56 protein-coding genes and 2 pseudogenes (2 of these 58 running past the window's edge) are annotated in these 57,671 nt (G+C 39.1%); 20 read left to right on the plus strand and 38 right to left on the minus strand.

The features are described 5' to 3' along the window. From BG00_RS11180 to BG00_RS11195, 4 genes are all read right to left on the minus strand, one after another. Positions 1 to 866: the 5' portion of a protein kinase gene (locus BG00_RS11180; RefSeq protein WP_036982654.1), read on the minus strand. 412 nt of this gene lie to the left of the window's left edge; the window shows 866 of its 1,278 coding nt (coding positions 1-866); it begins with the start codon at positions 864 to 866; the stop codon falls past the left edge of the window. A gap of 73 nt (positions 867 to 939) precedes the next feature. Next, entirely contained in the window at positions 940 to 1,653 is a 714-nt protein-coding gene (locus BG00_RS11185; RefSeq protein ID WP_036982657.1) for a YebC/PmpR family DNA-binding transcriptional regulator, read from the minus strand. Between the two features lie 199 nt (positions 1,654 to 1,852). Then, complete coding sequence (locus tag BG00_RS11190) at positions 1,853 to 3,931, minus strand: M13 family metallopeptidase (RefSeq protein ID WP_036982659.1); 2,079 nt, start codon at positions 3,929 to 3,931, stop codon at positions 1,853 to 1,855. A 195-nt stretch (positions 3,932 to 4,126) separates the two neighbouring features. Beyond that, positions 4,127 to 5,917, minus strand: a complete 1,791-nt coding sequence (locus BG00_RS11195) for an ABCB family ABC transporter ATP-binding protein/permease (protein WP_190276268.1) — start codon at positions 5,915 to 5,917, stop codon at positions 4,127 to 4,129. A gap of 112 nt (positions 5,918 to 6,029) precedes the next feature. Here BG00_RS11195 and BG00_RS11200 point away from each other — a divergent pair, with 112 nt between their 5' ends. The 5 genes from BG00_RS11200 (at position 6,030) to BG00_RS18125 (ending at position 10,747) form a co-directional block, all read left to right on the plus strand. After that, positions 6,030 to 6,491 (plus strand): hypothetical protein, encoded by a 462-nt coding sequence (locus BG00_RS11200; protein ID WP_036982660.1) that lies wholly within the window; start codon positions 6,030 to 6,032, stop codon positions 6,489 to 6,491. A 107-nt stretch (positions 6,492 to 6,598) separates the two neighbouring features. Next, on the plus strand, positions 6,599 to 8,437 hold the full coding sequence (gene secD / locus BG00_RS11205; protein WP_036982662.1) for a protein translocase subunit SecD: 1,839 nt from the start codon (positions 6,599 to 6,601) through the stop codon (positions 8,435 to 8,437). Beyond that, positions 8,430 to 9,359, plus strand: a complete 930-nt coding sequence (gene secF / locus BG00_RS11210) for a protein translocase subunit SecF (protein WP_036982663.1) — start codon at positions 8,430 to 8,432, stop codon at positions 9,357 to 9,359. The genes secD and secF overlap by 8 nt, the downstream gene beginning before the upstream one ends. A gap of 265 nt (positions 9,360 to 9,624) precedes the next feature. After that, positions 9,625 to 10,101 carry a GreA/GreB family elongation factor gene (locus BG00_RS11215; RefSeq protein WP_036983447.1) on the plus strand — a complete coding sequence of 159 codons (477 nt, stop codon included), beginning with the start codon at positions 9,625 to 9,627 and terminating at the stop codon, positions 10,099 to 10,101. 304 nt (positions 10,102 to 10,405) lie between these two features. Beyond that, complete coding sequence (locus BG00_RS18125; RefSeq protein WP_231485830.1) at positions 10,406 to 10,747, plus strand: hypothetical protein; 342 nt, start codon at positions 10,406 to 10,408, stop codon at positions 10,745 to 10,747. Between the two features lie 148 nt (positions 10,748 to 10,895). Here BG00_RS18125 and BG00_RS11225 read toward each other — a convergent pair whose 3' ends face one another. Continuing rightward, on the minus strand, positions 10,896 to 11,231 hold the full coding sequence (locus tag BG00_RS11225; protein WP_036982665.1) for a zinc ribbon domain-containing protein YjdM: 336 nt from the start codon (positions 11,229 to 11,231) through the stop codon (positions 10,896 to 10,898). A gap of 315 nt (positions 11,232 to 11,546) precedes the next feature. Here BG00_RS11225 and BG00_RS11230 point away from each other — a divergent pair, with 315 nt between their 5' ends. From BG00_RS11230 to BG00_RS11240, 3 genes are read left to right on the plus strand one after another with little or no spacing between them, the layout of a single operon-like run. Beyond that, positions 11,547 to 12,941 (plus strand): RimK family protein, encoded by a 1,395-nt coding sequence (locus BG00_RS11230; protein ID WP_036982666.1) that lies wholly within the window; start codon positions 11,547 to 11,549, stop codon positions 12,939 to 12,941. Beyond that, positions 12,941 to 14,086 (plus strand): GNAT family N-acetyltransferase/peptidase C39 family protein, encoded by a 1,146-nt coding sequence (locus BG00_RS11235; protein ID WP_036982668.1) that lies wholly within the window; start codon positions 12,941 to 12,943, stop codon positions 14,084 to 14,086. The genes BG00_RS11230 and BG00_RS11235 overlap by 1 nt, the downstream gene beginning before the upstream one ends. Before the next feature lie 15 nt (positions 14,087 to 14,101). Next, positions 14,102 to 14,614, plus strand: a complete 513-nt coding sequence (locus tag BG00_RS11240; protein ID WP_013464839.1) for an MgtC/SapB family protein — start codon at positions 14,102 to 14,104, stop codon at positions 14,612 to 14,614. A gap of 12 nt (positions 14,615 to 14,626) precedes the next feature. Here the strand turns inward: BG00_RS11240 and BG00_RS17815 are convergent, their stop codons facing one another. Beyond that, positions 14,627 to 14,767, minus strand: coding sequence for a hypothetical protein (locus tag BG00_RS17815; protein ID WP_175416136.1), 141 nt, complete (start codon positions 14,765 to 14,767; stop codon positions 14,627 to 14,629). On the opposite strand from BG00_RS17815, the gene BG00_RS18550 reads away from it, so the two are divergent. Further along, on the plus strand, positions 14,743 to 14,955 hold the full coding sequence (locus tag BG00_RS18550; protein ID WP_367869503.1) for a hypothetical protein: 213 nt from the start codon (positions 14,743 to 14,745) through the stop codon (positions 14,953 to 14,955). The genes BG00_RS17815 and BG00_RS18550 overlap by 25 nt on opposite strands. 30 nt (positions 14,956 to 14,985) lie before the next feature. On the opposite strand, the gene BG00_RS11245 is transcribed toward BG00_RS18550, so the two are convergent. Further along, entirely contained in the window at positions 14,986 to 15,996 is a 1,011-nt protein-coding gene (locus BG00_RS11245; RefSeq protein WP_036982671.1) for a GlxA family transcriptional regulator, read from the minus strand. 128 nt (positions 15,997 to 16,124) lie between these two features. Here BG00_RS11245 and BG00_RS11250 point away from each other — a divergent pair, with 128 nt between their 5' ends. Further along, the gene (locus BG00_RS11250) at positions 16,125 to 18,032 is read left to right on the plus strand and encodes a beta-ketoacyl synthase (protein ID WP_036982673.1); all 1,908 of its coding nucleotides are present in this window, start codon (positions 16,125 to 16,127) and stop codon (positions 18,030 to 18,032) included. Positions 18,033 to 18,582: 550 nt separating this feature from the next. On the opposite strand, the gene BG00_RS11255 is transcribed toward BG00_RS11250, so the two are convergent. Continuing rightward, positions 18,583 to 20,100: a leucyl aminopeptidase gene (locus BG00_RS11255; protein WP_036982674.1), complete on the minus strand. Its 1,518-nt coding sequence runs from the start codon at positions 20,098 to 20,100 to the stop codon at positions 18,583 to 18,585. 234 nt (positions 20,101 to 20,334) lie between these two features. Here BG00_RS11255 and BG00_RS11260 point away from each other — a divergent pair, with 234 nt between their 5' ends. Both BG00_RS11260 and BG00_RS11265 read left to right on the plus strand, forming a co-directional pair. Beyond that, positions 20,335 to 22,152: a protein kinase domain-containing protein gene (locus BG00_RS11260; RefSeq protein WP_036982675.1), complete on the plus strand. Its 1,818-nt coding sequence runs from the start codon at positions 20,335 to 20,337 to the stop codon at positions 22,150 to 22,152. Between the two features lie 57 nt (positions 22,153 to 22,209). Beyond that, a complete protein-coding gene (locus BG00_RS11265; RefSeq protein ID WP_036982677.1) occupies positions 22,210 to 22,644 on the plus strand; it encodes a DUF3859 domain-containing protein in 435 nt (144 codons plus the stop codon). Positions 22,645 to 22,707: 63 nt separating this feature from the next. On the opposite strand, the gene BG00_RS11270 is transcribed toward BG00_RS11265, so the two are convergent. The 3 genes from BG00_RS11270 to acuR all read right to left on the minus strand — a co-directional run bounded on the left by BG00_RS11270 (position 22,708) and on the right by acuR (position 24,874). Beyond that, on the minus strand, positions 22,708 to 23,124 hold the full coding sequence (locus BG00_RS11270) for a VF530 family protein (RefSeq protein ID WP_036982679.1): 417 nt from the start codon (positions 23,122 to 23,124) through the stop codon (positions 22,708 to 22,710). A gap of 72 nt (positions 23,125 to 23,196) precedes the next feature. Next, on the minus strand, positions 23,197 to 24,189 hold the full coding sequence (acuI, locus tag BG00_RS11275; protein WP_036982681.1) for an acrylyl-CoA reductase (NADPH): 993 nt from the start codon (positions 24,187 to 24,189) through the stop codon (positions 23,197 to 23,199). A 49-nt stretch (positions 24,190 to 24,238) separates the two neighbouring features. Next, complete coding sequence (gene acuR / locus BG00_RS11280) at positions 24,239 to 24,874, minus strand: acrylate utilization transcriptional regulator AcuR (protein WP_036982685.1); 636 nt, start codon at positions 24,872 to 24,874, stop codon at positions 24,239 to 24,241. Between the two features lie 363 nt (positions 24,875 to 25,237). Between acuR and rmf the strand changes: the two genes are divergently transcribed. Continuing rightward, positions 25,238 to 25,408: a ribosome modulation factor gene (gene rmf / locus BG00_RS11285; protein ID WP_008114656.1), complete on the plus strand. Its 171-nt coding sequence runs from the start codon at positions 25,238 to 25,240 to the stop codon at positions 25,406 to 25,408. A gap of 63 nt (positions 25,409 to 25,471) precedes the next feature. On the opposite strand, the gene fabA is transcribed toward rmf, so the two are convergent. After that, complete coding sequence (fabA, locus tag BG00_RS11290; RefSeq protein ID WP_008114654.1) at positions 25,472 to 25,987, minus strand: bifunctional 3-hydroxydecanoyl-ACP dehydratase/trans-2-decenoyl-ACP isomerase; 516 nt, start codon at positions 25,985 to 25,987, stop codon at positions 25,472 to 25,474. A 195-nt stretch (positions 25,988 to 26,182) separates the two neighbouring features. Here fabA and BG00_RS11295 point away from each other — a divergent pair, with 195 nt between their 5' ends. Genes BG00_RS11295 through BG00_RS11305 form a run of 3 tightly spaced genes read left to right on the plus strand, consistent with a single transcriptional unit; the run spans position 26,183 to position 28,291 of the window. Then, positions 26,183 to 27,040: a 6-carboxytetrahydropterin synthase gene (locus tag BG00_RS11295; RefSeq protein ID WP_036982688.1), complete on the plus strand. Its 858-nt coding sequence runs from the start codon at positions 26,183 to 26,185 to the stop codon at positions 27,038 to 27,040. Further along, positions 27,033 to 27,851, plus strand: coding sequence for a M23 family metallopeptidase (locus tag BG00_RS11300; RefSeq protein WP_036982689.1), 819 nt, complete (start codon positions 27,033 to 27,035; stop codon positions 27,849 to 27,851). The genes BG00_RS11295 and BG00_RS11300 overlap by 8 nt, the downstream gene beginning before the upstream one ends. Before the next feature lie 5 nt (positions 27,852 to 27,856). Then, positions 27,857 to 28,291 carry an acyl-CoA thioesterase gene (locus BG00_RS11305; RefSeq protein ID WP_008114650.1) on the plus strand — a complete coding sequence of 145 codons (435 nt, stop codon included), beginning with the start codon at positions 27,857 to 27,859 and terminating at the stop codon, positions 28,289 to 28,291. A gap of 186 nt (positions 28,292 to 28,477) precedes the next feature. On the opposite strand, the gene BG00_RS11310 is transcribed toward BG00_RS11305, so the two are convergent. The 12 genes and pseudogenes from BG00_RS11310 to BG00_RS11360 form a co-directional block, all read right to left on the minus strand. After that, entirely contained in the window at positions 28,478 to 29,800 is a 1,323-nt protein-coding gene (locus BG00_RS11310) for a Na+/H+ antiporter family protein (RefSeq protein WP_036982691.1), read from the minus strand. Further along, positions 29,797 to 31,770, minus strand: a complete 1,974-nt coding sequence (locus BG00_RS11315) for a transglutaminase TgpA family protein (RefSeq protein ID WP_036983448.1) — start codon at positions 31,768 to 31,770, stop codon at positions 29,797 to 29,799. Before BG00_RS11315 ends, BG00_RS11310 begins: the two co-directional genes overlap by 4 nt. Further along, positions 31,763 to 32,752: a DUF58 domain-containing protein gene (locus BG00_RS11320; protein ID WP_036982693.1), complete on the minus strand. Its 990-nt coding sequence runs from the start codon at positions 32,750 to 32,752 to the stop codon at positions 31,763 to 31,765. Before BG00_RS11320 ends, BG00_RS11315 begins: the two co-directional genes overlap by 8 nt. Positions 32,753 to 32,756: 4 nt before the next feature. Then, positions 32,757 to 33,662, minus strand: a complete 906-nt coding sequence (locus BG00_RS11325) for an AAA family ATPase (protein ID WP_036982694.1) — start codon at positions 33,660 to 33,662, stop codon at positions 32,757 to 32,759. 8 nt (positions 33,663 to 33,670) lie between these two features. After that, positions 33,671 to 34,054 carry a response regulator gene (locus BG00_RS11330; RefSeq protein WP_036982695.1) on the minus strand — a complete coding sequence of 128 codons (384 nt, stop codon included), beginning with the start codon at positions 34,052 to 34,054 and terminating at the stop codon, positions 33,671 to 33,673. A 357-nt stretch (positions 34,055 to 34,411) separates the two neighbouring features. Continuing rightward, positions 34,412 to 34,666 (minus strand): annotated as a pseudogene (locus BG00_RS18130) (DUF1090 domain-containing protein); the annotation flags it as partial. A gap of 15 nt (positions 34,667 to 34,681) precedes the next feature. Continuing rightward, complete coding sequence (locus tag BG00_RS18135; protein WP_249929830.1) at positions 34,682 to 34,834, minus strand: hypothetical protein; 153 nt, start codon at positions 34,832 to 34,834, stop codon at positions 34,682 to 34,684. A gap of 27 nt (positions 34,835 to 34,861) precedes the next feature. Then, complete coding sequence (locus BG00_RS11340) at positions 34,862 to 35,830, minus strand: ATP-dependent 6-phosphofructokinase (protein WP_036982696.1); 969 nt, start codon at positions 35,828 to 35,830, stop codon at positions 34,862 to 34,864. Between the two features lie 191 nt (positions 35,831 to 36,021). Next, a complete protein-coding gene (locus BG00_RS11345) occupies positions 36,022 to 36,594 on the minus strand; it encodes a MiaE family protein (RefSeq protein ID WP_013464932.1) in 573 nt (190 codons plus the stop codon). 74 nt (positions 36,595 to 36,668) lie between these two features. After that, a complete protein-coding gene (locus tag BG00_RS11350; RefSeq protein ID WP_036982697.1) occupies positions 36,669 to 37,301 on the minus strand; it encodes a sulfotransferase in 633 nt (210 codons plus the stop codon). 6 nt (positions 37,302 to 37,307) lie between these two features. Then, on the minus strand, positions 37,308 to 38,207 hold the full coding sequence (locus BG00_RS11355; protein ID WP_036982698.1) for a hypothetical protein: 900 nt from the start codon (positions 38,205 to 38,207) through the stop codon (positions 37,308 to 37,310). Between the two features lie 6 nt (positions 38,208 to 38,213). Next, positions 38,214 to 38,581, minus strand: a pseudogene (locus tag BG00_RS11360) (MAPEG family protein). A gap of 120 nt (positions 38,582 to 38,701) precedes the next feature. Here BG00_RS11360 and BG00_RS11365 point away from each other — a divergent pair. Then, the gene (locus BG00_RS11365; protein WP_036982699.1) at positions 38,702 to 40,063 is read left to right on the plus strand and encodes a DUF2254 domain-containing protein; all 1,362 of its coding nucleotides are present in this window, start codon (positions 38,702 to 38,704) and stop codon (positions 40,061 to 40,063) included. Positions 40,064 to 40,149: 86 nt separating this feature from the next. Here the strand turns inward: BG00_RS11365 and BG00_RS11370 are convergent, their stop codons facing one another. The 3 genes from BG00_RS11370 to ggt form a co-directional block, all read right to left on the minus strand. Then, positions 40,150 to 40,860, minus strand: a complete 711-nt coding sequence (locus BG00_RS11370; RefSeq protein WP_036982700.1) for an SIMPL domain-containing protein — start codon at positions 40,858 to 40,860, stop codon at positions 40,150 to 40,152. A 112-nt stretch (positions 40,861 to 40,972) separates the two neighbouring features. After that, positions 40,973 to 42,667, minus strand: coding sequence for an NAD-dependent malic enzyme (locus BG00_RS11375; RefSeq protein WP_036982701.1), 1,695 nt, complete (start codon positions 42,665 to 42,667; stop codon positions 40,973 to 40,975). Positions 42,668 to 43,036: 369 nt separating this feature from the next. After that, entirely contained in the window at positions 43,037 to 44,815 is a 1,779-nt protein-coding gene (ggt, locus tag BG00_RS11380) for a gamma-glutamyltransferase (protein ID WP_036982702.1), read from the minus strand. Between the two features lie 97 nt (positions 44,816 to 44,912). Here ggt and rrtA point away from each other — a divergent pair, with 97 nt between their 5' ends. Next, on the plus strand, positions 44,913 to 45,506 hold the full coding sequence (rrtA, locus tag BG00_RS11385; RefSeq protein WP_036982703.1) for a rhombosortase: 594 nt from the start codon (positions 44,913 to 44,915) through the stop codon (positions 45,504 to 45,506). A 38-nt stretch (positions 45,507 to 45,544) separates the two neighbouring features. Here the strand turns inward: rrtA and BG00_RS11390 are convergent, their stop codons facing one another. The 7 genes from BG00_RS11390 to BG00_RS11415 all read right to left on the minus strand — a co-directional run bounded on the left by BG00_RS11390 (position 45,545) and on the right by BG00_RS11415 (position 53,805). Next, positions 45,545 to 48,046, minus strand: coding sequence for a S9 family peptidase (locus BG00_RS11390; RefSeq protein ID WP_036982705.1), 2,502 nt, complete (start codon positions 48,044 to 48,046; stop codon positions 45,545 to 45,547). Positions 48,047 to 48,151: 105 nt separating this feature from the next. Beyond that, entirely contained in the window at positions 48,152 to 49,321 is a 1,170-nt protein-coding gene (locus BG00_RS11395; RefSeq protein ID WP_036982707.1) for an endonuclease/exonuclease/phosphatase family protein, read from the minus strand. After that, positions 49,321 to 50,250, minus strand: coding sequence for a YeiH family protein (locus BG00_RS11400; RefSeq protein ID WP_036982710.1), 930 nt, complete (start codon positions 50,248 to 50,250; stop codon positions 49,321 to 49,323). The genes BG00_RS11395 and BG00_RS11400 overlap by 1 nt, the downstream gene beginning before the upstream one ends. 4 nt (positions 50,251 to 50,254) lie before the next feature. Next, positions 50,255 to 50,368 (minus strand): DUF2798 domain-containing protein, encoded by a 114-nt coding sequence (locus tag BG00_RS18555; RefSeq protein WP_248530793.1) that lies wholly within the window; start codon positions 50,366 to 50,368, stop codon positions 50,255 to 50,257. Between the two features lie 69 nt (positions 50,369 to 50,437). Then, entirely contained in the window at positions 50,438 to 51,580 is a 1,143-nt protein-coding gene (locus BG00_RS11405) for a 5-(carboxyamino)imidazole ribonucleotide synthase (RefSeq protein ID WP_036982711.1), read from the minus strand. A gap of 2 nt (positions 51,581 to 51,582) precedes the next feature. Further along, positions 51,583 to 52,065 (minus strand): 5-(carboxyamino)imidazole ribonucleotide mutase, encoded by a 483-nt coding sequence (gene purE / locus BG00_RS11410; protein WP_036982714.1) that lies wholly within the window; start codon positions 52,063 to 52,065, stop codon positions 51,583 to 51,585. Positions 52,066 to 52,218: 153 nt separating this feature from the next. Beyond that, the gene (locus BG00_RS11415; protein WP_081762921.1) at positions 52,219 to 53,805 is read right to left on the minus strand and encodes an ABC-F family ATPase; all 1,587 of its coding nucleotides are present in this window, start codon (positions 53,803 to 53,805) and stop codon (positions 52,219 to 52,221) included. A gap of 615 nt (positions 53,806 to 54,420) precedes the next feature. Between BG00_RS11415 and BG00_RS11420 the strand changes: the two genes are divergently transcribed. Next, positions 54,421 to 55,629, plus strand: coding sequence for a porin (locus BG00_RS11420; RefSeq protein WP_036982719.1), 1,209 nt, complete (start codon positions 54,421 to 54,423; stop codon positions 55,627 to 55,629). 96 nt (positions 55,630 to 55,725) lie between these two features. On the opposite strand, the gene BG00_RS11425 is transcribed toward BG00_RS11420, so the two are convergent. Then, a complete protein-coding gene (locus tag BG00_RS11425) occupies positions 55,726 to 55,908 on the minus strand; it encodes a hypothetical protein (protein ID WP_036982722.1) in 183 nt (60 codons plus the stop codon). A 111-nt stretch (positions 55,909 to 56,019) separates the two neighbouring features. On the opposite strand from BG00_RS11425, the gene BG00_RS11430 reads away from it, so the two are divergent. Then, the gene (locus tag BG00_RS11430; protein WP_028835232.1) at positions 56,020 to 56,541 is read left to right on the plus strand and encodes a TetR/AcrR family transcriptional regulator; all 522 of its coding nucleotides are present in this window, start codon (positions 56,020 to 56,022) and stop codon (positions 56,539 to 56,541) included. Positions 56,542 to 56,866: 325 nt separating this feature from the next. Here BG00_RS11430 and BG00_RS18140 read toward each other — a convergent pair whose 3' ends face one another. The 3 genes from BG00_RS18140 to BG00_RS11440 form a co-directional block, all read right to left on the minus strand. Further along, positions 56,867 to 57,025, minus strand: coding sequence for a hypothetical protein (locus BG00_RS18140; protein ID WP_253861383.1), 159 nt, complete (start codon positions 57,023 to 57,025; stop codon positions 56,867 to 56,869). Positions 57,026 to 57,035: 10 nt separating this feature from the next. Continuing rightward, on the minus strand, positions 57,036 to 57,311 hold the full coding sequence (locus tag BG00_RS18145) for an alpha/beta hydrolase-fold protein (RefSeq protein ID WP_312842959.1): 276 nt from the start codon (positions 57,309 to 57,311) through the stop codon (positions 57,036 to 57,038). A gap of 109 nt (positions 57,312 to 57,420) precedes the next feature. After that, positions 57,421 to 57,671: the 3' portion of an alpha/beta hydrolase-fold protein gene (locus BG00_RS11440; RefSeq protein WP_253861384.1), read on the minus strand. It continues 103 nt past the right edge of the window; 251 of the gene's 354 nt are visible here — the last part of the coding sequence; its start codon lies off the right edge, out of view; the stop codon is at positions 57,421 to 57,423.

Raw genomic sequence — 57,671 nt, forward strand, 5'->3', positions numbered from 1 at the left:
AAGCCAAGATTTGTAAAGCTTGAATCAATTAACTCCATCACTAAACCAAGCTGTTGCTGTTGTTCAATGTAAGCCAGTACTTTAATTAAGTTTGGATGCTCAAGCGCTTGCAAGCAGCAATTAACTTCATCCAGCGGATAACCATCGCTTGTAATAGTCCCTTTAAATAACTTAACAGCAACCGGCTCTTTATTTGTTGAATAAGCAAGATGGATAATTCCTGATGCGCCTTGGCCTATTACTTTACTGAGTGAGTAATCTGCCAGTGGTTTATTGGTTAAATTTGATTGGGTAAGGCACTGTGATTTATTAAAGCAATTACCTGCAAATGCAAGCCAAGTCAGCTTTGGTAGTTCAAATAGCCAATCATCAATTTGAGTTAACTGATTTGCAGAGAGCCTAATTAGTTCTAGGTTATGGCAGTTTGCCATGCTTATTGGTAGCTCACTGAGCTGATTACCTGCCAATGCCAGCTTTTTAAGCGCAGTGTATTGGCCAAATGTTGCAGGCAGCTTAGCTATTTTATTATCTGTAAGAATAAGCCATTCAATCGCTTTAGGTAGGCAGTGATCTGCAAATTCAGTGATGTGATTACCTTTAAATGCAACCATGATCAAAGCAGGGCACTTAGCGAGTATTTTAGGTATATGGTTAAACTGATTAAACGATAAAAACAGTCGTTTTAATTTTGTTAAGCAAGCAAATTCATCAGGTAAATCAGATAAATTATTATTAGATAAATCCAAGACTTCAAGGGTATCCGCGAGGGTAAAAATTTCCTCTGGAAAGTGGCTTAGCGCTTCAACTAATTGTAGGTGTTTTGCACCAAGTAATTGGCCGCTGCGAAGTTGTGAAAGGGTATTCAAAATTAATAATCCATTTTAAAATCAATAAAAAGGCCAACTAAGTTGGCCTTTAAATACGATTAAGCTTTAATGTTTAAAATTGTGCGTTGTGGTAAACATTTTGTACGTCGTCACAATCTTCAAGCATGGCTAAAAAGCGTTCCATCACTTCTACATCTTCGCCTTCAATAGGGGCTTCTACTTGGGGTACAAAGGCAATTAAGTCTTCGTCAAATTCTGTCACACCCATTTCTTCAAGTGCGGTACGCGTATTGTTGTATTCAGTGTGCGGTGCAAATACGGTCACTTTACCGTTTTCTACTTCTACATCGGTTACATCAACGTCAGCCATCATTAGCGCTTCAAGAACGGTTTCATCGTTGTCACCGTCAAATACAAAAATAGCAAGGTGATCAAATAAGTGTGATACCGAGTTTTGTGCGCCAATTTTAGCATTTGCTTTAGTAAAACACACACGTACATCAGCAAAGGTACGTTTGTTGTTGTCGGTTAAACAGTCAACAATAATCATGCAATTACCTGGGCCGTAACCTTCGTAGCGCGTAGCTGCATAGTCTTCACCGCCGCCGCCTTTAGCTTTATCAATGGCGCGTTCAATTACGTGAGCCGGTACTTGGTCTTTTTTAGCGCGTTCAATTAAACGACGCAGTGCTAGGTTACCGTCTGGGTCAATACCGCCGTTTTTAGCACAAATATAAATTTCTTTACCGTATTTTGAATAAACTTTAGTTTTAGCACCCGCAGTTTTAGCCATTGAATCTTTTTTGTTTTGGTAAGCTCTTCCCATCTGCGTTTCGCCTTAATATGTATAAATAATTGAAAAAATTTGCAAGCCCATATTCTAAAGGTAAATGCGGGGCAGGGCTAGTAAGTATTGAGATTGATTACTAAGTAACGGGGGGAACAGTTAATATGAATGGAAAATAAAACAACCCGCCGAAGCGGGTTGTTTAATACCTTACAATCGATGAACAGTTGTCAGGGGATTACCAAATACGAACACGTTCGTCTTCTGGTAAGTACAACTCATCACCTGGTTTTACATCAAATGCTTTATACCAAGCGTCGTGGTTACGAGGCGCTTGTGCTCTAAAGCGACCTGGCGCATGCGTACCGCCACGTAATTGGTTTAACATGCTTTGCTCAGTACGTTTTTCTTTCCATACTTGTGCCCACGCTAAGAAGAAACGCTGATCGCCGGTTACACCATCAATCACAGGGGCTTCTTTACCATTTAGGCTTAGTTTATAGGCATGATAAGCCATGGCTAAACCACCTACATCACCAATATTTTCACCTAAGCTATTACGGCCATTTACAAAGTTACCTGGAATTGGTTCGTATTTGCTGTACTGAGCCGCCAGTTTGTCGGCTTTAGCATCAAAAGCAGCACGATCTTCATCAGTCCACCAATTACGTTGTATGCCGTTAGCATCTGATTTTGAGCCTTGATCATCAAAACCATGACCCATTTCGTGGCCAATCACAGCACCAATACCACCGTAGTTTACCGCAGGATCTGCATTTGGATCGAAAAACGGTGGTTGTAATATAGCGGCAGGGAATACAATTTCGTTAAACGAACTATTGTAGTAAGCGTTAACACGTTGTGGTGTCATGCCCCAACGATTGCGGTCGGTTTTCTTAAGCTCTTTTTCTACGCTATCGGCTTGGAAAAACTCACGCATATTTTTTACATTAGCCATTAAATCATTTTTGCTAATGCTTAAGCCTTCATAAGATTGCCATTCGTCTGGGTAACCTATTTTTGGCACAAATGCCGCTAATTTTGCACGCGCATTTACTTTTGTTTCTGCGCCCATCCAATCTAGGTTATCAATACGCTCGCCAAGGGCTGTGCGTAAGTTTTCAACCAGCTCAGACATTTGCTGCTTCGATGACTCAGGGAAATAACGATCTACATAAATTTTACCAATCGCAAAGCCTAGTGAACTAGTGCCAGACATTTGGCTGATAGCACGTTTCCAGCGTGGACGAGGCTCTTGTTGACCATTTAACTCTTTACCAAAGAAAGCAAAGCTTGTGTTAAATATGTCTTCTGACAACAGCCCAGCGTTGCCATTAATTGCATGGTATGTTAGGTAGTCTTTCCATACGCTTATATCTTCGTTGTTGATTAAATCAATCATGGCCTTTACAGGTTCAGGCTGCGACACGTTTAGCTGCGGTACTTTGTAACCTGTTTGCGCAAAGTATAAATCCCAATTAAATCCAGGGTACTGGGTACTTAACTCGTCACGTTTTATTTGATTTAACGTTATGTCACGATTACGGCGTTTTTCACGTGGCCAATGACCTTCTGCAATTTTTGTTTCTAACGCTAAAATTGCTTGTGCACGTTCAGTGGTATTTTCAACACCAGCAAATTTAAGCATATCGGCAATATGTGCAACATACGCTTCACGGGTTTTTATAAAACGTTCTGCATCTTCAAGGTAGTAAGAGCGATCGGGTAAGCCTAAGCCACCTGCACCTAATGACATTTCGTATTTATTGGGATCTAAACGGTTAAACCACATACCACCACCAATTGGGGCGCTAACACCTGTGAGCCATGAATTACCAAATATTTTTGCTAAGTCATCAGTTGAGTCGACAGCGTTAATATCGTTAAGCAATGGTTTAATGGGAGTCACACCGAGCTTATTAAGCGTGTCGGTATCCATGTACGAATTATAAAAATCAGCAACTAGTTGCTCTTCTGCATTTAAATTTTCACGTGCTGCAATGTCTTCAATGATTTCTTTTACGCGTTCTTCACTGCGTTCAGCTAACGCAGAAAACGCACCATAGCGTGTTTTATCTGCTGGCATTTCATAGTTGTCGTACCATGAACCGCTGGCATACATAAAAAAGTCATCGCCTGGTTTTACAGCTTCATTGCGGGCAGTTAAATCAACCCCAAACGTGCCTAATTCAGCTTTCTCAGTTGCTTGTGGTTTTTCTGCAACGGCTGCGACTTGTTCAGTTTTTGTAGTTTGTGGCTCTGAACAGCCTGTAATAAATGTGGCAGCGAGCGCCGCTGCAATTAAACTCTTTTTCATTACTTTCCCCTATGAATTCACGTTATTTAATTCGTTATATTTTTGTTATAAAAATAGTCATTTGATTGTATTGATAACTTCACTGCAAATAAACCTTTTGAGGTGAATAACCGTACCGGTCGATAAGATGAATAAAATACTATCAAAATAGCAAAAAAACACTCAACTACTTCAATCCTTCTTGAGCGGCTTAGTTTATTGCGCCTTTGACTGCTTTTGCTGTAATGCCCACATACGGGCATATTCACCGTTTTGATCTAGTAGTTCTTGGTGTTTGCCTTGTTCAATAATTTCACCAGCTTTTAAAACAATAATTGAGTCTGCATCGGTTATGGTCGAAAGTCGGTGTGCAATAACAATACTGGTGTGATCATTTGCCACTTCACGCATTGCTTTTAAAATAGCTTGCTCTGCATGAGAGTCGAGCGCAGAGGTTGCTTCATCAAAGATTAAGATGGGTGATTGCTTTAAAATAGCACGGGCAATGGCAATCCTTTGTTTTTCACCCCCTGAGACTTTTAACCCACGCTCACCCACGAGGGTTTTGTCGCCTTTGTCTAGGCTATTTATAAAGTCGGTTAAGTGCGCCATGTTAATTGCTTTGTTTACTTCATCTTCACTGGCGCTAGGTCTGCCATAGTGAATATTTTCGCGTATGCTGGTATTAAATAACACAGTATCTTGCGGCACTATGGCAATAGCTTTACGCAAACTTGCCAAGGTGACTGTGTTTATGGCTTGATTATCAATTTTTATAGCGCCTGATGAAAGTTCATAAAAACGATATAACAAGCGGGCTAACGAGCTTTTACCTGCGCCACTAGCACCTACAATCGCTACCTTTGCACCAGGGTTTACATAAAAACTGACATTCTTAAGAATAGGGCGTTTACTATCGTAGCTAAAGCTGACATTTTCAAAGCTAATTGCCCCATTTTTGAGTGCTAATGGTTGCGCGGTTTCGCTATCTGCTACTTTGGGTGAGGTATTTAGTAATCCAAGCATGTTTTCAAGGTCGGTAAGGGCTCGGCGTATTTCACGGTACACAAATCCCAAAAAGTTAAGCGGTAAAAAGAGTTGAATCATATACGCATTGATCATCACCAGTTCACCAATCGTTAACTCGCCCGTGACGACCTCGCTTGCGCCAAGCCACATTAATGCGGTTATTGCGCAGGCAATGATGAGCGCTTGCCCTGAATTTAGCGCCAGTAACGAGAGTCTGTTTTTTAATCGTGCTTGTTCCCAGGTTGCTAAAAACGTATCGTAAGTTTTAGCTTCATACTCTTCGTTATTAAAGTATTTAACGGTTTCGTAATTTAATAAGCTGTCGATGGCGCGGGTGTTACTTTGGTTGTCGGCAGCGTTTGACTCGCGAATAAAGCGGTTTCGCCATTGGGTAACTGTCACGGTAAAAAAGATATAAATAGCCACAGCAAGAAGGGTGATCAACGCAAACCAAATAGAAAACAAGGTGCCAAAAATAATCGCCACGGTAATTATTTCAAACAACGTGGGCACAATATTAAACATTAAAAAGCGCATCAAAAAGCTTAAGCCACTGGTGCCGCGCTCTATGTCTCGACTTATACCGCCAGTTTGCCTGTCTAAATGAAAGGCTAAATCTAACGAATGCAAATGTTTAAATACTTTAAGGCCAATATCACGCATGGCATGCTCGGTGACTCGAGAAAATACAGCATCGCGTACTTCACCTAAAAACACGCTGGCAAATCGCAGTGCGCCGTACATAACGAGTAATAAGGTTGGGACGAGCAGTAGGGGGTTAATTGATTTATCAACCGCATCAATTATTTCTTTTAAAGCCCATGGCATAAGAAGTGTCGCGCCTTTAGCACCCACAAGCGCTAATATGGCAATAAGCACACGCCCTTTAAATTTAGTGATATAAGGCCAAAGAGTTTGAATGCTTTGTTTTAAATTCATGGCATCGGAGCGTTTTACTGAACTTTGTCTGGAGCGCATCGAGGATCTCAGTATTGTTTTTATATAAATGAAATAGCTTAATGTTGGCTATTGTATTTTAATTAGCTGCCCTTATATACTAGCTATCCTTTATTTTAGTTTTAAATGACAGATGTTTAAATTTCGCGTTTTTTTAGCTACATGCTTGTTTTTTGCCGCACTCTTTAGTGTGCAAAGTCATGCTATGGGCGTAAAACACGAATTAAACAGTAACCAAAGCAGTTATAGCCATGTTGTTAATGTCGAAAATTTAACTAACGCTCCCACACCTTTAAAATCGCTAGGTAATTTACAGCATAAAAACTCAAAGCATTCTGAGTTTGCTGCGCATCAACCTAGGTTAACAGCCAATAACTCATTTTTATTTTTACACAGTGCGCAGGGCGATCCTGAATACGATGTAGTGCATGAGTTTTTTGCCCTATATGGGTGTAGGCATATTTTTTTGCGACCGCAAGCTGTCACCATAAGTCAGCCTTGGTATACCTGGGTATTTAAAAGTAAAAAGTCGCGCTTGAGCGGCTGGAAAGATGCGAATTTATTATACACCGCTGTAACCACCTACCACGCTTAATGTTTCTTATTTAATTTAATTGGTTTTAACGCTTTGCGTTTTGACCTGCAGATTAATTGTACCTAATAGGTACGTTACTGGGCTATGCCGAGTAATAAGGAACAACGATGTTAAGTCTAAAAAAACAAAAAAAGCCATTTATGGCTAAATTTAAATTAAGCTATGTAGCCATGCTGATTGTATTGGTTTTACTAGCAATAAGCGCCTTACCTAATTTATACCCGAATAAATCGTGGTTGCATATCAGTGCCGCTCCTGAGGTTAAAACACAAGCAATACCAAGTACTGAAAACATAGTACGCTTTTTAAATAGCCAAGGGTTTGAGGTCAGCCAAGGGGTAGAAAACCAAGCAACAATTAATGTGCTTTTAAATACACCTACGCAAAGTGCCCAAGCTCAAGCGGCTATAAAATCGAATTACCCAAACACACAAGTTAAAATTGTAGAACATGCAACCAGCCCTATTTGGTTACAAGAGTTTGGTTTATCGCCCATAAAGCTGGGTCTTGATTTAAACGGCGGAGTATTGTTTGTACTTGATGTTGATTTAGATAAAGCCATTGATGAGCAATTACTTAGTGCTTACCAGCAAACGAAAGCCATTATTGTTAAACAAAAAGCCTATGGTGTTAAAGCAAAGCAAACTAACCAAGGCTTTGAAATAAGTGCATTAGAAAATGCAGCCGAAAAGCTAACCTCAGTTATTAACGACCTTGAAAGCCGCTTTGAAAATCTAACTATTACCACATCAACTCATGGCAACTTACAGGTCGTTAAAGTAAGTTATTCTGAGCAAGGGCGCAGCGCATTTGATAATCAAGTCATGAGCCAAACACTCACTACGCTTCGCTCACGCATTGAAGAGTTAGGAATTACCGAGGCGGTTACACAGCGCCAAGGTAAGCAGCGCATTCGCATTGAGCTACCCGGCGTACAAGACCCAGCCGAGGCAAAACGTATTATTGGTGCTACCGCGTCACTTGGATTTTATCAACTTAAAGAGATTGGCGGGCAAACATTTAATTTGCAATCGGGTGGGACTATTAAGCTCGACCCTGTGCCTATTTTTACTGGTGAGCATATTAATAATGCCAATATTGGCCGTGATGACTGGGGTAAACCTTTAGTACAACTGAGCCTAGATAGCCAAGGTGGCGATGCTATGTCGGCGTTTTCTAAGGCGAATATAGGCAAGCCGATGGCAACGCTCTATTCAGAGTATTCACAAAATGCTCAAGGTGAAGTGGTTAAAAAAAGCGAAGTCATTAATGTGGCGAATATAGCCCAGCATTTAAGCTCACGCTTTAGTATAACCAATATGCAAAGCCAGCAAGCGGCTGCCGATTTAGCGCTATTACTTCGTGCGGGGTCGCTTACTGCGCCAGTGACCATAGTACATGAACAAACTATTGGTCCAAGCCTTGGTCAAGACAACATTAACAATGGATTGGCGGCCTTAATGTTAGGCATGGGGTTAACGCTTGTCTTTATGGCGCTGTGGTATCGTCGTTTAGGGCTTATTGCAAATGTTGCGTTAGTTTTAAATTTAACGTCTTTAGTGGGGTTAATGTCATTATTACCTGGGGTGGTTTTAACACTTCCTGGTATTGCAGGTTTGGTACTAACCATAGGAATGGCGGTTGATACTAACGTGATTATATTTGAACGCATTAAAGAAGAGCGCCGCAAAGGACGCCCTCCATATCAAGCGATACAAGAGGGCTATAAACAAGCTGCGAATACGATTTTAGATGCCAATATAACCACGATGATCACCGCGATTATTTTATATGGCATAGGTTATGGCCCTGTAAAAGGCTTTGCTATAACGCTGGCGCTGGGACTTATCACATCGGTATTTACTGGTGTGTATGTATCGAAATATTTAAGCCAAAGCTTATATTTAAAGCTGGGTAAAAAAGCAGGAGTAAACGCGCATGCTTAATTCTTTTTTAAAATGTGAGGCAGGGTCTCGTATACGTTATACAGGCATGCTGATCAGCGCCATATTTGTGTTGCTGTCGGTATTCACCATTGCACAAAAAGGGCTAAACTTTGGCCTTGATTTTACGGGTGGATACTTAATAGAGTTTACCACCAGCCAAGGTGTTGAACTAAAACAGCTTGAGCAATTTATTGCAAAAAATCATCAGGGTGAATTTGAGCTAACAGCACAGGGCAATAATCATTTTCAACTAACACAAGGCCCCAATAATACAAGCAATAACGATGACTGGAAAACGGCTATAATCCAAAACCCAACTATAAATGCTGAGGTTTTATCATCGGCTTATATTGGCTCTCAAGTGGGTGATGAACTATTTGAACAAGGCTGCTTAGCATTATTTGCTGCTATGGTTGCGGTAATGATTTATTTAGCTGTTCGTTTTGAATGGCGTTTGGCATTAGGCTCTGTGGTGGCTTTATTTCATGACTTAGTGCTGGTTGTTGGCTTATTCTCATGGTTACAAATAGAGTTTAACCTAACTGTTTTAGCCAGTTTGTTGGCGATTATTGGCTATTCATTAAATGACTCAATAATAGTTGGAGATAGGGTGCGCGAGCTGTTGCGCATACCAACAAACATCACACTCAAACCAAGTAGTATTATCAACAGTGCAATTAAAAGCACCTTAACTCGTACGCTTATTACCTCCGGGACTACGCTCGCAACGGTGGCAAGTGTTTGGCTGTTAGCTGGGGCGCCGCTTCAGGGATTTGCGATTGCTCTGTTTGCAGGAATAGTCGTAGGCACGTTATCGTCCATTTGTATTGCTGCAACATTACCCGAGCTACTTGGGTTAAGTGCTAAAAACTACGATAAGCAAGTGGATCAGCAAACACAGGCATTAATGGATATGCCATAGGCTTAAATCAGCATTGTTGTTACACAGCAAAGGGATAGTGTTAGGTGTAGCAACAATGCTAATACCAACCTGCATAAATATTTGAATAATTTAACGAATTAAATTCCCCTATAACGTTGTTAAAATTTTTTTATTTAGAACAACTAGATGTCAAAAATTTTGCCTAGTTATAGAGTCATTTTCTTATCGTTAAAATAGGTCCCATATCAAAGTAGATTGGTATAAAATGGCAAAATTATTTTTACCGTATTTAGTGAATTTCCAAATGAATAAAGCCCATGTTATAGAGCACCTGCGTTTTGCCTTAGAAGAGCAGCTAAATACTGCGAAAATTGCAGCTAAAACAGCTCACGATACCGCGACTCACGAAGAAAGTATTGCAGAAACTCAATATGATACGCTCGGGCTTGAAGCCGCGTATTTAGCGCAAGGTCACGCTGATCGGGTGAATGAGTGTTATAAAGAAATACAACTATTTGAAGCCATCTACAACGACGCCGTTACAGGCACAATAGTAGTCAGTTCATTGGTGTGTTTAGCTGATGATGCAGGCACACAAAAATGGTTTTATTTAGGCCCAGCAGCTGGTGGATTAACCGTTGATATTAAAGGCACAACTATACAAGTACTTACCTCTGGTGCACCATTAGGCCAACAGTTATTAGGTAAACAAGTCGATGATGAAGTTAGTTTAACACTCGGTGATGTAAAACATAGTTACGATGTAGTTAAAGTGTTTTGAATGTAGTATTTATTTGTCTTTTACTCTGAGACGCAGCATCTCGTAGGCCTCTTTATTAAATAATTGCCTGAAACTGAACCCGCATTCGAATAATTTTAATCAACGCGCTTACGATGAAACATTAACTGTGTTACCTAATAAGCTAATATAATAAACTAGTTAAGGGGTGTTTATAGCTCGATGTTAGCCGGTTTCACTCAACACAACTAAGGCATTTATAGCGTGAACTTATAAGATTTACTTGAGTCTGATAATCATTAACGGATAAGCAGTTAAATAAAGGACATAAATTTAAGGGAATATTATGGAGATAGGGATTTTTACCGTCACAATTACGGGTGTTTTACTCACGGCTTTAATTATAAAGTACTTAACTTTTAGGCCTGAGCGTGTTTTTTCTGATATTGGAGAAAACGTTCTACTTTGCAAAAAACCTCACTGGTTCAATAATAATAAAAGTAGAATGCAGCTTATTCCTAAAGGGGCGATAATTAAAATACAGTTAGCGTCAAATACCGTTACTTTATTTTGTAAAAGTGGCAATGTTATTGATATACCAGTGCCAAACTCAAAGTTTACTGCCGATGTTTTGCAAAGCGCAAAAACACACTTTCACAAAGCAGAAGTAGTAATACTAGACAACTAACACACCAGTATGAGAACTGAGTTTAGATTTTCAATTTTTTAAAAGTCGCTTAAAATCAATTGGTTAAAGTAGATTTTAGTTTATTAATGTAATAAAGCGCCAAGTTTAAACAGGTTATGGCTGAATTTAATTTTTAATCTCAATGGGTTTAGGCTTTTTTAACAAATTTAGCCGTCACCATCATTTCACCTATGCCATCTACTTTACAGTCAAGCTCATGATCTTTTTTATCAAGTACACGTCTTACTAAGGCCTTGGTGCCAATTTTAATAACTTGTGAGCTACCTTTAATTTTTAAATCTTTAGCTACGGTTACTTTGTCGCCATCAGCAAGTAAAGTGCCGTTTGCGTCTTTCACTAAAATAGCGTCTTCGTCATTAATAACATTTGGGTTCCACTCATAGGCACATTCTGGACAAATAAGCAGCTGTTGGTCTTCGTAAACGTATTCACATTGGCATTTAGGACAAGCGGGAAGAGACATGATGATCACTTTTAGTATTAAATTTTGGCTATTTTAAAACACAAATTAGCAATAAAAAAGTTCATCAAAAATTTTTATCTTTACGCTAAAAATATCTCGTTTGTGCGCATCTAAAAAAGGGCATATAAATCACCTGTCGCTTAAGCAATTTAAGCGCTAACGTTTATAGTAGATATTCGTTAAAGCACCTATCGTATTAAGTGATTTGCTAAATGCTGCACTTAGTGCGATAGGTGTTTCTATTTGCTGTTTTATTCGCTGAGCTAACTGATTAGCAAGGCTGCTTTGTATATTTTGACTTAACTAGGAAAAGTCGTGTTTAAAACCTTAATAGTGGTTGATAACAATGAGCAAACGCTTGCTCTTTCATTTGAAAATGTCATTACATTTGACACCTATTTACGAGATTACCCCAAACGTAACGAACCTAAAACCCGCATTATTAATTTATGCGACTCAAGCCAATACTTGAGTAAGGGTTATTATTGTTCATTGCTTGCAGAAGCCCGCAAGCACCAAGTATTACCGAGTGTAAAAACAATTAACGCGCTTCGAAGCAATCAAGCGTCATTACAAAATATTGGCCATATTGATGGTGCTGTTTATTTTGGTCACGCGGGAAATGATCAACAAGCTAAAGCCGCTAAATCGGTATTTAAACAATACCCAGCGCCTATTTTATTTGTTGATGAGCAAGGCCTATTACAACAAGGATCATTAGCGTCCCTAAGCGAGCAGCAATATGCTGCGTTTATTGAAAAGCTAAATGAGTTTACCCAAACGCAATGGCGTATTGGTAAAGTAGAGCGCCGTTTTCGTTGGGATATGGCGATATTGGTTGATCATAACGAAAAAGTACCGCCAAGTGATAAAGATGCAATAGCCCGTTTTATAAAAGCAGCAGCGAAACATGGTATTAACGCAAAAGCACTAAGCTTTGAGGAAATAGACAATATTGCCCAATTTGATGCGTTGTTTATTCGCCAAACAACAGCGATTGATCACCCAACCTACCGCCTTGCAAGTAAAGCGCAAAGCTTAGGTTTAGTGGTGATTGATGATGCGGAGTCTATTTTACGATGCTGTAATAAAGTGTACTTACATGATGCATTTAATTATCAAAAAGTACCGAGCTTAAAAACCGTGGTTGTGGCAGATCAATCAAAAGACACAATTGAGCAACTAGAAGCGTCGTTTACTTATCCGCTGGTATTAAAAATGCCAGAAGGGTCGTTTTCAAAAGGCGTGTATAAAGTTGCTAATCGTGATGAATTAGAAGTTAAGCTTAGTGAGTTATTTGCTTTAAGTGCGCTAGTTCTGGCGCAAGAGTACATGTACACAGAATACGATTGGCGTGTAGGGGTACTTAATGGCCGTGCTATTTATGCGTGTCGTTATTTAATGGCGCGTAACCATTGGCAAATATATAACCATGACGCGAAACGGTTTTTCTCGGGTGGCTTTGAAACATTGCCTACGTTTGAATTACCTAAAGCTGTACTGGATGCTGCTTTAAAAGCATGTAAAACCGTGGGTAAGGGTTTATACGGTGTGGATGTAAAAGAGCATCAAGGCCGTGCGTATGTGTTGGAAGTAAACGATAACCCAAGTATTGATCACAAAGTAGAAGATGGTTACTTAGGTGATGAGTTATACATGATCATTATGGATGAGTTTAAACAGCGCCTTGAAGCACGAGGTCGCGGCTAATGCTTAACGCATTGTCTGATATGACGATTTTGGCAGGAGCGGGTATTAGTATTCGCCCTGCAAGCGCGAGTGATTTAAAAGCCTTAGTAGCGCTTGAAAATGCCTGCTTTAGTAACGATAAGCTTAGTGCGCGAAGTTTAAAGCGTTGGCTTAGTGCTAAACATGGGATTTTATTAGTCGCCGAGCATAATGCGCAATTATGTGGTTACGGTTTAGTGTGGTGCCACAAAGGCACGCGGTTAGCACGTTTGTATTCGTTAGCCGTATTACCGACGATGCAGGGCAAAGGAATTGCTAAAACGCTGCTTAAAGCCCTTGAAAAAGCCACTAGTGAGCGTGGGCGTATTTATTTGCGTTTAGAAGTGGCAGTAAATAACGACAGCGCCATAGGGCTTTATAAAAGTGTAGGGTATCGTGTTTTTGGTCAGTACAGTGATTATTACGATGATCACAGTGATGCCTTGCGCATGCAAAAAAACATCCGTCAAACCAGCGAGTTGCAAGTTGAGCGTTTAACGCCATGGTATCAGCAAACTACCGAGTTTACCTGCGGGCCTGCGGCATTATTAATGGCAATGGGCTCGCTTGATAACAGCACAGAGCTGAGTCAGTCACATGAACTTGCCTTATGGCGTGAAGGCACCACTATTTTTATGACCTCGGGGCATGGTGGTTGTCATCCGTTTGGCTTGGCATTGGCTGCAAATAAACGGGGATTTAAAAGTGAGGTCATTGTTAATACCTCAGAGCCATTATTTTTAGATGGGGTACGCAGTGATAATAAAAAAACGGTGCTGGCGACAGTACATCAGCAATTTGTTGAAGGCATAGCCTCGGCTAATATTTCTGTTACCTACAAAGATGTTGAACTAACTGATATAGAAACCTGGTTAAACCAAGGTTTTAGTGTGTTGCTGTTAATAAGTACTTATCGGTTTGATGGAAAAAAATCACCGCATTGGGTATGTGTTACTCATTTAGATGCGCACTGTGTGTACGTACATGACCCGTTTTGCGAACCAGGTAACGACAACCAATTAGCGATTGACTGTCAATATGTGCCAATTGCACGCAGCGATTTTAGTAAAATGTCTGCTTTTGGTAGTCAAAGGCTTAGAACGGCAGTTGCTATTGGTAAAAAATAATAGATAGGATTTTAAGTGACATTTTTAGATTTTATCGATGTAGCCCCATACTCGTGGGCAGCTATTGGTACGGCGGCTTTTTGTGGGGCTATTATTGGTATAGAACGGCAATTGCGAGGCAAACCTGTAGGGATCCGTACTTCTGCACTGATCACTTTAGGTACTTACTTGTTTTTATCGACTGCGTTTAATTTACAAGGGGATGTGATTGATCATTCTCGCGTGGTGGGGCAAATAATTACCGGCATCGGCTTTTTAGGCGCAGGCGTAATGCTCGCAAAAGACGGTGCGGTAGTCGGGGTTACCTCTGCTGCCACCATTTGGGTACTGGCCTCCATTGGCGTGATGATAGCAACCGAGAATCTAGGGGCTGCTATTAAGCTCTCGGTGCTTGTGGTGGGTATTTTATACGGCGTTGATGTGCTAGAAGCTAAGTTTAAAAGCTTAAGTAAAGGCGTGCATGCTAAAGTGAAAAGTTATCATAAACGCTATTATCGAAAAGACAGTATTGATACCGAGCGCCACTAATTAGTGGCGTTTTTATGCGGGTAGTACTTTGTTTTGGAAGCTAAGCGCATCTTCAATTGGTGCGGGGCGGCCAATAAAATAACCTTGTACACTGTCTACATTGAGTATTCTTAACGAGTTTAGTTCTTCTGCGGTTTCACCAAACGAGAACAAGCCGCTCTAAATTATGGCATCGCTATGCTGTTATTTATACTTACTTTGCGGTTGTGTTGCTCGCTATCACCGCAATTGATCTAGAGACTGGCATATCGCATTGGGTGTGTACTCTTCCTGTATTGGTTTACTTATTGTTTGGAAAAAAGCATGGCTTTATAAGCAGCTCTGCGTTGTCAACGGGCTGACTAAAATATCAAACAAGGGCAAAGAAACAATTAACCAAATAACTTTCGTCTGACTACTTTTCTGTATTCGCTCGGGGTTTGGCTCAATACCTTTTTAAACACACGGGTCAAGTGTCCTTGATCGTTATAGCCAACTTCTAACGCGACTTCCTGAATTGATAAGTTCGATGAGGCCAGTAATTCTTTTGCACCTTCAACACGTAGCTGCTGCCAGTACTCTATAGGGCTTTGATTTGTAGCAAGTCGAAACCTGCGTGTAAACGTGCGGTAGCTTAAGCTAAATTGTGCCGCGACTTCTTGTAAATCTAACTCACTAGATAAATTAGTTTTTAACCAAAATTGTATTTGTGCAATAAGTTCATCAGCATGTCGGTTCACGGCGCCTTCTAAATAGCGTTGATCTTCGTAGGGTTTACGTATTTCATGTGAAAAGTTTCGCTCAACATGCTGCGCCGCTTCTTTACCATAGTATTGGCTAATAATATGAACAATAACATCAGCTAAGGCATTTAAACTCGCTACCGTATACAGGCGCTCTGATTGGGTAATAAAAAAATCAGGTTTTAAGCTAACGTTTGGATAATCTTGAGAAAATTGCTTGGCATAATGCCAGTGAGTGGTTGCAGGGTGACCATCAAGTAAACCGGCTTCTGCGAGCAAACAATTGCCGGTACCAACACCAATAATATGGCTTCCCATCGTAAAACTCTCATTGAGCCAATTAACTATTGGTTGATTCGTTTTAACAACCGGGCGTGGATTACGCCAAATACCCGGAACAATGATTAAATCGCAATAGGGGGCGTTATCACTGCTGCAATCAGGCACGATGGCTAAACCTGTTCTGGTTGCAATAGGAGCCATATTTTTAGCAATTAAATGAATATTCAGCGCTCTAAAGTGTTGCTTACTAGTGTGCCCCTTGGCGAACGCTTCACCTGCTCGGAGCATTTCAATTGGCAGGGTTAAACTAGTTACCAGTAGGTGCGAGTAAACAGCAATGGCTATATTTAATGGTGGATTTGTTGGATTATTGCTCATTTAAATGCTCCGACCAGTTGTTTTTGGCCTTTTGTGCTTAATATTTGGCTATTAAAGCACAAAGATGTGTGCGTAATCCATTTAAACTAATTCCATATTCTTATAACACGTTTTTTTAAAGGTAAATTATGACCGCATTACCCGTCATTGTTGGCATGGGAGGCATTAATGCCGCTGGCCGTACTTCTTTTCATCAAGGTTATCGTCGTATCGTGTTAGATAGCTTAGAGTCTCAAGCTCGTCAAGAAACATTTTTAGGCCTTGCCACATTAATGAATTTAGTAAGTGTTGTGAATGGACAACTACAAGACATGCAAGGCAATAATGTTGAGCAAAGCGACATAGAAGCACGTTTTGGTGAGCAAATTATTGCAGGTACATTAATTCGCAAAATTGAAAAACAACACTTTGATGTAGATGCCACGCCGTGGCAGCAAAAAATGACGTTAACCGCATCGGATGAAAACGCGATTGTGTTTGAAACACGCCGTCGTGATTTACCTTCGCCAGTTCCTGAAAGTTGGCACGTAGAAGAGCTTGAAAATAAAAAAGTGAAAGTAACTATTGCGGCTCAATTTGATATTAAACATGATTCTACTCGTGATAACCCAATTAAATCGGCAGGGCAGCTACCCACAGGGTTTGATCCGTCAATTATGTACAATAGCCGCTACCAACCTCGAGGCTTACAAGCCACTATTTTTGCTGCCACCGATGCAATAAAATCAACAGGACTTGATTGGCAATACATTATGAATAGTGTAGAGCCTGATAAAATTGGTACCTATTCAGCATCGGTTATTGGCCAAATGGACGATAAAGGATTAGGTGGGTTAGTTAAAGCGCGCCAGCAAGGTGATCGCGTCAGCACTAAGCAGTTGGCACTGGGTTTAAATACAATGTCGACTGATTTTATTAACGCCTATGTTACGGGCAATGTAGGAACTACTTTTTCTACATCGGGTGCGTGTGCTACCTTTTTATATAACTTGCGCGCAGCAGTAAACGATATACAAGCAGGGCGTACACGTGTTGCAATTGTGGCAAGTGTAGAGTGTGCGATTACCCCTGAAGTGGTTGAAGGTTTTGGCAATATGAGTGCGCTGGCTAATATTGAAGGTTTGCGCCGCTTAGATGATTTAAGTAATGACGATGAACCTGATTATCGTAGAAGCAGCCGCCCATTTGGCGAAAACTGTGGCTTTACTTTAGGTGAAGGCGCACAAGTGGCTATATTAATGGATGATGCGCTGGCACTTGAACTAGGTGCAGACATTATGGGCTGTGTGCCTGATGTATTTGTTAACGCCGATGGAGTAAAGAAATCAATTACTTCACCTGGGCCTGGTAACTACATTACCATGGCAAAATCGGCTGCACTTGCCAGTAGCTTACTAGGTAAAGAGGCATTACAGCAACGTAGCTTTATTTTAGCCCATGGTTCAAGCACTCCACAAAACCGCGTAACTGAGTCGTTAATTTATCATAAAGTAGCGCAAACATTTGCAATAGATAATTGGAAAGTAACCGCCCCTAAAGCGTATGTTGGCCATACTATAGCACCTGCCAGTGGCGATCAGCTTGCCATTGCCTTAGGTGTATTTAGTCATAATATTATGCCGGGCATTACTACCATAGATAAAGTGGCTGATGATGTTTATGCAGATCATTTAGATATTCGTAACAGTCACTATGATTGTGGTAATATGGATATTGCATTTATAAACTCTAAAGGGTTTGGTGGTAATAATGCAACAGCCACAGTGCTTTCAGCAAAAGTAACGATGCAGATGCTTGCTAAGCGTCATGGCGATGAAACGATGGGGCTTTATACCAGCAAGCATGCAGCAGTAAAAGAAGCACAACAGCACTATCAACAACAAGCAGATTTAGGTCAATACGTGCTTGTTTATCGCTTTGGTGATGGGCTGATTGATGAAAATGACATTGTTATTGATGAGCACAGCATTCAGCTGCCAGGCTTTGAAAAAGCAATTACATTCAGTACAACAAACTCCTATCAAGATATGTTCTAAGCACACATACTTGTTAGCAAGGCGCTTTTTAAGCGCCTTTTTTGATATATGAACCCATATTGTAGTTTAACTAATGCGCTAATTAGTTCCTTAACAAAAATATTAAAACTTCACCTCTTTGCAAATACTTCAAATTACTAATCTCTTATTCCGCATTAATCTTTGGATGGCCAGCCTGAAACTATTTTATTGGTGAAGCTTTGCACAGGCGTTGAGTCTTGATTATGTTTAACTTTTGAAGGGGCAGGCTTTATATAAAACAGGCAAACAATAGTACTATAACACCAGCTGCAATGGCTCAGAGCTGTTCAAAAAATAAAAGAAAACAAATAGATAAATAAAAAACGCTATAAAGCAGGTAGGTTACTTTCATTCCATTAACCTCATTACTGTTTGTTTTTTCACCTTTGGCTATAAATTAAACAAAATCAATTAATAAAACGGTTTTAACTGTTTATTTTATGAGGCCTTACCAAAGCTACTCAGTAAAATGCAAAAAGCGCCAAAACAGTAAACCTACTTTGGCGCTTTTATTAGTATTAATAAACAATTAGTTAGCTAATAACCATTCGCTTAGTAAGCGAACACCAAACCCCGTTCCCCCTGGCGAAAGCTCATCTTTACCTTTTTTCACTAAGGCATTACCTGCAATATCGATATGCACCCAACGTGTATCGCCAGCAAAATGCTCTAAGAAAGTGGCTGCAGTGGTTGCGCCTGGGCCACCTGATCCCACATTTGTTAAATCTGCAATATCAGACTCCAACATATCTTTATACCCTAAAGGTAGGCGCCATAGGTTTTCGTTCACTTGTTTACCGGCTACCGTTAGTTGAGATACTAAAGCGTCGTCATCTGAAAACACAGCCGCGTATTCATTGCCTACAGCACGGATTTTTGAACCGGTGAGTGTTGCAACATCAATCATAATTTCTGGTTTGTAATACTCACGCGCATACCACATAGCATCACTTAATACTAAGCGGCCTTCGGCGTCGGTATTTAAAATTTCTACACTCAAGCCTTCAGCTGTGCGAACAACATCACCTGGTGCTACAGCGAACTGCGATACCATATTCGCAGCCATACCCATAACAGCTACCACGTTTTTCTCAGCTTTAGCTAACGCCATTGCTTTAACTGTACCCAATACTGCAGCAGCACCGGCCATGTCTGACTTCATGCGTGCGATAGATGCGCCGGTTTTGATGCTGTAACCACCTGAGTCAAATGTAATGCCTTTACCAACAAGGGCAATAGGGGCATCGTCAGACCCTTTATAATGGGCAACCACTAAACGGGCACCTTGCTGGCTACCTCGGCCAACAGCTTCTAATGCACCCATACCCAGTTCTTTTATTTCTTTAGGCTCTAATACTTTGATGGTTACGCCTAAAGATGCTAATTCTTTTGCCGCATTAGCAAAGTCAACCGGCGTCATTTCGGTAGCGACTTCAGAGGTTAAATCGCGGGCTAAAAAAACCCCCGCTTGAATACTTTCTAATTGGGTGTAAAGCTTGCGAGTTTGCTTGGTGTTATTAACATCAAATGTGTAGCTAACTGTTTCAGTGTTTGGTTCTTTTTTATAGTTTTCAAAACGATGATCGCGTAAGTTTGCACCATGGGCAAAGTTAGCAGCAAGTAATGCATTGTCACTTACACCGGTTACATCTTCAAAAACAACGCTGGCAGTACCAACTTTGGCTTTAACTAGTTGAGCATGAATATTACCGCCTAACTTAGCTGCTTTTGCTTTATCAAGCTCGCTAGTTTTACCAGTACCTACGACTAAAACGCGGCTGTAGTTACTTTTACTTGGCGCAGCAAGTTGTGCCACTTTAGCGTAATCGCCGGTAAAATTTTCTATATCAATAACGCGTTGCAATTGGCCATCGAACTGCTTGTCGAGCGCTTTAAATTGGCTGTTATTTCCATCTTGGCTATAAAATACAACCAGCGTATTTGCATCGCTGTTCACTTTTGAAGAAAAATTAAAGTCTGCGGCTTGGGCATTCATGCACATACTCATTGCAAGCGCGATTGAAGAGGTTTTTATAATACGTTTCATTTTTTTAACCTAAGAATAATATAAAGGTGTGTTTTACACTATTTACGATGCTGTGGTTAAGTAGGATACGGCGAAATCGCAAATAACAGCGATATACGTCTAAATTCATGTCTAAATACCATGACATAACGACTTGATAAACATATTGTGATGCTTAAAGGTTTAATTAAAACAATGCTCGCGTTACTATTAAATATAAAGGTAACACGGCGCTTCTAACCTAGAGAACCCACATTGAAAGCTAAAGAAATTCGCAATTTTTATATCAACGAAGAGCAATCGGTTTATTTGCTGTCACACCGTGATGCAAAAAAACATCGTCAGTGGCTTAATATTTGTATTAAACAGCTCACTTTGCTTGGCTATAAAAAGGTAGAAATGATTGGCTCAGGGGCATTTGGGTTTGTATTTGCAGGGGATGATGAGCATGGCCTGCCTTGGGTGTTTAAGTTTTCTAGAATTACGCTCGCGCAAAGTGTACGTGATCGCCTTGAAGATGAAGCGTATATGCTTTCGCAAATCAAAAATCCCTTAGTGCCAACATTTTATGGCTTTGAGCGAATAAAAAAGCAAGGTATTTTGATGATGGCGCGCGCCATTGGTGAAGACCTTGAAAAAATATCACTAAAGCAAGGGCGCTTACCGGCCGCCAAAATAATGAGCTTAGCGGTTAAATTAAGAAATGTGTTGCTTGATTTACGTCGTCATAAAAATGGTTTAAGCCCGCAGCCTATTGTACATGGTGATATTAAACCCTCTAACTTGGTGTGGGATGAAAATGAAAAGCAGCTATCCTTAGTTGACTGGGGAAGCTCTGTTTATGCCCAAGTAGATGAACAAGGAAACCCAATTGCCAGTAATTTTATGGATTTAATGTCCGGCGATTTAAGTACCACTAACGCACGAATGGGTGATGTTTATTTTATAGGTGATGCGCAAATGTCGGGTGAAAAGTCATCCCCTCGTTTTGATGAGCAAGGGGTTGCATCAACGCTATATGCACTTGCCTCAGCGCAGTCTTGCCGATTTGGTGCTCAGGCTATACCGGCCAGCAGTTTAATGTTACCTAAGGAGCTGGCAAACGTTATTGATGGCATGCTTTCAAAAGAACGGTTGGTTAGAGACAAAGCGGGTGACTATTTTATGCGTAACATAGAAACCATGGCAAAAGCGTATTTACCACAACTACCAAAAACAGAAACTAAAGCGGTAATTCCGTTTTGGTTTAGCCAAGACCCCGAACCCGAAACCGTAGTTTATAGCTCTAGAAAACAATTTTTACGCCAAGCCGACCATAAACAGCAATTACTCGATGTAAACGATGCTCAGCTTGATAGGTATTATAAAGAGTTTTTATTTGATACTGGGGATACCGAAAAAGCATTTTTAGCCTCTATTAGTCGTTTAGCTAAATATCCTGTAGTAGGAGGGCTCAGCTTTCATTGGAAAGATGAATCGCTCTATGTTGAATCGTCACTCATTATGCATGACGAAACACTCGCAACCGCGTTTACTGATGCGGTTAATAACACGGTGATGCTTGCACAAGCTATTAGCCAAAAAGGCTTATTTAAGTGTTGTTTATTTGATGCCCGCAAAACAATTCAGTTAGAACGTGATGGCACCGGCGCATTTAAATTTAATCAATTACCAGAGCTTGATTATGAAGTGGTTAATGTAAAAGCCAGCGATGTGACGCGTCCGCATTCATATTTTGAAGATGGTAAAGACCCCGATGAGCAACTGCAACTGCCTAAAAAAGTCATTAAATGTGTATTTGAGCTAAACCAGATACATCATACCGGCTGTATTATTTTTGAGGCGCTGCCAGATAGGATGAAAATACATCATTACTACAGATTACTTGATGCCAGCAAAGAAGTAGAATTTAAACGTTTACTAAATAAGCTTATGCAATACGCGGTAAATATTACCGACGTGGGGGTGGCTGGCTTTATGAAGTTACCTTATAAAAACACTCGTGAGTTCGGTTTATGTGAACAACAACCCAGCAATTATTACCCTAAAAATCCAAAGCAACTACTTAATTAATAAACCGCTCGCTTAAGCTGGTGGTTTAAAAATTGAAAGTCAAAAATAGAAAGTTCAATGGCAAAATCTAAACCACAAATTACATTACAAAGTTTCGGCATATATAGTCACTGGGACAAAGACAGTAAATCACTACCGCAAATTACTCAATTCACTACGCAAGTCAAAGCAGAACTTGATGTAGAATTTGGTCTGATAGTTAATATTAAAAAAGCCAAAGGCGAAAAACTACATTTCTGTATTTACCACCCAGATATTATAGATACCAATGGCGAAGTGATGCTGCCTTTTGAGGGCACTGTATATGTTAAAGATAACGACTGGTCGTTTTATTTAGGCGATACGGTATGGGAGCCTATTGAGGATAAAATAGGTGACTGGCGTATGACCTTATCTTTAGCGGGGAAAGTCATTGCGGATAAAACATTTAAGTTAGTGGCTAATGAAGAGACAAAAACCGAAGACGACTTTTGGAAATACCGTGGTTATTAATTGCTACACTATGCAATAACGCAAGAGCTAACGTTTATTGTTAACTCTTGCCTAAAAGGTGTATTAGTTACCCCACGGGTTACTTGAATTTGAACGTTGCTTACGGGTACGCGCACGTTGTTTTGCTGCTTTTTTTGCTTGAATACGTTTGGCATCAGAAAAGCTTAACTCGCAAGGCTCACCTGGTTTATCACCTTCAGGGATAATACGGTCGCGTGGAGGCAGTTCGTATTGTACGTCATCTGGGCGAGGTAAGTTTTTAAGGCGGTACAAATAGAAATTATCTACTTTTTGTTGTGCCCACTCGGTTTTACGCAAAAATTTAACTGCAGATTTAATGTCTGGATTATTTTTAAAGCAGTTAAGTTGTAAGTAGGCATGCAGGAGTTCCCACCCATATTGCTCAACCAGTTCTTCAACCACTTGCTCTAATTTAACGCCTTGCAGTGGGTTATTACTGAAAAGTTCTTGGTTGCTCATAGGTGTTCTCTCGTTATTAAAAAATCAGCGAACATTATAAATTTAATAACGAGAGTTTAGTAGCAAAAATGCTTAACTTTGACAATTAACCACTACACGACCACTAATTTGGCCTTGCATTAGTTGCTCGGCGCTTTCAATGACTTGATCAAGATTTATTTCAGTTGAAATTTTATCCAAGTAATCAGCATTAACTAATGAAGCTAAACGATCCCAAGCTTCAACACGATCCGCTTTAGGGCGCATAACGCTATCAATACCCATTAATGAAACCCCACGTAAAATAAATGGTGCAACCGAGGCCGGTAAGTCCATACCTTGAGCAAGCCCGCAAGCAGTAACAACCCCCCCATATTTAAGTGATGCACAAATATTTGCAAGTGTATGGCTACCTACAGAATCAATAGCTGCAGCAAAGCGTTCTTTTTGCAGAGGTTTACCAGGGTTCGAAAACTCATTTCTATCAATTACATTAGTTGCTCCTAATGATTTTAAATAGTCTGCTTGCTCCATACGACCTGTTGCAGCGGTGACTTGATAACCTAGCTGGCTTAGTAAATAAATAGCAAAACTGCCTACGCCACCATTAGCACCGGTCACTAAAATTTCACCTGACTCGGGAGTAACGCCTTGCTTTTCTAGTGCAATAACACTGAGCATTGCCGTATAACCGGCAGTACCAATTTGCATAGCTTGTTTAGGTGATAAGTTAGCGGGTAGGGGAATTAACCAATCACTGCTCAGTGCTGCTTTTTGAGATAAGCCACCCCAGTGCTTTTCGCCAACACCAAAACCATTTAAAATAACGTGGTCGCCACTTTTAAATTCAGCACTGTCGCTGCTAGTCACTGTACCCACTAAATCAATCCCCGGCACCATAGGAAAACTACGTACAACGGGGCCTTTACCCGTGATGGCTAAGCCATCTTTATAATTTAAGGTACTGTAAAGCACATCAATTAATACATTTTCGTTTGGCAGATCGTCACTGTTTATGGTGCTTAGGGCTGCAGTGTAGTTGTCGTCTTGCTTATCTATAACAATAGCTTTAATAGAATTGCTCATTAGATTTCCTTTTAGACCGATCGTCTTTAAATTAATAATAAAAAATACATTAACTGAGTAATGCGCGTAAAAACATTTCTGTGTATAAGGTAAGTGGCTTACTTGATTGGGTTAGTTTAGCTCGCATTACTGCACCTTCCCAACCCACCCAAAAATATTCACTCATTTGCTCGGTATTAATGTGTGGATTAATAGTTTGTTGCTGCTGCGCTAAATCTAAACATCGTTTTAATTGTTGTTGCCAAGCGATGTAGCTTTGCATTAAACGGGTTTTAAAGTCGTCACTTAAATGATTAAGCTCTTGATTCAAGTTACCCACCAAGCACCCGCGTTTGTAATCATACTTTTGCATTCCAGCAATTGCGCTTTGTGTGAAATTAACAATGCGCTCGAGTGCGGGGACTTCAGATTGCTCTAGGTAACATTTAAGTTTATTTATAAAAAAATCGTCGTAGGCATCAACAAGTACCAAGCCATAGGCTTCTTTACTTTTAAAGTAATGATAAAAGGAGCCTTTAGGTACTTTTGCTTTTTTTAATATGGTATCGAGCCCGGTGGCACTAAAGCCAAACTCAGTTAAGGTTTCTAAGCCCACACGAATGAGCAGCGCTTTTGTATCTGCGCTGTCTCTGGCTATTTTGGGTGGGCGGCCACGCCTAGTTGCAACTGCTGGTGTTTTGTTCATGCTTCATATTAGACCGATCGGTTTTAATTAATCAAGTTTTTATTTGGGATGTTTTTAAAACAGCTCTGACGTTCATTTTTTGATTACAAATTAATTGGGAACTTAAGGGCATATTGTTAGTCACAAATATGACACTTGTGTGTTTTGAACCGATGTATCGGTACATTTTAATAAAGTTAAATAGGTTAAAGTTGAGCAATAAAATTATTTTTAAATTAATTTATCATTGCATCAGCAGCTTAGTTAAAGTCAAACAAATTAATTGTATTTTGTGTTTGAATTAAACATTTTTGTTAGCTATTTATTAAATGTAGATGAACTTAATGCTACAAAAATATAAATATAAAGGTGAGGATTTTACCGATGAAGAGACAGAAAAGAGATCGTTTAGAAAGAGCTCATTCTCAAGGTTTTAAAGCTGGTTTAGCTGGTCGCTCAAAAGAGCACTGCCCTTATCAACAAGTTGATCCTAAGTCTGAGTGGCTTGGTGGTTGGCGCGAGGCAATAGAAAATCGCAATATGTATAAAACATAAACTCACAACGAATTTAAGCAAAAAAGCCTCTAGTTAGAGGCTTTTTTGTTGCTTGCGTTAAAATTAAAACGCGCTAGTGTCTTGGAATAAGCCCACTTTTAAATCTTTTGCTTCGTATATAACGCGGCCGTCTACTTCAACAGTGCCATCAGCCATACCCATAAACAACTTACGTTTAATAACGCGTTTCATATCGAGACGGTAAGTTACTTTTTTTGCCGTTGGTAGAATTTGGCCAGTAAATTTCACTTCGCCTACACCTAATGCGCGGCCAAGACCAGGGCCACCAGACCAGCCTAAGAAAAACCCAACCAGTTGCCACATTGCATCTAAGCCTAAACAACCCGGCATTACAGGGTCGCCTTTAAAGTGGCAGTCAAAAAACCATAGGCTAGGGTCAATATCTAGCTCAGCAATAATTTGGCCTTTACCATGCTCACCACCATCATCGGTGATAGAGATGATACGATCCATCATTAACATGTTGTCACTTGGTAAACGACAATTTCCTTCACCAAACATTTCACCTTGACCACAAAGGATCAAATCTTCTTTTGTATAGCTATTCTTAGGTTCCATAACACTTTATCTTTGCTTAGAAATTGCCCCGTACTTTAGCGTACACTTGTACGCTAAACAACTCGGAGCAGTTAAAAAATGGTTTAAATATAGCCAATCAGACAATGCAACTGATTTTAGTATGATTAAACCGCGCAATTACTAACAGAAATCATTATAATTAGGGCTGACTTTTAATCAGTTTAAAGGAAATTTATGACCCTTTTTGTTAACTCACTCACTGTGATTGATTTTTCTTACTTATGCAATAAACGCGGTGCAGTTGGCGAAAGTTGGATTGTTGATTTGACTTTACATGGCAAACTAAATGAAGAGTCTATGGTTTTAGACTTTGGCTTAGTTAAAAAGCAAATAAAAGGCATCATTGATGAATGCATTGATCACCGTTTAGCCGTACCTAACAATATAAACGGCAGCATTCATGAGTTTGCTGATCACAAAACATTAGATTGCACGTTTGCCGATAATAAGCACCTAGCAATGAGTGCGCCTCATCAAGCTTTTTGCCTGATTGATACCGACGAAATAACCATTGAGTCAGTTACAGAGTATTTAGTTGCTACAATTTTGCCACAGCTTCCTGATAATATTGAAAAAATTGAACTGGTATTAAAGCCTGAGCACAACCAAAGTTTTTACTACCACTACAGCCATGGCCTTAAAAAGCATGATGGTAACTGCCAGCGTATTATTCATGGCCATCGCTCACAAATTGGTATAAGCCTTGGCGGTATTTCTATGCCTCGTTTACAAAAACAGTGGGCTGATAAATGGCAAGATATTTACTTAGCTACCAGCGAAGATAAAATCAGCGCCTCTGAATTAAAACATATTATCGCCAAAGAGGATGACGTGTGTTTTGCATATACAGCCGCGCAAGGTTATTTTGAAATGGCTATTAGCGAATCGCGTTGCGACATTTTACCAATGGATACCACAGTAGAATGTATTGCTGAGTATATTGCCGGCCAAGTAAAACTGCAGCATCCAGAAAAAGACGTAAAAATTACCGCTTATGAAGGCGTTGGCAAAGGGTCAATTAGTTATGCTTAAATCCTTATTAGTGTCAGCGTTAATTGCATCATTTAGTTTAAGTGCTTTGGCAGTTGAACTAAAAGGGCATTTAACTCAAGGCGGCTTGGTTACAGGGCAATTAAATAACGCAAAATCGGTTAGCTTAAATGATAAGCCATTAAAGCTATCTGATACTGGTTTATTTGTATTTGGTTTTGGTCGTGATGCAAAACCAAACCACACTTTATCATGGGTTGATAAAAGTGGAAAAAGCCACAGCCAAGATTTAGTTATAACCCTTCGTGACTACAACATCGATAAAATAACCGGTGTTGCAAAAAAATATGTATCGCCACCAAAAGCGGTCAGTGAACGTATTAGCCGTGAAGCGGCCGCGGTAAGAAAAGCGCGCGCTGTTAACTCTGACCTAGAGTACTTTTTACAGCCTGTGCTTAGGCCTGCCGAGGGCCGTATTTCAGGTGTTTATGGAAGCCAGCGTTACTTTAATGGTGAACCACGCAGACCACACTTTGGTTTAGACATAGCAAATAAAACAGGCTCTCCTGTGTATGCGCCGATCAGCGGTACCGTTGTATTTGCTGAACCAGATTTATATTACTCAGGTGGCACATTAATTTTAGATCATGGCCATGGGGTTACCTCGACTTACATTCATCTAAGCAAGCTAGATGTAAAATTGGGGGATAAAATTACACAAGGTATGAAAGTGGCAGAAATAGGTGCTACGGGCCGTGTAACTGGCCCACATTTAGATTGGCGATTTAATTGGCAAGGTGAACGCCTTGACCCTGCATTATTGATGCAAGACACATTAGCAAACAAAAAGTAGAGATTATGACTCAAGTAGAGCGCGAAGCAATTATTGCGCAGCGTATAAAAGATTCGACCACATCGGTTACAAAAGCGGTATTTCCTGGGCGTACTAATCACCACAATACGCTATTTGGTGGTGATGCATTAGCGTGGATGGATGAGGTTGCTTTTATTGCAGCTACCCGTTTTTGCCGTAAGCCATTAGTGACTATTTCATCTGATAGGGTAGATTTTAAAGAGGCTATTCCGGCAGGTTCATTTGCCGAATTAATCTCAAAAGTGTCGCATGTAGGGAATACCAGCCTAAAGGTAGATGTTGAAATATTCTTAGAAACCATGCACAAAGATAATAAGCATTCTGCTATTACGGGTAGTTTTACCTTTGTTGCCGTGGATGATAACCACAGACCAACACCGGTAGTATGCGATAAAATGCTACATGGCTTTGAGTTATAACGCTAAATAGTAAATTAATATAAGCACCTAGTTTTGGTGCTTATATTAAAACCTGCTGAGAACACATCATACTTTATTTTTTAGTGCTGCAAACTTAGCATTAATGTTTTTTTGCGATAATGAGTAAAAAGGAGGGGGGGGAAATTTCAAAATAAAAAGGCGTGCACAAAGCACACCTTTTAAAAATTAAAGTACCATGGCGGCTATCCAGCCGAATACCAATAGCGGTAAATTAAAGTGAATAAAAGTTGGAACAACCGAATCCCAAATATGGTCGTGTTGACCATCAGCATTGAGTCCGGAAGTTGGCCCTAACGTGGAATCAGAGGCAGGGGAGCCGGCATCACCTAATGCGCCAGCAGTACCAACAAGTGCAGCGGTTGCCATTACGGAAAAGTTTAGCTCTAAACATAAAGGAACAAATAATGTGGCAATAATAGGTACCGTTGAAAACGAGCTGCCAATTCCCATCGTTATAAATAAGCCGACTAATAAAATTACAGCCGCAGCCATCGGCTTATTACCATCAAAAATAGCGGCGCTACTGTGAACTAAGCTGGCTACGTGCCCAGTTTCTTTCATGACTGCGGCAAAGCCTTGTGCTGAGATCATAATAAAGCCAATCATGGCCATCATTGCCACGCCTTTACTAAATACGTCGCCGTTTTCTTCCCACTTAACCACACCAAATACACTAAATATAACCACGCCAACTAGGCCGCCTAATATCATAGAGCCACTGGCATTTTGAGCAATTAACGACGCAACTACAGCAAATAAACCAACCATCAATACTTTTTTGGGGTTATCAATTTCTGTTTGTTTACTTTCAACGGTAAGGGCGGTATTTGTATATTCTCGGCGTTTTCTATAAGTCATAAACAGCGCAATTAACAACCCCACGAACATGCCAATAGCAGGAATGATCATTGCCAAAGGTACGCTGGTATTGACTATTTCAAGGCCATTATCCACTAGGTTTTTATGTAATATAGAGTATAAATAAATTCCACCAAACCCATAAGGGAGTACCATATACGAGGTAGCTAAACCAAAGGTTAAAATACAAGCAATAGCGCGTCTGTCTAATCGCAATTTGTTAAACACCACCAATAACGGGGGAATTAGAATAGGAATAAACGCAATATGAACAGGGACTAAATTTTGTGAAGAAATAGCACAAATCAAAATAATAAACAGAATAAAATAGCTTAGCAGGGTTTCGCTTGAGCCAGTTTGTGCGTTAACTTTTGCCAATAACTTCGCAGCTAAAATACGTGTTAGGCCTGACTTAGAAATTGCGACGGCAAATGCGCCCAACATAGCATAACTTAAAGCAATCTCGGCACCTGACGATAATCCTGAATTAAATGCATCGATGCTTTCTTTCAATCCCATGCCAGCGGTTAATCCGGCAACCAGTGCACTTATCGTCATTGCAACAATCACATTTACACGGACTAAAGTGAGTCCAAGCATTAAAATAACGCCGATAATTACTGCGTTCATAGATTTCTCTGTTTTGTAGATTTAATTAATTTTATCAGATATTTAGCCTGATTTTTACGTTCTTTAGTAAATGGATGCCTTGCATAGCGCACTTGCTTAAATAACTCACAAAAAGCGGTTATTTGTTGCTCTGCATGGGGCGCTTGGTTGCTAATGTGTTCTAAAGTTTGGGTTGGCGTGGCATTTTCAGGATAGCTAATCGCGTGTTTATTAGCCCAACGAATAATTTCATGATACTCATTGACCAGTGGCGGTTGTTTTATTGAGGCTTTAGGTCTGTTTAAATAAATAAAGTAAGCCGTAAAACTCAAAATTAAAATAATAATAACCCCAAGCGGCACCAGCCAAATAAACTTATTACCAAATAAGGTAGCAAATAAATCTTGTTGTTTGTCTTTATCAAACCCAAGTACCCAACTAGACCATTGATAATCTAAATTTTCTAATTCAAGTCTAAGCCAATTAATTGCGGCATAGTTACTTAAACTAACGAGTCCAAAGTTAATATTATTTTTAAATTCGTCATTAAGGGTGGTACTTTGTGACAAGGAGCCGTTTAACCGTTCGGGTGCGACAACCGCTGTGGCATCAAATACTTTCCAACCGGCACCGGTATATACTTCAACCCAGGCATGCGCATCGTATTGACGAATAGTCATATAATCACTGTTTTTATTTAGCTCGCCTCCTAAATAGCCACTGACAACACGCGCAGGAATACCTGCGCTTCTAAAAATAAAGGCGGCGGCGCTGGCATAATGCCCGCAAAAACCGCGTTTATTATCAAACATAAACTGATCGAGCGTATTTTCGCCGCGCATGGGGGTGGGTGTAAGTGTATAGCTAAATTCATTTTTTGAAAAATAGCTTAAAAGTCGATTAAAAAATTCATCAGCATTGGCGCTATTCTTTTTTAATTGTTGCGCTAACTGCTGAGATTTTTGATTATTACTAACAGTTAATTGGCTATAAAACCGATGTTGGGATTTATCAAGCGATGTGCTAGATAACGGTTCACTATTAACTGCATATTGTAAAACCTTGGATTTATATTGTTGTTTACGTAATAAACCTAAAGTATTTGCAATAACATTGGGGGTTTCACTAGTTGAAAAACCAAGCCCATATAGCCAATCTGAAATAGCAGGCTCAGCTATAACCGCATACTGAGCCTCATTTTCACTCGTACTTTTTTTAGCGGGTAATATCAACGCTTGCTTTAAAAATGAGGATGTTTTCCACGCTGCACCATCAAATTCATCATGTACAATAGCGCGCCAATAATAGGGCTTAGGGGGTGGTGTACCATTAAATTTTGCTCTAAATACCAGTTCATCTGAATTTGATAACTTTGCTATATCAAACGGATCGACTTGTTCAGATAATCCTGTTTGTGCCATTTTGGGCCCAGGTAGTTGCCAAAATGCCGGAAGTTTAGGTAAAAATAATAAAAGTATTACGGCTAAAGGAAAAGCCAGTAGCATAATTTTAGCACTTTGTTTTGAAGAGAGTTTTAAGCTATGACTAGACTCTAATAACCCTAGCACCGCAAAATTTAAAATATATAAAGTGCTTATAACTAAGGTAGTAAAAATGGTTTGGCTAAACAAATATACCGCTGAGAGTGAAAAGAACGTAAGGGTAATGATCAATTGGTAATGCTGTTTTGATTTTGCCTGCAATAATTTAAAAACACACGACAATAACAGCATGGCTACAAACAATACAACGGTATCTTTAAAGCCTATGCTGCTTAGCATAATAATTAAAGCAATGGCGGCCAATCCATTAGCAAACCACGCGTTGGGTTTCTGCTTTTGTTTAACTGTTAAATAAACATTCCAGCCACATAACACGCTAAGCATTGCAATAAAGGGCAGGGGTAAGTGCTCTGTAAAAAAACTGACTAGCCCTAAATAAATAAACGATAGAGCAAAGTTAATAACGCGATGGTTTTTAATCTCATTCATTATCATTACCGACTTGGCTTAACGCTTGTAAACAGCGCTGATGATGCAGCTTGCCTGAATTGCTGGCGATTAATTTATTAGGAAGTTTTAAAGAATAATTAATGTCACTTTCAAATGCTTGGCAAACTAAAAAACAGAGTTGCCCTAAACGCTGTTCGGTATCGCCTGTGAGTAAGTTAAAATCGAATTGTGCATCGGCTGATTTAAAATCACTAAATTGTTTTACAAGTAATTGCTGTGTTTTTGCATAGTGCTTCCATGATATTCGCTGTAACCCCATTTCTGGCAAATGAGTAATTAAACTTTCAAATTCGTCATCACCTTTATGTTTTTCGGTGCCTTCATCGGTATTATTTGCAACTAAGTTTGGGTGTTTTTGATTTGTTGTTTTAATAATTGACGGATAAACATACACTGCTTTATTCGGTTGTATATAACTCCACACACTGACTAAACCAAAGGGGTAATTACTGGCAATTTTTATTGGCTTTAACTGATAACAGCCTCGCTTGGTGTAAGGTAATGATAATTGACATTTTATTACTTCATTTTTAACGCGCGTAATGTAACACGCATTTTTAAAATCATTGGGGTAACTCAATGTAATTGATTGGCAAGGATCATCGGCTTCTATTTGCCAAACTAGCTGTGGTGCCTGAGGCGTAAAACTGTCAATGGCGTATTTAAAGTTGACAGTTAAACCTCTGGCATTACTGTAGCCCAATAACAATGCAAAAATTATAATCACAAACATTAAATAAGCCATAAACAGAATTAAATTATTTTGATAATTAATCCCCATTACAAAATTTAATGATGCAACAACGCTAAAGTAAACGCCAAGCGTGGATGGTAAAACATAAATAGTATTATGTTTTAAGGTGATGCTATTTTTTTTGTGCTTATTTTTTAATAAGACCGTTAAAATTGCGCTTTTTATTTCGTGAATAAAAGTAGGGCGCTTAAATTTATAAATACGCATTTACCTAAACGGGCACTAAAACATGTTTTAAAATGGCCGCTATTTGGGTATCGCCCGCATCACTATGTAAACCTAATCGATGCTGACACACACTTGAAAAAACAGCCTGCACATCTTCGGGTAATACGTAGTCACGGCCTTCAATATAGGCCCACGCTTTGGCCGATTTAGCCAGTGCCATACTGGCTCTTGGAGAAAGCGAAGTCGTTAATGTTTGAGACTCACGAGTATAAGTTACTAACTCAATTATATAATCAACCACCGGCGAACTTAGCGTGATATTTGATATAGCATCTTGAATTTGCTTAAGTTGATGTTGTTCAATTCGCTGCGGTAACTGCGAATAGTCACGTTTTTGATTATTTAACAGTAACCGTTTTTCTGCATCTTTAGGTGGAAACCCTAAACTAATTCGCATTAAAAAACGATCTAGTTGTGATTCTGGTAACGGGTATGTACCTGCTTGATATAATGGATTTTGAGTCGCAATTACAAAAAATGGAGTAGGGAGCGGATACTTTTCTCCATCTACTGTTACTTGGTGTTCTTCCATCGCCTCCAATAAAGCACTTTGTGTTTTAGGACCCGCGCGATTTATTTCATCAGCGAGCACCACTTGGCTGAAAATCGGGCCTTTATGAAATGAAAAACTATGTTCTTTATTATTAAATATATTGGTGCCAATAATATCAGCGGGCAATAAATCGCTGGTAAATTGTATACGCTGATACGATAACCCCAGTACTGCAGCTAATGCATGCGACAAAGTGGTTTTTCCCATACCGGGTAAGTCTTCAATTAGTAAATGGCCTTCACTAAATAAACAGGCTAACGCTAATTTTATTTGTTGTTGTTTACCAAATATAACGGTAGATAGGTCATCAATTATGGTCGTAACAATGTGCTGCATAATTTCCTTTAATCTATGAGTTCTAAACGTTTCATTACCGCATCAACTTTTTGCGCGTTATAGGGCTTAGCTATAAATTCTTTTGCGCCTAGCTCCCAAGTATTTTGCACTGTTTCAAAGCTATTGTGGCCTGAACACATAACAACATGTGCATGAGGGTGTTCGTTGTTAATTGACTCTAAAATTTCAATGCTTTCAGAATCAGGTAAATCAACATCTAAGAATATAACGTTGGGTGATTTTTCAATAAGCAGAGGTTTAGCACAATTAAAATTATCGCACTCAATAATGTCATCAAAACCTAAGCCGGCTAATACTTGGCTTAAATCAGCGCGGATCTGTTTAACATCATCAATAATTAAAATTGGTTCGAGTGGGCGTACAAATTCCATATGAATACTTCAATATTTTTTACGGCTTGTGCTTTAATATTAAGCTAAGCATTAAGGAACCTCAAGGTGATAACTATGAATAACCATAATAGTCGTTTAAAGTCAAGAAATGTCCGATACCGTCTAGTATTGGACTTAGTGAACTTAAGGCTTTTAAAATAGAGCGCTGCATATATATAGACACATTACTACCTATAATTTATATTATGTTAAATAAGATTAAAATGTACTTAATCAAACTAACTATCGGTAATTACGTCACTTATAAACATGGTATTTTAGCCCTTTTATTCGCACATTATTTATTTATAGTAATATGCTCTACTTTATTAAATATAAAAACGCTGTAATGACATTTTAATTAATCAAACTATTTAGCTCATTAATTAATTGCTTAAGCTGTTTAGTTTCGTCGTTTAGCTTTTGCTGATACTTTTCAACTTTGTCATGCTTACCTTGGCGCTTAGCTTTTTTAATATCGGTTTTATATTCTTCAATTTCTGAATTTGTATCATCTATTTCTTGCAACTCTGCTTTTAATCCATCATGGGTACAATATGCGTTTATGTTATTGAGTGATTTATTAAGACCTGCAGCTTGATGTGAATTACCTTGGCGTTTTGCAGTTTATAACTGGTGGTTAACTTCACAGGCTTTTTTCGCACATCCCGTTAAATCAGCACAATCATCTTTGGCCAATACGACTGTTGAACCGGCAAATAAAAAACTTATTGTAATACCTTTAATAATTGTCATTTTATAGTTTTTATTATCTCGCATTATTAATTATTCCTATTTAATTCATCGCTAGCGGCAAAATACAGATAACAGCCCTTGCAGCTCTTCATTTATAACATGTTGTTTTACAACATCTTGCATAGGAGTATTTGATACTTTGTTATTTAAAATACCCACCATTTTAGCGCTTTCTCCAGCACATAAAGCCTTAACACTGTGTACGCCTAATCTTATTGCTAACATACGATCCGCTGCAGATGGATTACCGCCGCGTTGTAAGTGCCCTAGCTTAGTTACGCGCAAATCTATACTGGGATTAACGGTACTTATTTTCTCACATATATGCTCAACGCCAATTTCATCACCTTCAGAGACCACCACAATAAAAGCATGCTCACTGTGATAATCGCTAATTTTATTCACTAAATAAGTTAAGTCTTCATCATTTTCAGGTATTAATATCGAATCGGCGCCAGAGGTTAAACCGGCATAAGTGCCAATATAACCAGAATCTCGTCCCATTACTTCAATAACAAACACCCTATTATGTGATTCTGCAGTATCTCTAATATTATCAATACATTGCATTGATGTGTTTACTGCGGTATCAAACCCTAAGGTGTAATCTGTACCCGCAATATCATTATCAATAGTGCCTGGAATGCCTATATACGGTATGTCAGTAATTTGTGATAACCATAAACACCCTCTAAATGAACCATCTCCACCTATCACAATTAAGGCGTCAATATTATTATGTTCAATTGTGGCTAGTGCTTGATTTCTACCGGTATAACCTCTGAATCTTTCACTACGCGCTGTTTTTAACACAGTACCACCTAAGTGCATGGTTTGTTGTAGGTTTTTGCAATCAAGTGTCACTAAATCATTATCAATTAAACCTTCAAACCCTTTTCGAACGCCCGACACTTTTATTCCGTGTTGTTGAGCGGCTTTTACTATGGCAAATAATGCGGTGTTCATCCCAGGCGCATCGCCCCCTGAGGTTAATACGGCAATGTGTTTAATTGGCTGCATCGGTTCACATCCTTCGATAAGCTAAACTTCAATAATTCATAATAGCTGTTTATGAGTAGGCTGTGTAAAGTAAGCGCAGTAAAGTTGATCTACTTAGGGTTTATTTGATTGTTTAATTAGTATGAAGGGAGCAGTTTTAAATTGAAAAGTTGGTATGTTGCTTTTGCTTTTAAAACAACATACCGTAATTTTTAATGGAGAGCCGCTGTAAAAGGAATATTTTTACAAATTTCGGCTTCTATTGTTAGTAACTCGTCTAAGCGTTCGTCAACTTCTTGCTTATCAAAGTATTCGTAGGCGAGTTCCACAAATAAATTTTTATGTTTTTCTTCTGATTTAGCAATTGCGACATAAAAATCTTTTTCTTTTCCTTCAGGTAGTGCCTCGGCAACTAAAGAAAAACGTTCATGTCCCCTCGCCTCAATTACCCCACCTACTAATAATCTGTCCATTAAAAAACCGTCACGACCATGCCTAAAGTGTGCACGAATTTGTTTAATGTATGGATCTTTTTTATCATCACCCAAATTAGTATCGCGTTCAATTAATAGTTTAAGCACTTGTTTAAAATGAATTAACTCTTCAAGAGCTAAGTCAGTCATGGCTTTAACTAATTTACGCTTATCCGGATAATGTGAAAGCATTGACATAGCCATGCCAGATGCTTTTTTCTCAGCAGCAGCGTGGTCTTGTAAAAAGGTTTCGAAGTCAGCTAAAACAACTTCGGTCCATTCAAATGGCGTGTGGTATTTTAATTCAAACATAGGGATACAACTTATAAAATAATGCGTGGATTTTAGCGTATTTAAAAATAAAAATCTTTGATCGCGATTTAAATTTAACTTTCATAAGGCAAAAACTTATCAATCCGCCCTTTCGCCGTCGACTCAATTTTTAATGGGTGCTTTATATCATTCCATGCAGTGACTTTACCGCCCATGTTCATTTTTTCAAAGCCAGCTAAGCTGCTGGTAATATTTAAAAACTCACATAGCTTATTAAAACTCTCGGGATTTGCTATATCAATGGCTAAAAAATCATTAGGCCGGTCAGCAAAATAAGCATTAGCACTATTAAAATGAGTGTTATAACAATTAGTTAAATATTCATCCTGATTAATGTTTTCGAGTGAAAAATCATTAAACGTATTTAAATAACAGCGCTTTAAATGAATATTAAAGCCCCCATCAGCACGCGTTAAATTAGTATGCATACGCAGTAAAAGCTGTTTGATTGAAGGCAGCCACGCGCTAAGTTCTCGCTTTAAATATACAAATTTAGAACCTGAGTAATATTTATCTAATGTTTGATAATCGTTAAATACAGGTGTGTCTGCGATAGCCACCGCATTTTCAAAACAAGCGTTAGTGTAAGCAGTATGGGCAGTAGGTATACCAAAATCTAAAAATGCATTACATACGCTAGTCGTCCCAGTGCGTGGTAAACCAATAATAAATATTTTTTGTGTCATGGCGTTTTAAATTTCTTTTTCTGAAAACCAAAGTGATGCATCATTAAGGGGTGTTAATGCGGGTAACTGCTTGTTTTTTAATTTAATGATAATTTTATTTTTTATATCTGCATGCTCAATCGCACTGCGATGATAAGCCTTAAACAAACGATCAAACTCACCGTTTTTACGCATAATAGCTAAGCCTTTCTCAACCGCTTGCGCTATTTCGGGCTTTTCTTTACTAAAAAAGAAGTAGATTGCACTTGGGTATTGCAACAAGAAGTGTGGCACTATCGTGAGGTTAGCACCGGCTTCATCTTTAAAGGTATTGAGCTCAGTTTCAACCTCTAACACAGAACGAGGAAATACATCACCTCGGCTTTTTATCAACATATTAAATAACGAACTATATTCGATTGATGTCGATACAGTTAAGCCGTTATCCTGCAGTATTTGTGTGTCAGGCCAATCATGCCCTTGAATAAAGTGTATGCTTTTAAAGTCGCTAAGGGTATTGATGTTTAATAAGGTATTCACTTTATCCTGTGTAGTTACCAAAACACGCCACCCATATAACCCCTTAAATATAGGCACTCTAACGGGTAGTAATTGTTGCTCACGCTGTTTAGAGGTCATGGTCCAAGCTACGTTTATTTCATCATTATGAAGAATTTGCTTTAACGCGCGGCTCTGTGGCATCGAAATACTTGAGGGTTGTAATGTAAAATTTTCTCCGCTGAATTGCAGAGCTGTTCTTAATAGTACTAACGGGTATAATATTTCATCTTCACCACTGCGCATTGTTTTGGGGTATACAACATGCAAACTAGAAACGGTGTTTTTGCTATTATTTTCTATTGCCCATGCAAATGATGTCAGTGAACTGAAAAAATATAAACATGTAAAAAAAATAGCTAACCGCATAATCGTTTATCTACTTAAAAGTAATAACACCGCGCTTACTATCACAATAGCAAAGGTGAACATCATGCTCAATCCACGTGCCTTTAAATTATTGTTAATAATGGCAGAACCATGAACAAACGGCTGATAAATAATAAACCGCCTAGTGCATGTACATAATGACTAGCTAACCCTTGATACTCCAATAAAAAAACTAAAATTAAGCTAATGGGCACGTACTCAATAAAATTACCATGCGCTCGGGTTGCACGTTCAAGCGCGGTATTACTGCCATTACCTAACGAAATCCCTTCGGCTTTACGTATTTTTATAACATTAACACTCAAATAAATATAATAAAGGGCCAATAAGGCCGCATAGCTAGATATGATCACAGTATAGTCCATTTAATTTTTCAGCAATAATAACACATAAGTTAAGCGGTAAATCAGTAGTTTTATCATGAACTATGCTAGAGTAATTTATACATTGGAATAGTAATAAGTAAGGATAATATGTATTTAAGAACAAAAATTACCAATCACTATCGTGAAATAATAAACAGTATTGGCTTTTATCCCTCGCTCCTGTCTGTTGCGTTTTTAATTTTTGCTGTACTCACTATGTCTGTTGAGTATTTAGCCCCTATAGAGCAATTTAAATCATTAATCTCATTTGTATTAGTAGACAGTGCAGAAAACGCACGAACCATATTAAGCACCTTAGCTGGTAGTATTATTTCGTTAACCGTATTTAGTTTTTCTATGGTGATGGTGGTTTTAAATGCGGCCAGCGCTAGCTTGTCACCCAGAGTCGTTCCTGGGCTTATTACCCGTAAATCGCATCAAATGGTATTAGGGTTTTATTTAGGCAGTATTATTTATTCTATTATAATGCTCATTAATATTAATAAGTTAGATAACGGAAATACGGCAATACCCTCATTAGGGGTGCTCTTTGCATTAATTTTTGGTTTGATTTCTTTGGGCTTGTTCGTTTTTTTTATTCACTCTATTTCAAAAGCAATTCAGGTTGATAACGTATTAAATGGTTTATTTAGACAAACCAAACAAGAGATCCAAGACATCATCAACAAACAAGACAATAACCCCGTTGATAACTTACCTGAATTTTCAAATTGGCATTCAATAAAAAGTACTACTGAGGGTTACTACAAAGGGGTTCACACAAATAAGCTGTGTGCTATTTTGGCTGAAGAAAAAATAGAACTTTTTATTACCGTTAAGCAAGGTTACTTTACCGTTAAAGGCTACCCTTTCTTAAAGTGTAATAAAGACATTTGTGAAAACGAAGAGTTAATAGAGAAAATCTTAGACTGCTTTATTTTTTATATAGAAGAATACATTAGCGATCATTACCGTTATGGATTAACCCAAATTTCTGAAATTGCGGTAAAAGCAATGAGCCCTGGGATTAACGATCCGGGCACAGCGGTTAAAGCTATTGATATGCTGAGTATTTTATTGATTGCTCGCCTAAAGATTAATGCGATTAACTACGCGTATTATCAACCAGAAGAAGCCCCTTTGCTCTATTTCCATGAAACCAGTTTTGATGAATTACTGCACGATAACTTCACTCCTTTGCGTAATTATGCCAAAGCAGATGCCTATGTAATGACCAATGTTATTGAAGCATTTAAAAATATTTTGTTTATTGCCAACGAGGATGTTGAAGCTCGAAACAGTGTGTTTAATTATTTAGTTGCCATTGTTGATGATATTAATCAGCACATTTGTAATGAGTATGACCGGCGAGAAATTAGAAATATGCTACAAGCAATAGTGCGAATTAGTGAGTTACAAGGTAAGCAGTTGGTGGCACGTTTTGAGCAGCACCAACCTATTAGCGAGTAGGCTCTGTAGAGCTATTTATTCTGCCGAGGGGCAAAGAGTTATCGCTCCTCGGCAGCGCCTATTTGGCATTGAAAGATCATCAAGCCCTAATCTATATAATAAATTGCATAGCTTGACGCGCTAATAGTAATTTCACCCGCATGATAGGCATCTGGGACATAATTACCAGGTGCACTGTCTGCCATCATTACTTTTTCACTTCGCATGTACGGTGTAGATGGCATATCAAGCGGGGTTAACGACGCGCTATATAAGCCTTTTAACTCTACATCAAAGTCGTCACTTAGCTCTTTTGCCGCGACTTTGGCTTGTTTAATTGCCATTTTTTGTGCTTTTTTATGCAGCTCATCGTAGTTGCTAGCTAAAAATTGCGTTTGTCTAATTTCATTAATGCCATTATTAACTAAGCTCTGTAGTAATTCAGGGTATTTATTAATTGCAGAGAGTTTAATGGTGAGCGTTCTTGATACTTTAAAGCCAGTAAACTCTTGTTTACCTGTTTCACGATTATATTGGTTATCACGGTATATAGAAATTTGACCGGCATTAATATCCGCATCATCTACCCCTAGTTTTTTTACTAAACTTATTGCACTGGCCATAGTGGTATCGGTTTGTTTTTTTGCTGCAATTAAGTCTTTATCTATTTCAGTAATGCCCACCGTTAATAAAACATGATCCGGCATCGTCGTTACTGAAGCTTCACCTTTAACATAAATATGCGGCTCTTCTGGGGCGTTGCTTGCATAAGCTGATGTACTGAGTAATGCGGCGGTTAAAATCGAAAGCGTTTTCATAAGTCTATCCTTTTAAATTTGATTGCCTCAGTTAACACCTTATGCGGTTAATTAAAGATGAACAAGCATAAAAAAACAGGCAAAAGCCTGTTTTTTTTAATCTCTACTGTAATTAAATGCTGCAACGCTTGTAGTTACGGTATTTTGGTAACCAGTAGTTTTTGTCGATGGCTGCCCACAGCGCATCGTCTGAAATTTCAAGGGCTACGCCCTCTTCAATTGCTTTTTTAGCCACTGCAAACGCAATACGTTTACTAAGCGTTTCAATTTCAGTCAGTGCCGGTAGTAAGCTGCCTTTACCTGTATTAGCTAAAGGTGACGACTCAGCCAACATTTCGCTCGACATTATTAGCATCGCATCGGTAATGCGGGTTGCTTTGGCGGCAATAACACCTAAGCCAATACCTGGGAATATGTAACTATTATTACATTGTGGAATTGGGTAAGTCACACCGTTATAAACAACTGGGTCGAATGGGCTGCCAGTTGCAACAATTGCTTTGCCATCGGTCCATTTAATTACATCTTCTGGATACGCTTCAACTTGCTTAGATGGATTACTTAACGGGAAAATAATTGGCGATTCACATTTAGCATGCATAGCGCGAATGACTTGTTCGGTAAATAAGCCAGGTTGGCCTGATACACCAATTAAAATATCTGGTTCAGCACAATGCATTACATCTAATAACGACGCGTATTCACCGCTGTAGATCCAATCAGCTAAGCAGCTAGTTGGTTGTGCAAGCATTTGTTGAAAGTCACGTAAGCCTTGCATACCATCTGTTAATAAGCCAAAACGGTCAACCATAAAGACTTGGCTACGTGCCTGTGCTTCACTAATACCCTCAGCAACCATAGTGCTAACGATTTGTTCAGCAATACCACAGCCTGCAGAGCCTGCGCCTACAAAAACAACTTTTTGAGTTGATAATTTAGCACCTTTAACACGACATGCTGCTAATAAAGAGCCCACAGTGACCGATGCAGTTCCTTGAATATCATCATTAAAACTACAAATTTCGTTGCGGTAACGCTTTAATAATGGCATTGCATTAGGCTGAGCAAAATCTTCAAACTGCAATAACACATTTGGCCAGCGACGTTTTACTGCTTTAATGAATAAGTCTAAAAACTCATCGTATTCATCTTGTGTAATACGTTTATGGCGAGCACCCATGTACATTGGGTCGTTTAATAATTTTTCGTTATTGGTTCCCACATCGAGCATAACCGGTAACGTATAAGCTGGGCTAATACCGCCACACGCGGTATACAAAGAAAGTTTACCAATTGGAATGCCCATACCGCCAATACCTTGGTCGCCAAGGCCTAAAATACGCTCACCGTCGGTAACAACAATCACTTTTACTTTGCCTTTTGTGGCATTACGTAAAATATCGTCAATGTGAAAGCGATCTTCATACGAAATAAATAAACCACGGGCACTGCGATAAATATCAGAAAACTTTTCACAGGCATCACCCACTGTTGGGGTGTAGATAATAGGCATCATTTCTTCGATATGATCGCGCACTAAACGGTAAAAAAGCGTTTCGTTATTATCTTGAATGGCGCGTAAATAAATGTGCTTATTTAAGTTGTCGTTAAAACTTGAGTATTGTTGGTAACAACGCTCAACTTGCTCTTCTATTGTTTCGTAACGAGGAGGAAGTAAACCGGCAAGATTAAAGTTTTCACGTTCTTTTTGGCTAAAAGCACTTCCTTTATTCAATAGCGGGGTTTCAATTAGGCCTGGGCCAGAATAAGGAATATAAAGATAATTTGGATCGGTATTTGTAGTCATATTTCCAAGCTTTACTGAATCTTAAGTAATGATCTGCCATTATCATTGTTAAAGGCTAAATTGCAATGACATTTAAGCTTGTCAGACCATTGAAAATTTACAAATACAAGCGCTACTTTAGTATAAAGTCACTCATATTTGGTGAATATGTTAGCAGGCTGTTGTGAATTTATAAAAATTAAAAACGGGCATTGGACCAGCGTTTGCTGTGTTCAATGGTTACAACAGTGTCAGTTATTTTTAGATTTGCTAATTTTTTACATTAGTTAACATACTATTTTCAATCAAATAATCATTAACTATTAAGCTATTACATAAATAACAGCAGGTAATACATTAGCTGCAAACCTGCTGTTGATTATACATGTTTTAGAATTTAAATGAGGCTTTATTATTACTTAAATCCGATAATGCCATCCCTTCCCTGCGAGGATCGGCGGCGCCATACAAACGGTTATTTTTAACTTCTACCGCATGCAGCCCAGAGTTTAAGTCAATCACGCGCACATCATGGCCGCGCTTTTTAAGCTTTGGTACCACCGCTTCAAGTGCAGTGCCTTTTTCTACGCTGGTGTAGTCGTTGCGATTAGTGGTTCGCGGTAAATTAATGGCTTGTTGCGCGTTTAAATTCCAATCTAAAACGCCAATAACAACTTGCGCTACATAATCAATAATGCGACTACCACCAGGAGAGCCGACCACTAAACGTAAGCTCCCATCTTGATTAAATACCATTACGGGTGACATTGAGCTGCGCGGACGTTTATGGGCTTCTACTCTGTTAGCCACTAACTTGCCATTTTTACGCGGCGAGAGTGAAAAATCAGTCAGCTGATTGTTTAAAATGAAGCCATTAACCATGACCGTCGAACCAAACGCCATTTCTATAGAGCTGGTCATCGAAACAGCATTGCCTTTGCTATCAACAATCGAGACATGTGACGTAGACGGAAGTTCAAAAGAGTCATCATTTGCGTAGCTTAAGTAATCAACTGGATCACCAGGAAATGCTTTTTTATCTTCTTCGCTAATTAACTTTGCGCGGGTAGCGATGTAATCTTTGTTTAATAACTCCTCGGTAGGGACTTGGGTAAAATCAGGATCGCCAATGTATTTATTTCGATCAGCAAACGCAATGCGCGATGCTTGGCTAAAGTAATGAATAGCCTCTGCGCTATTAGCTTTAATATTGGCCATATCTTTATGTTCAAGCAAGCCTAAAATTTGTAGCACCGCTACACCGCCACTACTAGGTGGTGCCATTGAGCACACTTTGTAAACGCGGTATTTAATACATACAGGGGCGCGCTCTTTGCTGGTGTAGTTAGCAAGATCTTGTACAGATAATTTACCCGGGGCAATTTTTGATTTCTGCACTGCACTTACCATGGCTTTTGCATTATCACCTTTATAAAAAGCATCAATCCCTTGTGAGGCAATGTCTTTGTATAAATTAGCAAGCGGCTGGTTTTTTTTAATACTGCCTACTTTGATCACTTCACCATTGGGGAAAAAATACTCATTGATCACCGGCATACTCATAACACCCGGGTTTAACTGCCTAACGAGTAAGCCATGTAATCGTGGAGATACTTCAAACCCTTGTTCGGCTAGTGCAATAGCTGGCTTAAATAACGTTGCCCATGGCAAATTACCATATTGTTTATGGGCACTGGCAAACGCATGTAAAATACCTGGTACACCCACAGAGCGACCACCTACAACTGCTTCAATCCATTTAACAGCTTTGCCATGTTCATTTAAAAACAGGTTTTCATCGGCATTACTGGGGGCTGTTTCGCGACCATCAAAACTAGTGAGTTTATTGTTAGCTTTGTTGTAATACATCATAAACGTACCACCACCAATGCCTGATGACTGCGGCTCAACTAATGTAAGCACTAATTGGGTGGCAATTGCGGCATCAACGGCGCTTCCGCCTTGGGCTAAAATGGCCTTTCCCGCTTGTGAGGCATAAGGATTTGCAGCCGCAACCATGTATTTATCGCCAGGTACTAATTGCTTTTGTACTACCCCTGTGGCGGCTTCTGGTTCACGGGTTTCAATTTGGCTTGCTTGCTGTGCAAATAAAGGGAAAGACAGTGCACTTAAAGAGAGAGCAAATAAAGAGTTGAGCTTAAAATTCATAATTACTGATTAAACTTAAATTGCATGGAAGATAATTGGCATCTTAAAGTTAAACAGGCACAATATGCAAAAATAAATATAAAAAAATGATCATTAAATGCTTAATTTACCCCTTCAGCCGCGTTATGTTTTACCCCCCTTGTGTTTAATTGTATTAAGTACGCTCTTAGCATGGCTTGGTATGAACAATGAGCTTGAGTTTAATCGCCCATTAATTGAACAAGGTCAACTGTGGCGTTTATTTACCAGCCAATTTGTGCATGCTAACTGGGCACATTTAGGTTTAAATTGTGCCGGTATAGCACTTATTTGGTTGCTTCATGGCGAATACACAACGCCTAAGCATTACAGCTTTAATATTGCACTCCTTGCGCTTTGGTGTGGCTTGGGGGTTTATTGGTTTTGTCCAACAATCATTATTTATACAGGGCTGAGTGCGCTATTGCATGGCGTGATCGTGTGGGGGGCCATAAAAGATGTCACCGTTGGGCTAAAATCAGGCTATATCTTGTTTATTGGCGTATGGATAAAGCTTATTCTTGAGCAAGTTAATGGTCCAAGCGCAGAAATTGGTCAACTTATTCAATCAACGGTGGCCGTTGATGCGCATTTAATTGGCGCAATTGGTGGGGGTTTATTAGCTGTGCCGCTGGTTGTAAAACACATCAAAAACGATAATAAACACAGCTAAAAAAACGCCACATAAGTGGCGTTTTTATTTTTAGTCGATTAAAGCGTTTCTTTAAACAGTTTATAAATTCGACGGTATTCATCTAACCAGCTCGAAGGCTGAACAAAACCATGCGGTTCTACTGGGAAGATTGCTGTTTCAAAGTTTTCTTTTTCAAGTTCTATTAAACGCTGTACTAAACGTACTGAATCTTGAAAGAACACATTATCATCAACCATAGGCGCATTTATTAATAAATGCTTTTTAAGCCCTTCTGCATAATAAATAGGTGAACTACGCTCATAGGCAATCGGGTCAACATCAGGGTGATTCAAAATGTTAGCCGTATAACCTGTGTTGTAATGAGCCCAATCAGTCACTGGACGAAGCGCTGCACCTGATTGAAACAAGTCTGGCGCGGTAAATAACGCCATGAAGGTCATAAACCCACCATAAGAGCCACCGTAAGTCCCTACCGCTTGGGTATTAACATTGGCATTATCCGCCATCCATTTTACGCCATCGGCTAGATCTTGTGTTTCAGGTGTTCCCATTTGGCGATAAATAGCCGTTCGCCAATCACGACCATAGCCTTTAGATGCGCGGTAATCCATATCCATTACTACATAACCTTCATCTGCTAGTAATGAATGGAACATAAATTCACGGAAGTAGCCAGACCACCCCATGTGTGAATTTTGCAAGTACCCAGCACCGTGGTTAAAAATAACCGCTTTGCGGGTTTTGCCTGTTTCACCCTCTTGGTAATCAGCGGGGTAATAGACTTTGGCGTATATGGGCTGATCTGTATGACTTGATGGCACAGCAACAATTTTAGGCGCTGTGAGTTTTTTAGCTAAAAACGCATCAGATACCGTATTGGTTAAACGAGTCGCAGTTGTGTTTGCTTTAGCCTCTGCCACATAAAGTTCAGTCGGCATAGTGATTTTAGAATGTCTAAGTAATAACTTAGATTGATCAGGGCTTAAGGTGTAATCCGTCATACCGTTTAAGTCGGTTACTTGCTCACTAACACCTGTTTGTGGATTAACGCGGTATATTTCATAAAGACCCGGATGCTCAATATTCGCTTTATAGTAAATAGCACTATTGTCATCAGTAAGGGTTAAGTCAGACACTTCAAACTGACCTTGTGTTAAAGCTATAGCTTTGCCATTTAAAGGTTTTTTATAAAGCTGACTGTACCCCGACTCTTCCGATAAATAATAAAGCGTGGTTGAGTCATTTAACCAACCAAAGTCGTTAAACGCATACGCAATCCACGCATCGTCATGTAAACGGTGTTGAGATACGAGTTTGTTATTTTCAAAATCAACGGTGGCCAACCAACGATCTTTGTTATCCCAGGCTTCAAGCATAATCGCCACTTGGCTGCCATCATCGTTCCAGCTGATAGGCGATTGATCCCATCCCCAGTCTGAAATTACATTAATGCCACGCGGTTGTTTCTTAGACTTATACGTTTTGCCATCGCGGGCATAGTTTTCTTTTTTAATCTCAGCGAGTACATCTTCATCAAAACCAGGCAAGGTATTAAACCCTAAAGTAGTTTGGCTTTGATCTGCAAGGTTAATATAAATAATTTCAGAAGTTTGCTCTTTAGCGTCAGCCACACGACGGCGAACTTTTTTAGGCTCTATAGTCGCATCATCAGTGATGTAGTTAGGCATAATGTCGCCTTCACCACGCCATGAACTTTTTTCTTGAACAACCACAATTAACGCGTCGCCATTTGGAGAAAGCTCGGCTTCATCAACCGTGTTGCCATCGCCTAAATAGTAATGCGTGTTGGCAATTGAGCTATTTTGAGTTTTGACTTGCTCATTTCGCGCATACTTGTCTTGTTTGTTTTTATGCTGCAGTGCAATGTAATCAATCAGCTTATGTTGTTCTTTGGCAATATAAGTTGTTGGCTCTTTTATGCCTTGTGGTTTGTCAGCCAGTTTTAAATTAGCAATTTCACGGGTTAAACCTGTGGTTAAATCTACTTTAAAAAAGATATTACCTTGGCGATACGCTAAGTTACCATCGTTTAAAAATTGTGGTTTTGACTCGGTGGCTGAGCTTTGCGTAATTTGCTTAATTACGCCTGACTGTACGTTTTTAATAAATATGTTGCCTTCAAACACATAAGCTTGAAGTGATTTATCGTTAGAAAAAACAGCTTTACTTGAGCCTACGCTGTGAAGCTGATTTAAAGCCACTTGCTCTGCTGTTTGAGCGTTTACAGCTTGAGTGAATAAATCTCTTAGCTCACTACCTTGTTGTTTTTGCGCGTAAATAACAGTACTTGAGTCAGCACTCCAAAATGCACCTTGCGGTTGACGTCCAATCCAATCAGGGTGAGCCATCGCTTGTTCAAGCGTAATTTTTGAGACACCCATGTCTGCAGGTGTGTTAACAACACTTGCAACCTTGGTATTTGTTTGAATAGCTGAGTCATTAGAAGTTGTGGCGGTTGCTGTACAGCCCGCTAACATAACACTTGACGCAACAGCCATTGCAACAAGTGTTTTAGAAGATGAAAATTTAAAAATCATAGTGCTTCTTGACGGTTATTATAATTAACCGTATTTAAGCAGAAGCACCTTTATAATTGCAATTATTTAAGATAAACAACGCTGATATCGGGGTGAGTAACCCGTTTATTCAACCGTTAAATCAAGCCATACCATACGGTGGTCACTTGATGCGTTTCTATCTTTGATTAAACGGTACAATTCGCTTTGTTTTTTCGGCCAAAATACGCCACCATCTTTAATGGTTAGTCCATAATTTGAAGGCAGAACATAATCAACGCGTGCTTGCCAATTAGCAGTGTAATTTTTAGCATAAGCTTGTGGGTATTGCTCTTTAGCGCCCTCACTGGTTGGAATAAAACCGGCATTAATCATCGGGCTTTTAAGTAACTGATCTGTTGTATTTGTGCGCTTTTTATCGCCCTCAGGGGCGGCATTTAGGTCACCTAAAATCACAAAGCGTGATTTTGCTGCAAGGCCGCCCTTTTTACCGTTATCGTCATACAGGTAACTTTCGTTATTAACGTAATCGGCAATTAATCTAATTTCATCATGATTACGAATGCCGTTTCTGTCTTCATCTCCATCAAACACAGGCGGCGTAGGATGCGAGGCTAACATGTGAACTACTTTATCATTTACTTTTACCGGTATATCCCAAAACGATTTAGAGCTTAAACGTAAAGCATTCCATTCTTCTTCGTTATACCAATTTGTATTATTTTTTGGGTCTACCGGCATTTGTACATTCGGTAAATCTTTGTGCTTAAACGTTTGCAGAGTTCTGATGTTGTCAAAATCAATGGGGTAGCGAGATAAAAACGCCATTGCGTAATGGCCTTCAAAAAATCCAAAGCCCTGTGCATCACCCATTACACCGGTTTTTTTGCCGTTATTGTCCAAGTCAAACTCAGTTGCTAAGCCTGTGTTAACTGGTGCAATGTAAACATAAGGGTAATCGATAGCCGCTTGATCATTTTGCCCTACATTTAAGTAATGGGTTTTAAAGTATTCGATCCCTTGTGATTTAGGGACGTAGTCGAATTCATTTAAAAGCACGACATCTGGACGAACGCGTTGAATTATTTCAGCAATATTTTTAATTTGCTGGTGGTCAGAGCGCAGCGCGTTAACTAAGGCATCGCTTTTTACTTTTTCATTTTTAGCGGTGTAATTGGTTGCATCCATACTGACATTAAACGTTGCGACCCGTAATGACTCTGCGTGAACATAGCTTGCTGAAACCAGTAACAATAAAAAGCCACCAATAATTTTAATACCGAGATCATGTCTCATTATATGAATCCATCTATGATTAATAATAAAATAACACAGCTAACCACGATCCAAAGAATCACAGCCATTAAAAACGGTTTAATTCCCGCTTGCTTTAGTACCGATAATGACAAACCACTGCCTATTAAAAACAATGTCATCACTAGTATTTGCTTCGCTGCAATGTTTATCAACTCCCAATAAAATGAAAGCGACGGCACATAGGTATTAATTAATGCGGCTAATAAGAAGCCTACAATAAATAATGGAATACTCGCCTTTTCATCTGAGCGCATAAACACACCCGCAAGCGTAGTATATGGAATAATCCACATAGCACGAGTAAGCTTCACTGTTGTTGCTATGCTCAGTGCCACTGCACCATAAGTAGCCGATGCACCTACCACGCTACTGGTATCATGAATTGCAAGTGCAGCCCACAATCCAAACTGCTCTTGGGTTAGTTCAAAATAATGCCCAATTGCAGGGAATAATAATAAACCTACACCATTGAGTAAAAATACGATAACCAGCGCCACAGCCACTTCATGATCTTTGGCTTTTATAACCGGTGCCATGGCCGCAATAGCGCTACCACCACAAATAGCGGTTCCAAAGGAAATTAACACGCCTGTGTTACGATTAAGTTTAAACACTTGAGTTAAAATTTCGCCAAGCCCAATTATGGCAGTAATACTGACAATTGTTAACACTAAAGAGCTGCGACCAACCTCAATTACCTGATTAAAATCAACAGCAAACCCCAATCCCACAACTGCCAACTTTAGCATCCATTTACTGGCCTTTTGTGATAACTCAGCAAACGGGTTACCCAAGGTAATCGCAAATAACGCCCCCATAACCAAGGCACTACCAGCGCCAATAAATGGAGTGATACACAAGGCCAGTAATATTATAAATACAGGTTTATGTAATTTAGCGATAATCATAACGTTAAGCGCGAATGAGTTTATTAGTCAGTTTATGGACAACGGGGGCAACAAATATAACCGTTGGAAAGGCAATACAAAAGGCACACACAATAATACAAAACTTTGGGTGGATCATTGAAAAGAACCTTTAGAAGGTAAAGCGATAAATTGAAGTTAAGTTCAATTTATCGCTTTGTTTTTTAACTTATAATAGCGATTTACTGGTAGCTAATACACCGGGGTAATCTTGCTCTGGCAAACACATTGCGAGTTCACCAAGGCGTTCACCTAATTGCTGTAAATTATCAGCAGATACATTAATGTGGCCCATTTTGCGACCAGGTTTTACACTTTTACCGTACCAATGGCTGGTTACATCTGCTGTTTTTAACACATCAATAGGGATTTGTGGTTGGCCTAATACATTTATCATAGCAGTAGGCTGCTTAATTTGCGTACTACCTAAAGGTAGGCCGGCAACAGCGCGCATATGGTTTTCAAATTGCGAGCAATGAGCACCTTGTTGCGTCCAATGGCCTGAGTTATGAACTCGCGGCGCAATTTCATTAACCAATAATGTACCTTGTACATCAAAAAACTCAATGGCCAATACACCTACATAATTAAGCTCATTTGCAATACGCGTAAATGCTGAGGTTGCTTGACTCTCGACTAAACTATTATCTTTACCGGCTAGTGAAAGCGTTAATACGCCATTGGTATGTTGGTTTTCAGTAAGTGGATAGATTGCAACGTTACCCTCTTTGTCGCGCGCGCCAATAATAGAGACTTCACGATCAAAAGGGATCATTTTTTCTGCAATTATGGTGTGCGGAGCGTGCTCAGTGCCTGATGCAATAAAATCAGCCATTTCAGCCCAAATCTGTTCAATTTGATCGTCTGATTTTAAACGCCATTGGCCTTTACCATCGTAACCCGCTTGGCATGTTTTAATGACTAATGGCTTACCAAGTGTTTGAACCGCGAGTTCAAGATGCGCTTTTTCTGTAATTAATTGATATGGCGCGCATGCAACAGCGGTTTTATCGAGAAGCGCTTTTTCAAGCGCACGGTCGCCACCGGTTTTAATGGCTTGTTTGCCCGGATAAAACTTATTGCTATTACAACACTGTGTAAGTACATCATCTGGAATATGTTCAAACTCGGCCGTAATAGCATCAGCGTTTTCTATCGCCTGTTCGAGCGTTGTTGGATACACTTCATTGGTAAGCGGATGCACAATCTTTTTGCTGCCTACATCATAAGCCACCGCATTTAAATTAAGCGGTGCACCAGCTAAGCTCATCATTCGTGCTAGCTGCCCTGCCCCTAAAATTAAAATATTCATGATCACTCTGCAGGATTTGGGTTAGCTAAAACAGTCTTAGTTTGTTCTTTACGGAACGCTTCGATTTTTGCGAAGATTTCTGGATTTTGACATCCTAAAATTTGTGCCGCTAATAAACCTGCGTTTGCAGCACCGGGCTCACCAATAGCAAGAGTACCTACCGCAACACCTTTTGGCATTTGGCAAATAGATAACAGAGAGTCTACACCGTTTAGCGCTTTAGATTTAACAGGTACGCCTAAAACTGGCAGAGATGTAAACGCTGCCGCCATTCCCGGTAAGTGCGCCGCGCCACCTGCGCCAGCAATAATAACTTTAATACCGCGTTCTGCGGCTGAACTTGCGTAATCGGCAAGTAATTGAGGAGTGCGGTGCGCAGAAACCACTTTAGTTTCATACTCAATGCCAAATTTTTCTAGCATAAGGGCGGCGTGTTCCATGGTTGGCCAATCTGATTTAGAACCCATAATAATGCCAACAGTCATAAATACTCCTCAGTAATGTATTTTAAAAATAGCGGACTTATGTCCGGTTTTATGGCGGCTATTATATACTTAAATGCTGCACTAATGCGACCAGCAGACAATAAAAAAGCCATGTTAAACATGGCTTTTTTTAAACAGCGAAACAATCAGCAATTAAGCTTCTTTACTCGCTAAATATTCTGAGTAGTTACCTCTAAAGTCGATAACTTTACCGTCTTTAATTTCCCAAATACGAGTGGCAACTGATGATACAAACTGACGGTCGTGTGACACAAATATCAAGGTACCTTCATACGCTTCAAGCGCTAAGTTAAGTGCTTCAATTGACTCCATATCCATGTGGTTGGTTGGCTCATCCATAAGTAAAATATTTGGCTTATGCATCATAATTTTACCAAATAACATACGACCTTGCTCACCACCAGATATTACTTTTACTGATTTTTTTATATCGTTTTGTGAAAACAACATACGACCTAAGAAGCTACGCACTACTTGCTCATCGTCGCCATCTTGTTGCCATTGCTCCATCCACTCAAACAAATTCATGTCTTTTTCAAACTCATCGGCATGATCTTGTGCATAGTAGCCAATGTTTGCATTTTCAGACCATTTAAACTCACCGCTTTTAGGCGCTAAACGTCCTGCTAAAGTGTTTAATAATGTTGTTTTACCCACACCATTTTCACCAATAATAGCAATGCGCTCACCTACTTCAACTAGGCCTTCTAATCCTGAGAATAAAGTTTCTTCAAAGCCTTGCGATAAGCTAGTCATTTCTAGTGCGTTACGGAATAACTGCTTTTCTTGTTCAAAACGAATAAATGGCGACTGACGTGACGACGCTTTTACTTCGTCTAATTGAATTTTATCAATTCGTTTTGCACGTGAAGTGGCTTGCTTTGCCTTTGACGCGTTGGCAGAAAAGCGCGATACAAATTGTTGAAGCTCTGCTATTTGGCTTTTCTTTTTCGCGTTTTCACTTAATAAACGTTCGCGTGCTTGAGTAGCTGCAAACATGTATTCATCGTAGTTACCCGGGTAAATACGTAGTTCACCGTAGTCAATATCGGCCATATGCGTACATACCGAATTTAAAAAGTGACGGTCATGCGAGATGATTATCATGGTACAATCACGTTGATTCAATACATCTTCAAGCCACTTAATTGTATAAATGTCCAAGTTATTGGTAGGCTCATCGAGCAGCATGATATCAGGGTCTGAAAACAAAACTTGAGCTAGAAGCACACGAAGTTTAAAACCTGGTGCAATTTCTGACATAGGTCCGTAGTGCTGCTCTGTAGCAATACCCACACCTAATAGTAACTCACCCGCTTTAGATTCAGCCGAGTAACCGTCCATTTCAGCAAATTCAGTTTCAAGATCGGCTACTTTCATGCCGTCTTCTTCACTCATTTCAGGTAGGCTATATATCCGGTCACGTTCTTGTTTAATATCCCACAACTCTTTATGACCCATAATCACGGTATCAATAACAGAATATTCTTCGTAGGCGAATTGATCTTGGTTTAGTTTAGCAACGCGCTCATTTGGATCAGTACTTACGTTACCCGAAGATGGTTCTAATTCACCACTAAGGATTTTCATAAAGGTCGACTTACCACAACCATTAGCACCAATTAAACCATAACGGTTTGATTCGCCAAATTTAGCTGAGATATTTTCAAATAACGGTTTAGCACCAAATTGCATGGTGATGTTAGCTGTACTAATAATAGCGCTACCCTCCAAGGGAGACTGAAGTATTTAAATTGCGCGCAGTTTAAACCAAATCACCGTTTTTTTCTATGAAAGTTTATAGCACCAAACTCAAAGTAAACGGTGGCTGTTTATTAACTATAAAAGCAATTAAATAGCCAAAGTGCTGGGCGAGAAAATGTGCTAAAAAGGTGAGTAAAACTCATTATTGTACTGTTAATGCAGTAAAAAAATGTTTAATAAAAAACAACTAGCATAAAACCCTTTATAAATTATTTAATCGCGTTTACAGGCGACTTGGTCGCATTTTACTTTTATTAACAATTAATACGGCTATATTTACTTTTTTATAGTATTAGAGTTTTAGCTCTACCCATGCCGACAGGCGCAACTATGAAAAAAATTCAACACTCCCTCTCCTGCATTTAAGCCTAATATCTTATTCCAAAATTAAATGGCAGTTTATACGGCTACAAAATAAAAACAGCATTAACTTAAAATGAACAAGCCGCGTGTTTTTGCTAATTGTCATTGATAATTTTTCACTTTTGAGCCTTTTATTGCTTTGCTAGTCTGCACGACTTCGAATTTAGTAATTATAAAAACGTCTTTAATTTAGGCAAGGCACACACAATGAAAAGAAAATTAGTATCGCTAGCAATTGCGGGTATTTTAGCTGCTCCAAGTGTTTCAGCAGTAGAAGTGTTTAAGGATGAAAAAAATACAGTCGCAGTAGGCGGATATATTGATGCGCGAGTGATAAATACTCAAGGTCAAAACGAAATCGTCAATGGTGCCTCACGAATTAATTTTGATTTTAAACGCCAACTAAAAAAAGGCTGGGAAGCAATGGCTTTAGTTGAATGGGGTGTCAACCCTGTTGGCAGTAGCGATATTGTTTACAACAACCGTTTTGAATCTATTCAAGATGAGTTTTTATATAATCGTTTAGGTTATGCAGGACTTAAACACGATAAATACGGCCAAATTACAATTGGTAAACAATGGGGTGCGTGGTTTGATGTTGTGTATGCAACAAACTACAGCTATGTATGGGATGGTAACGCTGCCGGTGTTTACACTTACAACAAAGACGATGGTGCAGTAAATGGTACTGGTCGTGGTGATAAAACACTGCAATACCGTAATAGCTACAACGACTTTGACTTTAGTGTTCAAACTCAGTTAAAAAACAGCGCTTTTTATACTTGTGATGTAAGCAATATTACAGAATCACAATGCCAAGCAAATTTTGAGTCTGGAGATGCTGCTGCACAACAAGTTGAATTTAACTATACGTTTGGCGGTGCAGTAACCTATAACGTGACTGATAAGCTAAAACTGACCGCGGGTATTAACCGCGGCGAGTTTGAATTAACGTATGGCGACGGAACAACCCGCTCTGTTGACGATTCAATTTATGGTGCAGGTGTTATTTGGGGCAATATTGATGCGCCAGGCTTGTATGTAGCCGCTAATATCAACAAAAACGAAAACCACGATACAGATAACATAGGTCGTTTAATTAAAGATGCGATTGGTATTGAAACATTTGTGTCGTATCGCTTTGATAACGATTTTAGACCATTTATTGCCTATAACTTATTTGATGCAGGTGATAACTACGTAATTCAACCAAACTTTAATGCCGATCCTAACGATGTATTTAAGCGTCAATTTGCTGTTATTGGTGTGCATTACTTAATTGACCAAAACACCAAACTTTATGTAGAAGCACGTAAAGACTTTGGTGATTTTGAAAGTAATAATAAACAGCAGCAAGCGCTAATGGAGCAATCTGAAGATGACGGTATTGCTTTTGGTTTTAGATACGTTCTTTAATATCAGTTGAGCTTTCAAGCTTAAAATCAAAAAGGTAAACTTAAAGCCCTGCAAAATAGCAGGGCTTTTTTTCGATTTGTTTAGTTGAAGCTTGAGCTAATTTTTCTTAAATGCTTTTTTTAACGCACGCGTCCCCTCTGTTGGCCCTAGAATAAGCCATAAAAAAGCAACCCCTCCTGGGACTAAAACTGCTTTTAATATTGGCCCTAGCAAATAAGAATAAAAATAAATTAGTGGAATAAAAAGTATATAACCAATAACACGTTTGATAAACTTCATGTAACATCCTTATAAAAATGAGTGTGCTCACAATATTAATTGAGCGCGCTCAATTAATCAAATAATGACTTAGCTCTTTTATTAAACAAACAAGTAAAGCATTGAAATATAATGAGTAAAAAAGAAAAGACACGCGATAAAATTTTAGCTTCAGCATGGGAATTATTCTTGCTGCAAGGTTACGATCACACATCAACAAGAGAAATAGCGGTTGCAGCCAATGTTGCTGTAGGTACAGTGTTTAGTCATTTTGAAAATAAAATTGATTTATTGATGGCCGGTATGCAACAACAAATAGCCGTTATTATTAACCAAGCAAAGCAGTTAGATACGCAGCACTCCCCTCGCTTAAAGTTACGTCACTACGCTCATCCGCTTTATTCTTTTTATTGTGAAAATAGTGAATTTAGTAAGCTATTAATTAGCGACATCATTTGGAGAACGTCTTTTTTTAAAGCGCAGATGGATGAATTTAAACAACTGCTTTTTAGTGAACAACCGAAGTTTGATGAAACAAAAGCAAGCGTAATGATGGACTGTTATTTTATGACCTTAATAGATGGGTTAAACGACCCCTTACCTAATGCTGAAAATATGCTTAGACAGTTAAGTAATAAAATAGCGCTTTTGTAATTAAGTCCTAAAGGTATAGACCGGTGCTGATATAAATAAAGCACCGTCCACCTTTTTTGTTATTTAAATTCTTTATTTAACGACTCAGATAGCCAAACTCAATAAGCGTTATAAACCCACCACTCCACTTATGAGTAAATTGATAATTTATATTACCTCATTGCTAAGATTACATTTAAACATTACTAGTATGATGTGTTCTTTTTTGTACCACCTTGCATCCACCAGCTATTTACACCATAAAATAAGGTAATTTATAGCAAAACGGCTTAGCTGTACATATATACAGCTAAGCCGTTTTACTAGTGCAAGTTCAACAATATTCTTAATTAATAAATTCATCATAGCCCGTTAAAGCCCCCTTAATACTCAATGCTGGATTATCATTATGCTTTGCATCAGGGTTTACTTTACTCCCCCACCCTAACCAGTTACTAGTATGGCTTACTAAACTTTGCTCTAAGTTATTATAAGTCTTAAGCATTACTTTATGCTCAGCCCCGCCAACAGTAAAATATAATAAGGTGGGTTCTATAGTAGCTTTGTGTTTTAGCTTGTAAAAAGGTATTAAAATGATTTACTACGGTCATATCGTCGTACCAAGGCGCAGGACTAAATGCAAAGTAACCATTAAATAGCATTGGTTTGGTGTGCAGCGTATATAAAGTAAAACTGCCCCCTGCCGAAAATCCCGTTAATATACGGTTTTCAGTTAACCTGTATTTAGCCTTTAAATAAGTAATACCAATTCGCTTAATTAAGTGGTCTATTTTGAGGCTGAAAAAACGAGTTGATAGCTAGGCAAAAAATTCGCTATTTAGTTGTTCTAAATGAGAGTTTTTTAACACAGGTAGCGACACGTTTAGCCCCGCAAAATGATTAAGTATTATTGCGGATTGGTATAAGTAGCTCTTGCTCTATAAAAGCAAAAAACAAATCAGCTTTACCAAAAATTTCTGGCGAAGTTTCATGTTTAAGTCGAGGATTTGTATTAACGTCCTTCCTTGCATAAGGTGGTACTAAATCACGATTTCGCGTATCGATAAAAAACTGATTAGGTATAGCAACTAAAATAGCCTCATTTAATATGCTTTCAGTATTTAATGCTTTTAGTGCCTTATCCCAATTAG

This window comes from Pseudoalteromonas sp. SCSIO_11900 (assembly GCF_000576475.1).
Classification (GTDB): domain Bacteria; phylum Pseudomonadota; class Gammaproteobacteria; order Enterobacterales; family Alteromonadaceae; genus Pseudoalteromonas; species Pseudoalteromonas tetraodonis.

What these genes read in the sequence shown, in the direction of transcription:
- BG00_RS11340 (WP_036982696.1), bottom strand. Translation starts at nt 35,830, where the DNA reads ATGCAGCCAATTAAACACATTGCCGTATTAACCTCAGGGGGCGATGCG.
- BG00_RS11370 (WP_036982700.1), bottom strand. Translation starts at nt 40,860, where the DNA reads ATGAAAACGCTTTCGATTTTAACCGCCGCATTACTCAGTACATCAGCT.
- BG00_RS11365 (WP_036982699.1), top strand. Translation starts at nt 38,702, where the DNA reads ATGTATTTAAGAACAAAAATTACCAATCACTATCGTGAAATAATAAAC.
- acuR (WP_036982685.1), bottom strand. Translation starts at nt 24,874, where the DNA reads ATGAACAAAACACCAGCAGTTGCAACTAGGCGTGGCCGCCCACCCAAA.
- BG00_RS11195 (WP_190276268.1), bottom strand. Translation starts at nt 5,917, where the DNA reads ATGCGCTCCAGACAAAGTTCAGTAAAACGCTCCGATGCCATGAATTTA.
- BG00_RS11400 (WP_036982710.1), bottom strand. Translation starts at nt 50,250, where the DNA reads ATGATTATCGCTAAATTACATAAACCTGTATTTATAATATTACTGGCC.
- BG00_RS11320 (WP_036982693.1), bottom strand. Translation starts at nt 32,752, where the DNA reads ATGCGTATTTATAAATTTAAGCGCCCTACTTTTATTCACGAAATAAAA.
- BG00_RS11350 (WP_036982697.1), bottom strand. Translation starts at nt 37,301, where the DNA reads ATGACACAAAAAATATTTATTATTGGTTTACCACGCACTGGGACGACT.
- BG00_RS11250 (WP_036982673.1), top strand. Translation starts at nt 16,125, where the DNA reads ATGACCGCATTACCCGTCATTGTTGGCATGGGAGGCATTAATGCCGCT.
- acuI (WP_036982681.1), bottom strand. Translation starts at nt 24,189, where the DNA reads ATGAGCAATTCTATTAAAGCTATTGTTATAGATAAGCAAGACGACAAC.
- secD (WP_036982662.1), top strand. Translation starts at nt 6,599, where the DNA reads ATGTTAAGTCTAAAAAAACAAAAAAAGCCATTTATGGCTAAATTTAAA.
- BG00_RS11355 (WP_036982698.1), bottom strand. Translation starts at nt 38,207, where the DNA reads ATGCGGTTAGCTATTTTTTTTACATGTTTATATTTTTTCAGTTCACTG.
- BG00_RS11300 (WP_036982689.1), top strand. Translation starts at nt 27,033, where the DNA reads ATGCTTAAATCCTTATTAGTGTCAGCGTTAATTGCATCATTTAGTTTA.
- BG00_RS18125 (WP_231485830.1), top strand. Translation starts at nt 10,406, where the DNA reads ATGGAGATAGGGATTTTTACCGTCACAATTACGGGTGTTTTACTCACG.
- BG00_RS11185 (WP_036982657.1), bottom strand. Translation starts at nt 1,653, where the DNA reads ATGGGAAGAGCTTACCAAAACAAAAAAGATTCAATGGCTAAAACTGCG.
- BG00_RS11265 (WP_036982677.1), top strand. Translation starts at nt 22,210, where the DNA reads ATGGCAAAATCTAAACCACAAATTACATTACAAAGTTTCGGCATATAT.
- BG00_RS11345 (WP_013464932.1), bottom strand. Translation starts at nt 36,594, where the DNA reads ATGTTTGAATTAAAATACCACACGCCATTTGAATGGACCGAAGTTGTT.
- BG00_RS11245 (WP_036982671.1), bottom strand. Translation starts at nt 15,996, where the DNA reads ATGAGCAATAATCCAACAAATCCACCATTAAATATAGCCATTGCTGTT.
- BG00_RS11305 (WP_008114650.1), top strand. Translation starts at nt 27,857, where the DNA reads ATGACTCAAGTAGAGCGCGAAGCAATTATTGCGCAGCGTATAAAAGAT.
- BG00_RS11430 (WP_028835232.1), top strand. Translation starts at nt 56,020, where the DNA reads ATGAGTAAAAAAGAAAAGACACGCGATAAAATTTTAGCTTCAGCATGG.
- purE (WP_036982714.1), bottom strand. Translation starts at nt 52,065, where the DNA reads ATGACTGTTGGCATTATTATGGGTTCTAAATCAGATTGGCCAACCATG.
- BG00_RS11315 (WP_036983448.1), bottom strand. Translation starts at nt 31,770, where the DNA reads ATGAATGAGATTAAAAACCATCGCGTTATTAACTTTGCTCTATCGTTT.
- BG00_RS11190 (WP_036982659.1), bottom strand. Translation starts at nt 3,931, where the DNA reads ATGAAAAAGAGTTTAATTGCAGCGGCGCTCGCTGCCACATTTATTACA.
- fabA (WP_008114654.1), bottom strand. Translation starts at nt 25,987, where the DNA reads ATGGAACCTAAGAATAGCTATACAAAAGAAGATTTGATCCTTTGTGGT.
- BG00_RS11200 (WP_036982660.1), top strand. Translation starts at nt 6,030, where the DNA reads ATGTTTAAATTTCGCGTTTTTTTAGCTACATGCTTGTTTTTTGCCGCA.
- BG00_RS11390 (WP_036982705.1), bottom strand. Translation starts at nt 48,046, where the DNA reads ATGATTTTTAAATTTTCATCTTCTAAAACACTTGTTGCAATGGCTGTT.
- BG00_RS11325 (WP_036982694.1), bottom strand. Translation starts at nt 33,662, where the DNA reads ATGCAGCACATTGTTACGACCATAATTGATGACCTATCTACCGTTATA.
- rmf (WP_008114656.1), top strand. Translation starts at nt 25,238, where the DNA reads ATGAAGAGACAGAAAAGAGATCGTTTAGAAAGAGCTCATTCTCAAGGT.
- secF (WP_036982663.1), top strand. Translation starts at nt 8,430, where the DNA reads ATGCTTAATTCTTTTTTAAAATGTGAGGCAGGGTCTCGTATACGTTAT.
- BG00_RS11235 (WP_036982668.1), top strand. Translation starts at nt 12,941, where the DNA reads ATGCTTAACGCATTGTCTGATATGACGATTTTGGCAGGAGCGGGTATT.
- BG00_RS18135 (WP_249929830.1), bottom strand. Translation starts at nt 34,834, where the DNA reads ATGCGAGATAATAAAAACTATAAAATGACAATTATTAAAGGTATTACA.
- BG00_RS11215 (WP_036983447.1), top strand. Translation starts at nt 9,625, where the DNA reads ATGAATAAAGCCCATGTTATAGAGCACCTGCGTTTTGCCTTAGAAGAG.
- BG00_RS11225 (WP_036982665.1), bottom strand. Translation starts at nt 11,231, where the DNA reads ATGTCTCTTCCCGCTTGTCCTAAATGCCAATGTGAATACGTTTACGAA.
- BG00_RS11270 (WP_036982679.1), bottom strand. Translation starts at nt 23,124, where the DNA reads ATGAGCAACCAAGAACTTTTCAGTAATAACCCACTGCAAGGCGTTAAA.
- BG00_RS11255 (WP_036982674.1), bottom strand. Translation starts at nt 20,100, where the DNA reads ATGAAACGTATTATAAAAACCTCTTCAATCGCGCTTGCAATGAGTATG.
- BG00_RS11405 (WP_036982711.1), bottom strand. Translation starts at nt 51,580, where the DNA reads ATGAATATTTTAATTTTAGGGGCAGGGCAGCTAGCACGAATGATGAGC.
- BG00_RS11425 (WP_036982722.1), bottom strand. Translation starts at nt 55,908, where the DNA reads ATGAAGTTTATCAAACGTGTTATTGGTTATATACTTTTTATTCCACTA.
- ggt (WP_036982702.1), bottom strand. Translation starts at nt 44,815, where the DNA reads ATGAATTTTAAGCTCAACTCTTTATTTGCTCTCTCTTTAAGTGCACTG.
- BG00_RS18140 (WP_253861383.1), bottom strand. Translation starts at nt 57,025, where the DNA reads ATGCTTAAGACTTATAATAACTTAGAGCAAAGTTTAGTAAGCCATACT.
- BG00_RS11420 (WP_036982719.1), top strand. Translation starts at nt 54,421, where the DNA reads ATGAAAAGAAAATTAGTATCGCTAGCAATTGCGGGTATTTTAGCTGCT.
- BG00_RS11330 (WP_036982695.1), bottom strand. Translation starts at nt 34,054, where the DNA reads ATGGAATTTGTACGCCCACTCGAACCAATTTTAATTATTGATGATGTT.
- BG00_RS11395 (WP_036982707.1), bottom strand. Translation starts at nt 49,321, where the DNA reads ATGAGACATGATCTCGGTATTAAAATTATTGGTGGCTTTTTATTGTTA.
- BG00_RS11375 (WP_036982701.1), bottom strand. Translation starts at nt 42,667, where the DNA reads ATGACTACAAATACCGATCCAAATTATCTTTATATTCCTTATTCTGGC.
- BG00_RS18555 (WP_248530793.1), bottom strand. Translation starts at nt 50,368, where the DNA reads ATGATCCACCCAAAGTTTTGTATTATTGTGTGTGCCTTTTGTATTGCC.
- BG00_RS11310 (WP_036982691.1), bottom strand. Translation starts at nt 29,800, where the DNA reads ATGAACGCAGTAATTATCGGCGTTATTTTAATGCTTGGACTCACTTTA.
- BG00_RS11295 (WP_036982688.1), top strand. Translation starts at nt 26,183, where the DNA reads ATGACCCTTTTTGTTAACTCACTCACTGTGATTGATTTTTCTTACTTA.
- rrtA (WP_036982703.1), top strand. Translation starts at nt 44,913, where the DNA reads ATGCTTAATTTACCCCTTCAGCCGCGTTATGTTTTACCCCCCTTGTGT.